Annotated in this window: 37 protein-coding genes; 13 read left to right on the top strand and 24 right to left on the bottom strand. The window is 72.5% G+C overall.

Annotated features, from left to right (window positions below):
- Together AIIKEEIJ_RS22055 and AIIKEEIJ_RS22050 are read right to left on the bottom strand one after the other, a co-directional pair.
- On the bottom strand, positions 1–720 hold a 720-nt coding region (locus tag AIIKEEIJ_RS22055; RefSeq protein ID WP_161996566.1), incomplete at its 3' end, for a M24 family metallopeptidase.
- 4 nt (positions 721–724) lie between these two features.
- A complete protein-coding gene (locus AIIKEEIJ_RS22050; RefSeq protein WP_161996565.1) occupies positions 725–883 on the bottom strand; it encodes a hypothetical protein in 159 nt (52 codons plus the stop codon).
- A 33-nt stretch (positions 884–916) separates the two neighbouring features.
- Here AIIKEEIJ_RS22050 and AIIKEEIJ_RS22045 point away from each other — a divergent pair, with 33 nt between their 5' ends.
- The 6 genes from AIIKEEIJ_RS22045 (at position 917) to AIIKEEIJ_RS22025 (ending at position 6,182) form a co-directional block, all read left to right on the top strand.
- Positions 917–1,477: a B-4DMT family transporter gene (locus tag AIIKEEIJ_RS22045; protein WP_161996564.1), complete on the top strand. Its 561-nt coding sequence runs from the start codon at positions 917–919 to the stop codon at positions 1,475–1,477.
- A 72-nt stretch (positions 1,478–1,549) separates the two neighbouring features.
- Positions 1,550–2,770, top strand: coding sequence for a patatin-like phospholipase family protein (locus AIIKEEIJ_RS22040; RefSeq protein ID WP_006937615.1), 1,221 nt, complete (start codon positions 1,550–1,552; stop codon positions 2,768–2,770).
- A gap of 166 nt (positions 2,771–2,936) precedes the next feature.
- Positions 2,937–3,080: a hypothetical protein gene (locus AIIKEEIJ_RS32710; protein WP_006937614.1), complete on the top strand. Its 144-nt coding sequence runs from the start codon at positions 2,937–2,939 to the stop codon at positions 3,078–3,080.
- Between the two features lie 163 nt (positions 3,081–3,243).
- The gene (locus AIIKEEIJ_RS22035; protein ID WP_161996563.1) at positions 3,244–3,804 is read left to right on the top strand and encodes a hypothetical protein; all 561 of its coding nucleotides are present in this window, start codon (positions 3,244–3,246) and stop codon (positions 3,802–3,804) included.
- 39 nt (positions 3,805–3,843) lie between these two features.
- Positions 3,844–4,224: an ArsR/SmtB family transcription factor gene (locus AIIKEEIJ_RS22030; protein WP_161996562.1), complete on the top strand. Its 381-nt coding sequence runs from the start codon at positions 3,844–3,846 to the stop codon at positions 4,222–4,224.
- Positions 4,221–6,182 (top strand): heavy metal translocating P-type ATPase, encoded by a 1,962-nt coding sequence (locus AIIKEEIJ_RS22025; protein WP_161996561.1) that lies wholly within the window; start codon positions 4,221–4,223, stop codon positions 6,180–6,182. Before AIIKEEIJ_RS22030 ends, AIIKEEIJ_RS22025 begins: the two co-directional genes overlap by 4 nt.
- Before the next feature lie 45 nt (positions 6,183–6,227).
- Here the strand turns inward: AIIKEEIJ_RS22025 and thrS are convergent, their stop codons facing one another.
- From thrS to AIIKEEIJ_RS22000, 5 genes are all read right to left on the bottom strand, one after another.
- Positions 6,228–7,457 (bottom strand): threonine--tRNA ligase, encoded by a 1,230-nt coding sequence (gene thrS, locus AIIKEEIJ_RS22020; protein ID WP_338021002.1) that lies wholly within the window; start codon positions 7,455–7,457, stop codon positions 6,228–6,230.
- Between the two features lie 415 nt (positions 7,458–7,872).
- Positions 7,873–8,982 (bottom strand): 3-dehydroquinate synthase, encoded by a 1,110-nt coding sequence (gene aroB, locus AIIKEEIJ_RS22015; protein WP_161996559.1) that lies wholly within the window; start codon positions 8,980–8,982, stop codon positions 7,873–7,875.
- On the bottom strand, positions 8,979–9,563 hold the full coding sequence (locus tag AIIKEEIJ_RS22010) for a shikimate kinase (RefSeq protein WP_006947003.1): 585 nt from the start codon (positions 9,561–9,563) through the stop codon (positions 8,979–8,981). Before AIIKEEIJ_RS22010 ends, aroB begins: the two co-directional genes overlap by 4 nt.
- A gap of 4 nt (positions 9,564–9,567) precedes the next feature.
- Positions 9,568–10,755: a chorismate synthase gene (gene aroC / locus AIIKEEIJ_RS22005; protein WP_006947004.1), complete on the bottom strand. Its 1,188-nt coding sequence runs from the start codon at positions 10,753–10,755 to the stop codon at positions 9,568–9,570.
- Positions 10,756–10,802: 47 nt separating this feature from the next.
- On the bottom strand, positions 10,803–11,408 hold the full coding sequence (locus AIIKEEIJ_RS22000; protein ID WP_049904244.1) for a prepilin peptidase: 606 nt from the start codon (positions 11,406–11,408) through the stop codon (positions 10,803–10,805).
- A gap of 162 nt (positions 11,409–11,570) precedes the next feature.
- Between AIIKEEIJ_RS22000 and AIIKEEIJ_RS21995 the strand changes: the two genes are divergently transcribed.
- Positions 11,571–11,945 carry a DUF1622 domain-containing protein gene (locus AIIKEEIJ_RS21995; RefSeq protein WP_006947006.1) on the top strand — a complete coding sequence of 125 codons (375 nt, stop codon included), beginning with the start codon at positions 11,571–11,573 and terminating at the stop codon, positions 11,943–11,945.
- Here the strand turns inward: AIIKEEIJ_RS21995 and AIIKEEIJ_RS21990 are convergent.
- The 9 genes from AIIKEEIJ_RS21990 to AIIKEEIJ_RS21950 all read right to left on the bottom strand — a co-directional run bounded on the left by AIIKEEIJ_RS21990 (position 11,938) and on the right by AIIKEEIJ_RS21950 (position 21,951).
- Positions 11,938–13,164: a sigma-70 family RNA polymerase sigma factor gene (locus AIIKEEIJ_RS21990; protein WP_161996558.1), complete on the bottom strand. Its 1,227-nt coding sequence runs from the start codon at positions 13,162–13,164 to the stop codon at positions 11,938–11,940. The two genes, AIIKEEIJ_RS21995 and AIIKEEIJ_RS21990, sit on opposite strands and share 8 nt — an antisense overlap.
- A 7-nt stretch (positions 13,165–13,171) precedes the next feature.
- Complete coding sequence (locus AIIKEEIJ_RS21985; protein ID WP_161996557.1) at positions 13,172–13,525, bottom strand: YciI family protein; 354 nt, start codon at positions 13,523–13,525, stop codon at positions 13,172–13,174.
- A 112-nt stretch (positions 13,526–13,637) separates the two neighbouring features.
- The gene (locus AIIKEEIJ_RS21980) at positions 13,638–13,979 is read right to left on the bottom strand and encodes a metalloregulator ArsR/SmtB family transcription factor (RefSeq protein ID WP_161996556.1); all 342 of its coding nucleotides are present in this window, start codon (positions 13,977–13,979) and stop codon (positions 13,638–13,640) included.
- Complete coding sequence (locus AIIKEEIJ_RS21975) at positions 13,972–14,412, bottom strand: SRPBCC domain-containing protein (RefSeq protein WP_006947010.1); 441 nt, start codon at positions 14,410–14,412, stop codon at positions 13,972–13,974. The genes AIIKEEIJ_RS21980 and AIIKEEIJ_RS21975 overlap by 8 nt, the downstream gene beginning before the upstream one ends.
- Before the next feature lie 86 nt (positions 14,413–14,498).
- Positions 14,499–15,332 (bottom strand): shikimate dehydrogenase, encoded by an 834-nt coding sequence (locus AIIKEEIJ_RS21970; protein WP_050035200.1) that lies wholly within the window; start codon positions 15,330–15,332, stop codon positions 14,499–14,501.
- Positions 15,322–17,130 (bottom strand): endolytic transglycosylase MltG, encoded by a 1,809-nt coding sequence (mltG, locus tag AIIKEEIJ_RS21965; RefSeq protein ID WP_161996555.1) that lies wholly within the window; start codon positions 17,128–17,130, stop codon positions 15,322–15,324. Before mltG ends, AIIKEEIJ_RS21970 begins: the two co-directional genes overlap by 11 nt.
- Positions 17,127–17,651, bottom strand: coding sequence for a Holliday junction resolvase RuvX (ruvX, locus tag AIIKEEIJ_RS21960; protein ID WP_170914086.1), 525 nt, complete (start codon positions 17,649–17,651; stop codon positions 17,127–17,129). The genes mltG and ruvX overlap by 4 nt, the downstream gene beginning before the upstream one ends.
- Entirely contained in the window at positions 17,651–20,317 is a 2,667-nt protein-coding gene (gene alaS, locus AIIKEEIJ_RS21955; RefSeq protein WP_161996554.1) for an alanine--tRNA ligase, read from the bottom strand. Before alaS ends, ruvX begins: the two co-directional genes overlap by 1 nt.
- 224 nt (positions 20,318–20,541) lie before the next feature.
- Positions 20,542–21,951 (bottom strand): AAA family ATPase, encoded by a 1,410-nt coding sequence (locus tag AIIKEEIJ_RS21950; protein WP_161996553.1) that lies wholly within the window; start codon positions 21,949–21,951, stop codon positions 20,542–20,544.
- A 150-nt stretch (positions 21,952–22,101) separates the two neighbouring features.
- On the opposite strand from AIIKEEIJ_RS21950, the gene AIIKEEIJ_RS21945 reads away from it, so the two are divergent.
- The 3 genes from AIIKEEIJ_RS21945 (at position 22,102) to AIIKEEIJ_RS21935 (ending at position 25,555) form a co-directional block, all read left to right on the top strand.
- Positions 22,102–23,748 (top strand): alkaline phosphatase D family protein, encoded by a 1,647-nt coding sequence (locus AIIKEEIJ_RS21945; protein WP_161996552.1) that lies wholly within the window; start codon positions 22,102–22,104, stop codon positions 23,746–23,748.
- On the top strand, positions 23,745–25,043 hold the full coding sequence (locus tag AIIKEEIJ_RS21940) for an alkaline phosphatase family protein (RefSeq protein WP_029543571.1): 1,299 nt from the start codon (positions 23,745–23,747) through the stop codon (positions 25,041–25,043). The genes AIIKEEIJ_RS21945 and AIIKEEIJ_RS21940 overlap by 4 nt, the downstream gene beginning before the upstream one ends.
- An 86-nt stretch (positions 25,044–25,129) precedes the next feature.
- Positions 25,130–25,555, top strand: a complete 426-nt coding sequence (locus tag AIIKEEIJ_RS21935) for a CBS domain-containing protein (RefSeq protein WP_161996551.1) — start codon at positions 25,130–25,132, stop codon at positions 25,553–25,555.
- 43 nt (positions 25,556–25,598) lie between these two features.
- On the opposite strand, the gene AIIKEEIJ_RS21930 is transcribed toward AIIKEEIJ_RS21935, so the two are convergent.
- From AIIKEEIJ_RS21930 to aspS, 5 genes are all read right to left on the bottom strand, one after another.
- Positions 25,599–26,738, bottom strand: coding sequence for a kinase (locus tag AIIKEEIJ_RS21930; protein ID WP_080688626.1), 1,140 nt, complete (start codon positions 26,736–26,738; stop codon positions 25,599–25,601).
- 35 nt (positions 26,739–26,773) lie between these two features.
- Positions 26,774–27,799, bottom strand: coding sequence for a zinc-binding metallopeptidase family protein (locus AIIKEEIJ_RS21925; protein WP_006944841.1), 1,026 nt, complete (start codon positions 27,797–27,799; stop codon positions 26,774–26,776).
- Positions 27,792–28,742 (bottom strand): transglutaminase N-terminal domain-containing protein, encoded by a 951-nt coding sequence (locus tag AIIKEEIJ_RS21920; RefSeq protein ID WP_161996550.1) that lies wholly within the window; start codon positions 28,740–28,742, stop codon positions 27,792–27,794. The genes AIIKEEIJ_RS21925 and AIIKEEIJ_RS21920 overlap by 8 nt, the downstream gene beginning before the upstream one ends.
- Positions 28,739–31,324, bottom strand: coding sequence for a circularly permuted type 2 ATP-grasp protein (locus tag AIIKEEIJ_RS21915; RefSeq protein WP_144415023.1), 2,586 nt, complete (start codon positions 31,322–31,324; stop codon positions 28,739–28,741). Before AIIKEEIJ_RS21915 ends, AIIKEEIJ_RS21920 begins: the two co-directional genes overlap by 4 nt.
- Positions 31,325–31,460: 136 nt before the next feature.
- Complete coding sequence (aspS, locus tag AIIKEEIJ_RS21910) at positions 31,461–33,239, bottom strand: aspartate--tRNA ligase (protein ID WP_161996549.1); 1,779 nt, start codon at positions 33,237–33,239, stop codon at positions 31,461–31,463.
- Between the two features lie 144 nt (positions 33,240–33,383).
- On the opposite strand from aspS, the gene ypfJ reads away from it, so the two are divergent.
- Both ypfJ and AIIKEEIJ_RS21900 read left to right on the top strand, forming a co-directional pair.
- A complete protein-coding gene (gene ypfJ, locus AIIKEEIJ_RS21905; RefSeq protein WP_161996548.1) occupies positions 33,384–34,298 on the top strand; it encodes a KPN_02809 family neutral zinc metallopeptidase in 915 nt (304 codons plus the stop codon).
- Between the two features lie 88 nt (positions 34,299–34,386).
- A complete protein-coding gene (locus AIIKEEIJ_RS21900) occupies positions 34,387–35,826 on the top strand; it encodes a lipase maturation factor family protein (RefSeq protein WP_161996547.1) in 1,440 nt (479 codons plus the stop codon).
- A gap of 480 nt (positions 35,827–36,306) precedes the next feature.
- On the opposite strand, the gene AIIKEEIJ_RS21895 is transcribed toward AIIKEEIJ_RS21900, so the two are convergent.
- The 3 genes from AIIKEEIJ_RS21895 to AIIKEEIJ_RS21885 form a co-directional block, all read right to left on the bottom strand.
- A complete protein-coding gene (locus tag AIIKEEIJ_RS21895; protein ID WP_161996546.1) occupies positions 36,307–37,689 on the bottom strand; it encodes a wax ester/triacylglycerol synthase family O-acyltransferase in 1,383 nt (460 codons plus the stop codon).
- Positions 37,690–37,733: 44 nt separating this feature from the next.
- Positions 37,734–38,384, bottom strand: a complete 651-nt coding sequence (locus AIIKEEIJ_RS21890; protein ID WP_029543555.1) for a response regulator — start codon at positions 38,382–38,384, stop codon at positions 37,734–37,736.
- 75 nt (positions 38,385–38,459) lie between these two features.
- On the bottom strand, positions 38,460–38,882 hold the full coding sequence (locus AIIKEEIJ_RS21885) for a pyridoxamine 5'-phosphate oxidase family protein (RefSeq protein WP_029543553.1): 423 nt from the start codon (positions 38,880–38,882) through the stop codon (positions 38,460–38,462).
- 211 nt (positions 38,883–39,093) lie between these two features.
- On the opposite strand from AIIKEEIJ_RS21885, the gene AIIKEEIJ_RS21880 reads away from it, so the two are divergent.
- A partial coding sequence (locus tag AIIKEEIJ_RS21880) for a GAF domain-containing protein (RefSeq protein WP_161996545.1) occupies positions 39,094–40,661 on the top strand: 1,568 nt, incomplete at its 3' end.

The raw sequence follows: 40,661 nt of genomic DNA, 5'->3' as shown, positions 1-40,661 counted from the left end.
GACGTAGGTGCGGGTCATGTCGGAGTGGTATCCCCCGACCTGCGCGCCGAAGTCGAGCTTGACGAAGTCCCCGGCGGCGAGCACCGCGTCGGTGGGCCGGTGGTGCGGCACAGCCGAGTTCGCCCCGGTCGCGACGATCGTCTCGAAGGAGATGCCGTCGGCGCCGTGGTCGAGCATGCGGGCCTCGAGATCGCGGCCGACCTGCCGTTCGGTGCGGCCCGGGCGCAGCCCGCCGGCGGCGACGAGGTCGGCCAGCGCCCGGTCCGCGGCGGCGCACGCCGCCTTCAGCAGCCCGACCTCGTGTTCGTCCTTGACCATGCGCAACTGCTCGACCAGCCGGGGCGCGGGCGTGAGGGTGAGCGGGCTGCCCAGCCCCGCCCAGCGCACGTGCTGTTCGACGGTGGCGATGTGGCTCTCGAAGCCCCACCGGGCCGGCGTGGCCGCGGAACCGACCAGGTGATCGGCGCTGGCGCGGGCGATCCGGGCCCGCAGGTCGGGCACCTGCGCGGCGATCTGGGTGAGGTAGCGGCCGTCGGTGCACACGACGGTGCGGGACTCGTCGGCGTCGTCGTCGGCGGTGACGAGCAGCGCGGCGTTCGAACCGGTGAAGCCGGTGAGGTAGCGGATGTTGAGCAGGTCCGTCACCAGGAGCGCATCGAGGTCCCGGTCGGCGAGCAGCCGGCGCAGCGCGGCGCGGCGGGAGGCGTGATCGGCGGGCATGGGCTCAACGTACTCCCGCGGCGGCCGCCGGAACGGCCGCCGCCCGGGCGGTGACGACGAAGGGCAGGACGACGAAGGGCAGGACGACGAAGGGCAGGACGACGAAGGGCAGGACGACGAAGGGCAGGACGATGAGGAGCGGAGACCATGTGGGGCGGAACACACTTCCGCCGATCCAGACGTTACTCTGAGGTACATGAAACCCTGGTTGCTTCGCGGGCTCGGCCTGACCCTCGTGCACGTGCTCGTGCGGGTCCTGCTGGGGGCCGCCCTGGTGCAATGGCCGCTGCAAGGCTCGGTGCTGCGGATGGTCGCGCTGGCCGTCGTCGTGCTCGCCGCGATCGTGTGGGCCGGGCTCGACGGGATCCGCGACCAGCGGGCGCACCCGCAGTCGGAGGACGGTGCGGACCTGACGATGCTGTGGCTGAAGGCGGCGGCGGTCACCGGCCTCGTCGCCGGCCTGCTCACCTGGCTGATCGACACGGTCAGCCCGATCCAGGCCGGGGTCAAGTCGCTGTTCTTCGAACTGACCTCGGGTGCGGCGTTCACCGTGCTGCTGGTGTACGTCCCCGCGACGGCCGCGGTGATGCTCGGGCGGTTCCTGGGGCGCCGGGAGCAGCGCAAATCCGCGCCGGCGGCGAAGCCCGACGCCGGGCCGGCGCCGGTCGGGGCGGCCGCGGCGCCGGATCAGGGGTGGCGCGACGACGACGCCCCGACCGAGGTGTTCGAGCGGATCGATCCGGACCGCCGCCCCTAGCGTCTCCCGATCGGACCGGGCCGGTTGCGGAATCGGGTCCGTGGCCGGAGGCCGGCAGGTACCGTTCCGCCCATGGCCGGACGCGGGGCGCGCGGTACCCACGGACGCCGGCGGACGGCGCTGGTCGTCGCGGGCGCGGGCGCGCGCGGTGCCTATCAGGCCGGGGCGATCACCTCCCTGCTTCCCCGGATGACGCGGCACGGCGCAGCGCCCGCGATCCTCGTCGGGACCAGCGCGGGCGCGATCAACGTGCTCGGGCTCGCCGCGTTTGCCGACGAGGGACTGCCCACGGCCGCGGAACGGGTCGTGGACCTGTGGACCGGGGTGGTCTCGTCCGACGTGTACTCGTCGGTGCACAGCCTTCTCGGCACCGGCGCGGCCTTCCTGGGCCAGGCGATCGGCTTTCCCCGCACGCGTCTCGTCAGCCTGCTCGATACGACCCCGATCCGGGGAACCCTGCAGCGCCTCGTCCCGTGGACCCGGCTGCACGAGAACATCCGGGCCGGGTTGGTGGACGCGGTCGCCGTCGCGACGACGTCCGTGGCCACCGGCGGGACGGTGGTGTTCGTGGAGAAGAACGATTCGGTGCGCCTGCCCGAGTACGACATCCGCCGCAACATCAGCTACGTCGAGACGACGCTGACCGTCGACCACCTGCTGGCCTCCTCGGCGGTCCCGATCCTGTTCCGGCCCATCCACGTCACCGACCGATGCGCCCCGCAGCGCTCCGGCTGGTACATCGACGGCGGACTGCTGCTCAACACCCCGATCAAACCCGCGCTGCTGCTGGGCGCGAACGACGTCGGCGTCGTGGCGACGCAGCCGCGGGTGTGGCCCCCGCCGGTCGCGGCGCGCACCGGGAGGCACCGGCCGGCGCCTCCCGACGTGGCCGGCGTCGCGGCCCTGGCACTGCGCGCGATGCTCGGCTACCGGATGATCGAGGATCTGCACACGCTCGAATTCCGCAACGCACGGATCGCGCAGACCCGCGCGGTGTCCCCGACCGACCGTCCCATCGGGATCGACTTCGCCGGCCCACCACCGGGCCAGGCCGGCCGGATCGCCGAGATCGCGGAGGACGTGGTGCGTCGCCGACCCGCCGTGCGCCGGTTCCTGCGCAACCCCGCGCCGTCCGTCGTCGCGCGGCTGGTCGGCGGCGATGACGAGGATCGCGGAGACCTGCTCAGCTTCCTGCTGTTCGACCCGGAGTTCACCTCCGCGATCGCCGACCTGGGCCGGGAACACGGCGCCGAACCGAGCTCCGCGCCGGCCGTGGAGGGCATCCGGGCGTGATCCGCGCCCGGGCCGGAATCGGACGGGACGGGCGGAACGGACCGATTATGCGAGGAGTCGTGTCACACGACGTGCCGGTGGTGTAATTGTGAAGCATCGGGATCGAGAATCGGGAGCAGGCGAGGGAAAGCCGCTCGCCCGATCGGACGCACCGAGGGGGATTGCGATGGCCGACTTCGATCGATGGCCGACCGACCTGCTCGCCGAGTTCGTGGCCGACCTCGAACTGGGCCGCACCCCTGCCCTCCCGGTCGGCGTCGAGACCGCCGCGCGCGAGGAACTGGCCCACCGGAGCCTCGACGGCGGATGAGACCGATCCTCGGCAGAGTCCCCACGCGCAGCGACCGCCCCAGCACCGCCCGTCCGCGACCCGGACGCCGGGCAGGCGGAGCCGCCCGGTCGGATCCCCCTGCCGCGATGCGATCACCGAAAATCAATCCGACTGGCGCCCAATACATTTAGAGTAGGGAACCATGGGAGAGCGCGCTCCGGTATGCCCCGACGGGAAGACGGCCCCGAACGGCTCGGACGAGGGTGGGCCTTGGTGCTCCCGGACCGGTGGTGAACCGCAGCTGGAACGACTGCTCGGGGCGATCCTGCCGCTGACGCACCCCGCCGGCCTGTGGTCCACGACGTGGGGCCTCGCGAAGGGCTCGTGCAGCGCCGCCGCCGCGGTGGTGCGCGGACGAGTGCTCGGTCGCCGCCACCCGGGCACCCCCGAGGCGGCCGACCCCGTCCTGCCCGCGAGCTGGTGGCCCGACGACCTCGACATCGAGGCGGCGGCCAGGAAGTGCCCGGGGGTGGATCTGTACGCGGTGACCGTCGACTTCGTCGACCGCCACCACGGGTTCGCGCTGTCGATGCTGGGCGGCATCCCGTCCTGGACCGCCGCCTGGTATTCCCGCGTGGGCGTCGCCTACCTGCACGCCCACCGGCTCTCCCATCCCGTCCGGGACAACCGGGGCCGCCGCGGAACGCCCGTGCCGGCGCGTGCCGGCCGTCCCGGCCTGCAGGTCGTGCGCGGCGCCGAGTAGTCGCAGCGTTACATCGCCTGAAACCGCTATCATCGCCGTATGACGATCAATCGCGACGGTGGTGCGGTCCCGACGTCGACCCGGCCGGTGCCGGACCTCGACGCCGCGGTGGCGCTGTTCCACAGCCTCTCGGACGGCACCCGATTGGCGATCGTGCGACGGCTCGCCGAGGGTGAGGCGCGGGTGGCGGACCTCGTCGGTGAGCTGCGGTTGGCGCAGTCGACGGTCTCTGCGCACATGGCGTGCCTGCGGGACTGCAACCTCGTCGAGGGCCGCCCCCAGGGCCGGCAGGTGTTCTACTCGCTGACCCGACCCGAGTTGATGGACCTGCTCGCCTCGGCCGAGACGTTGCTGGCCGCGACCGGGAACGCGGTCGCGTTGTGCCCGAACTACGGCACCGGCACCGGGAGCGCGTCGTGAGCGACGCCTGCGGTTGCGGCCACGCCGAACCCCGCCTCCCCGGCGAGGACGAGCACGCGCCCGAGAAGTTGTGGCAGATCACGGAGATCCGGGCGGCCGCCGCCGCGGGCGTCCTGCTGGTGGCGGCCCTGATCGTCCGTGTCGGCGGCGGACCCGACGCTCTCGGTGTGGGACTCGAGGCGGTGGCCTTGATCGTCGCCGGCTACACCTTCGTCCCCGCCACGCTCGAACGCCTGGCCAGGGGCGGGATCGGCGTCGGGACCCTGATGACGATCGCGGCCCTCGGCGCGGTGCTGCTCGGTGAGGTCGGCGAGGCCGCGATGCTCGCGTTCCTGTTCGCGATCAGCGAGGGACTCGAGGAGTACGCCGTCACCCGCACCCGCCGCGGCCTGCGCGCACTGCTGTCCCTGGTCCCGGACACCGCCACGGTGCTGCGCGACGGTCGCGAGCAGACCGTTCCGCCTGCCGACCTCGCGCTCGGCGAGGTCATGATCGTCAAACCCGGGGAGCGAATCGCCACCGACGGGATCGTCCGATCCGGGCGCACCGCCCTGGACACCTCCGCCGTCACCGGGGAATCGATGCCCGTCGAGGCCGGTCCGGGCGACGAGGTGTTCGCCGGGTCGATCAACGGCACCGGTGTCCTCGAGGTCGAGGTCGCCGCCGGCGCGCAGGACAACTCGCTGGCCAGGATCGTGCGGATCGTCGAGGCCGAGCAGTCCCGCAAGGGCGACGCGCAACGCCTGGCCGACAGGATCGCCACCCCACTCGTCCCGGCCGTGATGGTCGCGGCCGCGGCCATCGCCGTCGTCGGCAGCCTGGCCGGGGATCCGCGCGTGTGGATCGAACGCGCCCTGGTGGTGCTGGTCGCCGCGTCGCCGTGCGCGCTGGCGATCGCGATCCCGGTCACGGTCGTCGCCGCGGTCGGCGCCGCATCCAGGTTCGGCGTCCTGGTCAAGGGCGGCGCCGCCCTCGAGGCTCTCGGCCGCATCCGCGGCATCGCGTTGGACAAGACCGGCACCCTCACCCGGAACCGGCCCGCCGTGCTCGACGTCGCCACCGCGGAGGGAACGACCCCCCACGACGTTCTCGCCGTGGCCGCCGCTCTGGAGGCCCGCAGCGAACACCCCCTCGCCCCGGCGATTCTCGCCGCCGTCGACGACTACGTGCCGGCCGAACAGGTGGACGCGGTCCCCGGTGCCGGCCTGACCGGCCGCATCGCCGGCGCTCCTGTCCGGCTGGGCCGGCCCGGCTGGATCGACGCCGGTCCGCTCGCCGCGGACATCGAGCGGATGCAGCACGCCGGGGCCACCGCGGTCCTCGTCGAACGCGAAGGCGCCGCGATCGGGGCGGTCGCCGTCCGCGACGAGCTCCGCGCGGAAGCGCGCGAGGTGGTCGCCGGGCTGCGCCGTGACGGCTACACCGTCGCGATGCTCACCGGCGACCACGACCGCACCGCCCGAGCCCTGGCCGCCGACGCCGGTATCGACGAGGTGCACGCCGACCTGCGCCCCGAGGACAAGGCCCGTCTCGTCGAGACCCTGCGCGCCACACGGCCGACCGCGATGGTCGGCGACGGGGTCAACGACGCCCCTGCGCTCGCGGCCGCCGACCTCGGCATCGCGATGGGCGCGATGGGCTCCGACGTCGCCATCGACACCGCCGACGTCGCCCTGATGGGCGAGGACCTGCGGCACCTGCCCCGAGCGCTCCGCCACGCTCGACGGTCGCGGACGATCATGCTGCAGAACGTCGGACTGTCCCTGGCGATCATCACCGTTCTGATGCCACTCGCCCTGTTCGGAGTCCTCGGCCTGGCCGCGGTCGTCCTCGTCCACGAGGTCGCCGAGATCGTCGTGATCGCCAACGGAGTCCGGGCCGGGCGCGCGCGGAGCCCGACTGCGACGGCACGACCAGCGCCGACGGCGGCCGAGCCGATCGCCGGAACCCGGTCATGACCCGAGACGCCGGCTCCCCCTCGGCCGGCGTCCACGAGGGGGCGTTCACGGCAGCGCGGACGGACGCAGGACCCGGCCCCGGACGTCGGCCCGCACCCGTTGCACGAACTGCTCGCGCCCGAGGCACGCCCGCTGCCCCGACTGCGGCACCAGTGCGCTGACGGTCTCGTCCGCGAGTTCCTCGTCGCCGACGATCGCGATGTACGGGTCGCGGTGCAGGCGCGCGGCCCGGATACGGCTGCCCAACGAACCCCCGGCGAGCACGTCGACGCGAATCCCCTCGGCCACCAACCTGTCCCGCAGCCTGCCGGCCCCGTCGCCGTGGCCGTCCCCGACGGGCAGGACCGCCACCTGGCGGGGCGACAGCCAGGGCGGCATGCGCCCTTCGAAGCGTTCGACGAGCATCGCGATCAGCCGCTCCATCGACCCGAGCACACCCCGGTGGATCATCGCGGGCCGATGCCTGCGCCCGTCCTCGCCGGTGTATTCGAGGCCGAAGCGCTCGGGCTGAGTGAAGTCGAGCTGGACGGTGGACACGGTCTCCTCGCGCCCGTGCGCGCCGGCGACCTGGATGTCGATCTTCGGACCGTAGAACGCGGCCTCCCCTTCGGCCTCGAAGAAGTCCAGCCCGCGCCGTTCGAGCGCTCCGCGCAGTTGACCCTGGGCGTGCGCCCACTGCTCGCCGGTGCCGAGATACCGCCCGCCGGCGTCACCCAGGGACAGGCGGTAACGCCGGTCGTCGAGCCCGAGGACCCCGTAGCAGCGCTCGATCGCACTCAGCGCGAGTTCCACCTCCGCGCCGACCTGTTCGGGCGCGCAGAACACGTGCGCGTCGTCGAGACTGATCTGCCGGACCCGGCTCAAGCCGGCGAGCACGCCGGACAGTTCGCTGCGGAACATCGATCCCAGCTCCGACAGGCGGATCGGCAGGTCGCGGTAGCTGCGGCCCCGCGAGGCGAAGATCTGGGCGTGGTGGGGGCAATTGGCGGGCCGGAGAACGAAACTCTCGCCTCCGACCCGCATCTCGGGGAACATGTCGTCGGCGAATTTGGACCAGTGGCCGGACCGGACGAACAATTCCTTCTTGGCGAGCACCGGGGTGTAGACGCGGCGACAGCCGGTTTCGGCCGCCACCTCGGCGGCGAAGGCCTCGAGTTCGGCACGGATCACCGCACCGTCCGGCAGCCACAGCGGAAGGCCCGCACCCACTATCGGTGCGGTGGCGAACATTTCGAGTTCGCGACCGAGCACTCGGTGATCTGCACCGTTCATGATCCGTTCCTCGACTCTCGTGTCGGCGAGAGGAAGCGACGTGCCCGAACACGACGAAAGCCCCGGGACGTCGACTCCCGGGGCTCGCGTGGTGGGTCAGCAGTGAGCGACGCGGCGCCGGAAGGCATCCGGCGTCGTCGTGACCTGCTGAGCGTTCATCATGACGGGAATCGTACGGCCGGTACCACCCGGAAATCAACGAAGAGCCGAGGGCGAATCCGAACACGTTGCGGCGAAAAGTCTTTCATTTCCGTGGCTGCGGTCGGCCGTCCGGTGGGGCCGCGACCTTCGATTCGGAAAATTCTTTGATTCCGTCCGGTTCGAATTACCTCTGGCCGAGTAAGCCGAGGGATCCCGGAAAAATGGAACGGGCCGGCGCACCCTTCGGTGCGCCGGCCCGTCGAGGGGGCTCAGCGGATCACAGGAGCACGGTGCCCGGGTCGGCGGTCCCCTCCCGCGCGACGGCCGAGTACGCCGCCGCGAGCAGCGACGGATCCGGTCCCTCGAGCCTGCCGGGCTTGGCGAGGCCGTCGAGGACGACGAACCGGAGCATGCCCGCGCGGCTCTTCTTGTCGGACTGCATGCCCTCGAGCAGCTGCGGGAAGGCGTCGGCGTCGTAGGTCGTGGGCAGCCCGACGAGCTCGAGGATGCTGCGGTGCCGGTCGGCGGTGGCGTCGTCCAGGCGCCCCGCGAGGCGGCCCAGCTCGGCGGCAAAGACCAGGCCGACGGCGACAGCGGCGCCGTGACGCCACCGGTAGCGTTCGCGCCGTTCGATGGCGTGCCCGAGGGTGTGCCCGTAGTTGAGGATCTCGCGCAGGCTCGACTCCTTGAGGTCCGCGGCGACGACCTTCGCCTTGACCTCGATCGAGCGTCGGATCAGTTCGGGCAGCACCGTTCCCGCCGGGTCGAGCGCGGCCTCCGGGTCGGCCTCGATCAGCTCGAGGATCTTCGGGTCGGCGATGAAGCCGGTCTTGACGACCTCGGCGAGGCCGGCGACGATCTCGTTGCGCGGCACCGTCTCGAGGGTCGCGAGATCGACGAGCACCGCGGACGGCTCGTGGAAGGCGCCGACGAGGTTCTTGCCGGCGTCGGTGTTGATGCCGGTCTTGCCGCCGACCGCGGCATCGACCATCGCGAGCAGCGTGGTGGGCACGTGCACGATCCGCACCCCGCGCATCCACGTCGCGGCGACGAACCCGGCCAGGTCGGTGGCCGCTCCCCCGCCGAGGCTGACGATCGCGTCGCTGCGGGTCAACCCGATGCGCCCGAGCACCTCCCAGCAGAATCCCGCGACGGCGAGGTCCTTGCCGTCTTCGGCGTCGGGGATCTCGACCCGGTGGGCGTCGATCCCCTTCTCCGCCAACGCGGTGCGCACCGCCTCGGCGGTCTCCGCGAGCGGCGGCTGGTGCAGGATCGCGACGGTGCGGGTGCCGGTGAGTTCGTCGACGAGCTCACCGAGCAGGCCTCGGCCGATGATCACCGGGTAGGGCTGGGCCGTCTGGACGTCGACGCGTACCGGTTCGGTCACGGTTGATTGCTCCGATTCTCTGTACTGGTCCCGCTGGCAGCGGACGGGTGGGCACCGGTGGCGGCCAGATCCGTCTGCGCCTCCAGTTTGGCAAGGACCTGCTGCACCACGCGGCCGGGGCTGCGCCCGTCGGTGCGCACCCGGATGGTGGCCGCCTGCCGGTACAGCGGGCGGCGCCGGCGCATCAGCTCCCGGTACTTCGCCGCGGGATCCGCCCCGGCGAGCAGCGGCCGCGTGGTGTTGGTCCCGGTGCGGCGCAGGCCCTCGGCGACGCTGATCTCGAGGTAGATCACCGTCCTCCCCTCGAGCAGGGCGCGGGTGCGCTCGGACAGGATCGCGCCGCCGCCGAGCGAGACGATCCCGTCGTGACGGGCGAGCGCGTCGGCCACCACCTCTTCCTCGATCCGCCGGAACGCCGGTTCGCCGTCGGTGCCGAAGATGTCCGGGATCGTGCGCCCGGTGGTGCGCTCGATCTCGGCGTCGGTATCGAGCAACGGCAGGTCGAGGGCTTGGGCGAGCCGGCGGCCGATGGTCGACTTGCCGGCCCCGGGCGGCCCGATCAGAACTGCGCGTGGCGTCATGTCGTCACCGTGGCACCCGGGCCGCGACGGCCTCGAGGTAGTTGCGGACGTTGGTGCGGGTCTCGTCGATCGAGTCGCCCCCGAACTTCTCGAGCGCGGCCTGCGCCACGACGAGCGCCACCATCGCCTCGGCCACGACGCCGGCCGCGGGCACGGCGCACACGTCGGAGCGCTGGTGGATCGCGACGGCCTCCTCGCCGGACGACATGTCGACGGTGGCGAGGGCGCGCGGCACCGTGGAGATGGGCTTCATCGCGGCCCGCACCCGCAGCGCCTCGCCGTTGGTCATGCCGCCCTCGAGGCCGCCGGCCCGGTTGGTCGAGCGGAGCACGCCGTCGGGGCCGGGCCGCATCTCGTCGTGGGCGACGCTGCCGCGGCGGCGGGCGGTCTCGAAGCCGTCGCCGACCTCGACGCCCTTGATGGCCTGGATGCCCATGAGGGCCGCGGCGAGCCGGGCGTCGAGCCGGTCGGCACCGCTGATGAACGAGCCGAGACCGACGGGCAAGCCGTGCACCACGACCTCGACGACACCGCCGAGGGTGTCACCGTCGCGCTTGGCGGCCTCGATCTCGGCGATCATCGACTCCTCGGCCGACTTGTCGAAGGCCCGCACCGGGCTGGCGTCGATGGCGGCGAGGTCGGCGCCGGTCGGCTCCACCCCCACGTAGGGTTCGGACGCGCCGATGGAGATCACATGCGAGACGACCTCGGCGCCGAACACCTGGCGCAGGAAGTTGCGGGCCACGGTGCCGGCGGCGACGCGGGCCGCAGTCTCCCGGGCGCTGGCGCGCTCGAGGACGGGCCGGGCGTCGTCGAAGCCGTACTTGAGCATGCCGGAGTAGTCGGCGTGGCCGGGTCGCGGACGGGTCAGCGGCGCGTTGCGGGCCTGCCCGGCGAGCAGTTCGGCGTCCACCGGGTCGGCGGACATGATGGTCTCCCACTTGGGCCACTCGGTGTTGCCGATCTCGATGGCCACCGGGCCGCCGAGGGTGTGGCCGTGCCGGACGCCGCCGAGGATGGTGACCTTGTCGGCCTCGAATTTCATGCGCGCGCCGCGGCCGTAGCCGAGGCGGCGCCGCGCCAGCTGCTCCGAGATGTCGCTCGACGTCACCTCGACGCCGGCGACCATCCCCTCGAGCATCGCGACGAGGGCGGGACCATGGGACTCTCCAGCAGTTATCCAGCGCAGCACAATCCCATCCTTCCACGTGCACCGCCACCGGCAGGACGCCGCCCCGGTCAACCCGCCGCCAGGACCGCGGCGACGGCCGCCGCGCACATCGACGGCCCGTGCGGCAGCACCACACCGCGCGGGCGGCGATGTGCCCGTACCCAACCCGCGCCGACGACGACGGCGCCCGCCGCGGCGGTGAGCAGCGGTGGCAGCAGGGCCGCCGTCGTCCACGCGGCCGCGCCGTTCGCGCCCGCGGCCGCCCCCAGCCCGGCGGCGAGCTTCACATCGCCCGCGCCGAGACTCCGCGGGGCGGCCAGGTGAGCGAGCAGGTACGGCCCGGCCAGCAGGACCGCCCCGGCGAGCGCAGGGGCCGCGTGTCCCGCTCCTGCGGCGACCGCGAGGACGACGGCGGCGCCCGGCACCGTCAGGACGTTCGGCAGCCGCCGCGCCGACAGGTCGGCCGCGCTCAGGCACACACACCACCAGATCAGCGCCGCGACGGCGGCCGCACCCGGTGCCGTGGCGGTGGCGAGCACGGCCACGGCGCCGCCGGCCGCGGCGGCGGCCTCACACACCCCGCGCGGTGGGTGGCGCCCGGCGAGGCGGGCGACGAGGCGGTGCGCGCCGGCACCGGCCGCGGCGCCGAGCACGGCGAACAGCAATACGGTCATGGCGGCAGCGTGCCGCGCGCGCGGCGCCGGCACGGCGATCTCGCCGCCCGCAGGCAGAATCTGTGGATAACCGGTCCGGGTGTGGACAACCGGTTGCCGGGACGGATCGAGCCGGACCTGCGAACATGACCGAATCGTCCCGTCCGCACCCCGGAGGTTCGCATGGAGCTGTCCCGCGTGCTCGAGACCGTCGGCGGCGCCGTCGACGTGGTCGGGGTGGCGGTGATCGTCGTCGGTGCGGCGGTGGCGAGCTGGGTCGCCGTGCGGTCCTGGCGCCGCTCCGCCGCCGCACCGATCTACGAACGCTATCGGCGCGATCTCGGGCGGTCGATCCTGCTCGGTCTCGAATTCCTGGTGGCCGCGGACATCATCAAGACGGTCGCCGTCACCCCCACCTTCACCTCGGTAGGGGTACTGGCGGTCATCGTCCTCATCCGGACCTTCTTGAGCTGGTCCCTGCAGCTCGAGATCTCCGGCCGGTGGCCGTGGCAGAACGGCAGGACCGGGCCGCCGGCGGAGGAGTCGCCGGTCAGCTGAGCTCGGCGCGACGGCGCTGCAGGAAGCCGCGCTCGGCGGCGTTGGCGGTCCGCGCGAGCGCCGCGTCGTACGCCGCGGCGGCCTCCGGGATGCGGCCGAGCCGGCGGAGCATGTCGGCGCGCACCGCGTGGAACAGGTGGTAGCGGTCCAGGTCGAGGGTGTCGACGAGGGCGAGACCCGCGGCGGGGCCGTCGACCTCGGCCACCGCGACTGCCCGGTGCAGGGCGGCGACCGGGGTGGGTGCGACGACGAGCAGCTGATCGTAGAGCGCGACGACCTGCCGCCAGTCGGTCGTCTCGACCGTGGCGGCATCGCCGTGGACGGCGGCTATCGCGGCCTGGATCTGGTACGGGCCGGGCCGCCCGAGCCGCAGGCAGCGCCGGACGAGGGCCTGTCCCTCGGCGATCCGGTCGCGGTCCCACAGCCCGCGGTCCTGCTCGGCGAGGGGCACCAGATTCCCGGCGGCGTTCGTGCGGGCCGGTCGTCGCGCGTCGGCGAGCAGCAGCAACGCGAGCAGGCCCAGCACCTCGGGTTCGTCGGGCATGAGCTCGGCCAGCAGGCGGGCGAGCCGGATCGCCTCGGTGCACAGGTCGTCGCGGACCAGCCGGTCCCCACCGGCCGCGGTGTGCCCCTCGGTGAAGACGAGATAGACGACGGCGAGCACGGAGCCGAGGCGGGCGGGTAGCTCACCGGGGTCCGGAACGCGGTACGGGATCCGGGCGTCGCGGATCTTGCCCTTGGCGCGCACCAGCCGCTGCGCCATGGTCGTCTCCGGGACGAGGAAGGCCCGGGCGATCTCGGCCGTGGTCAGGCCGCCGAGCAACCGCAGCGTGAGGGCGACGCGGGCGGCGGGCGCCAGCGCGGGATGGCAACACGTGAAGATCAGGCGCAGCCGGTCGTCGGGCACGACGGTCTCCTCGCCGTCGACGGCGGTGTCCCCGGATTCGTGCAGCCGGGCGGCCTCGGCGTGCTTGCCGGCGCGGGCCTTCTCCCGGCGGATCCGGTCGATCGCGCGGCGCCGGGCGGTGGTGACGATCCACCCGGCCGGGCTCGGCGGCAGCCCGTCGACCGGCCACCGGGCGACGGCGACGGCGAACGCGTCCTGCACGGATTCCTCGGCCAGGTCGATGTCCCCGAAGGCGCGGACGAGCGCGGCGACCGCACGGCCGTGTTCGGCGCGGAACACGCGCGCGATCTCCGCGTCCGTCACCTCGGGCACGGGCGTGTCACCCGCAGTGCCCGCCCTGCAGCGGCCGCACCTCGATCGGCAGCGTGATCGCGCGGGCGAGCTTGCGGCCCCACTCCAGGGCGGCGTCGAGGTCGGGCGCCTCGATCACGGTGAACCCGCCGATGTGTTCCTTGCCCTCGAGGTACGGGCCGTCGGTGGTGAGGATGCCGTCGCCCGCGAGCCGGAGCACGGTGGCGGTGCTCGGGGGGTGCAGTCCCCCGGCGAACACCCAGGCGCCGGCGGCACGCATCTCGGCATCGACGGCCTCGACGTCGCGCATGATCGGGTCGAGAAACTCCGGCGGCGGCGGGTCACCGTCGGGCTGGTAGATGCTCAGCAGGTACTGGGTCATGGCCGATCCTCCTCGCGGTGGCGGTCCCCGGCCCGGTGCCGGTGATCCAACCTGTACACGAACGGCCGGCGGGTGGATCGACATCCGGCGCGGAATTTTCTTCCTCCGCCGGTCAGCGGGAGGGCCGGCCCTCTTCGGCGGCGCGTTTCACCGCCCCGAGACGGCGGTCCCAGGCGTCGGCCAGCTCGGCGAGCCACCGGGCCGAGCCGTCCAGGGTCTCGGGGCGCGGGGTGTAGAGCACCTCCCGGCCGGCGCGGGCGGCGTCGACCAGGGCCGCGGTCTCGAGGATCTGGAGTTGCTTGACCACCGCCTGGCGCGAGACCGGGACCCGCCCGGCGAGCGTGGTGGCGCTGGCCCTCCCCAGTTCGGCGAGCGTGCCGAGGATGAGCCGGCGGGTCGGGTCGGCCAGCGCCGCGAGCACCGCGCCGACGGCGGAATCGGCGGGGTCAGGCACTCTCGACGTCCCGTTTGGCGATGTCGAGCTGCTGCCGCCAGCCGTCGGTGTTGCCCTCGAACGCCCCGCGGCGCTGTGCCGGGGTCCCGTCCAGGGCGCCGAACCCGCTCTCGACGACGCGCAGGACGGTGCCGCCGCCCACCTCGGTGAGGAAGAACTCGACGAGGGTGGCGGCGCCGTCACGGGGCGGCTCGTCGATCACCGCCGAGCAGCGGTACGCGAGGTATCGGGGCTCATCGGACGCCACCCGGTACATCGGGAACTTCCCGTACCGCGGGTCGTGGACGACGATCAGGTCGCCGTCGGTGGTCACGGTGTGCCCGGAACGGTCGCCGTCGCCGATCCACCAGCCGGGCCGGGCGACGAGCTGCCACACCCGAGCGGCGGGCGCCTCGATGCGGATCTCCCGTTCGATGCGGTCCGGCGTGTCCATGGGAACCTCCTCGTCCGATGACATGCAACTTCATGGTTGCACCTACCCGGACGATGTGCAACCGGACGGTAGCACCTACCGGTGGTTCAGCCGGCGACGGCCGCCGCCATCGCCTCCCGCGGGGCCGGCCGGCCGGTGAACTGCTCGACCTGGCCGAACGCCTGGTGCAGCAGCATCTGCAGGCCACCCACGACGACCGAGCCGTGCGCCGCGGCGGCCTCGGCGAGCGGCGTGGGCCACGGGTCGTAGATCGCGTCGAGGACGAACGGCGCGCGGCCGAGCTGCTGCGCGTAGGGCGCGGCCGCCGCCGCCGGCACGGTGCTCACCAGCGCGCCCGCGGACGCGCACACCTCCCCGAGTTCCGGGGCGTCGAACGGCAGCCAGCGCGGCTTCATGCCTACCGCCTCGGCACAGTCGAATGTCTCGGCGGCCCGGAGCTCGCTGCGGGCGACGACGGTCACCGACGTGACCCCGAGCTCGGCGAGCCCCACGAGGGCCGGGCGCGCCGTCCCCCCGGCCCCGACCACCACCGCCGAGGCGCCGGTCAGATCCCCGACGCCGGCGGCGCGCAGCGCGCCGGTGACGCCGTCGACGTCGGTACAGTCGGCCCGCCAGCCGTCCGCGGTCCGCACCAGGGTGTTCGCCGAGCCGATCAGCACCGCCCGGTCGGTACGCTCGGTGGCGAACTCGAGCGCCGCGAACTTGCCGGGCATCGTCACCGACACCCCGACCCACTCGGGGCCGAGCCCGGCCACCAGCGCCGGCAGCTGCTCGCCGGTGCATTCGATGCGCTCGTACGTCCAGTCCGTCAGCCCCAGCGCCCGGTAGGCCGCCAGGTGCAACAGCGGGGACTTCGAATGCGCGATGGGGCTGCCGAGGACCGCGGCCTTGCGGCCGCCGGTCACGATGTCATCTGCCACTGTCGAGGATTCCGCTTTCCAGAGCCTGCTGCGTATTCGTCAGGTGTTCGTCGTAGCTGTTGGTGAACAGGGTCGTGCCCTGGGCGTCGATGGTCACGAAGTACGTCCAGTCCCCCGCCTCCGGGTTCTCCACGGCCTGCAGCGCCTCGATGCTCGGCGACGAGATCGGCGTGGCGGGCAGTCCGGGGCTCGCGTACGTGTTCCAGGGGGTGACCTGCGCCCGGTCGGCGTCGGTGGTCGCCAGCTCGGTTTCGTCGAGGGCATAGTTGACCGTCGAGTCGAACTGCAGCGGCTGCCCGATCTTCAGGCGGTTGAGGATCACCCGCGCGACCTTCGCGAAGTCGTCCGGCAGCGCCTCGCGTTCCACGAGGGACGCGGCGACGAGCATCTCGTACGGGGTCAGCCCGACCTTCGCCGCGGCCTGGGTGATGCCGGTCTCGTCGTAGCGCTGCGCGCTGGTGGAGACGAGGTACCGCAGGATCTCGGCGGCCCCGGCACTGGGGTCGAAGTCCCAGCGGCCCGCCGCGATGAGCCCCTCGAGCTGACGGTTGCGGTCGGGCACGTTCGCGACCGCGCCCCGCGCCCATTCCGGCACGCCGAGCGCGGCGAGGTCGGTGCTCGCGCCGGCCGCGTCGAGCTCCTCGTACGTCAGGCAGGTGCGCTGCCCGTCGCGGTCGAGGCAGCTGGCCTCCGCGATGAGGGTGTAGATGCCCTTGCGCACCGCGCCGGTGTTGACGTCGCGGATGTCGTGCAACTGCCGGCCCTCGGAGATCACCACCGCCCCCACCCGGTTCGCGGGGTCGACCAGGGCGGCGACGGCCTCGCGGGCGGGAAGCCGGCTGGCGATCGAGTAGAAGCCCGGCTGCAGCGAGTTCATGCCGGGGTCCTGGACGGCGGCGTTGTAGAAGGCATCGGAGCTGGCGACGATGTCCGCCTCCTTGAAGGCGGCGCCGATCTGCTCGGCGGTGTCGCCCGGGTGCACCTGCACCACGACGGCGGGACCGCCCGCACCGGTGTAGTCGGGCGGCAGGTCCGGGCCGGTGAATTTCTGGTAGGCGAAGAATCCGCCGCCGAGGAGCAGGACCAGCACGGCCGCGACGGCGAGGATCCCGACGATCCGGCCGCGGGTGCGGCGGGCCCGGGCCGAGTGGGCGTGGGCCCGGCGGGCCGGGGACACCCCGACGGTTTCGGGGGCGGCGCGGTCGGCGGAGTCGGTCCAGTCCCGCCCTGCGGCCGGCGTCTCGGCGTATCCGCGGGGGTCGTCGTCCACCGCGGCGTAGCCGAACTGGTCGTAGCCCGCCTCGTCGTAGGCCGGCCGCTGCTCGTAGTCGTCGTACCGGTAGGCCCCCGGCTCGGGGTCGTACCCGTCGTGGTCGCGGGGGTCGTAGTCCCGGGGCTCGTAGCCCTGCGTCTCGTAGCCCTGCGTCTCGTGGGCCCGGGCCTCGAAGGTGTCGTGGCCCGGGCCGTCGGTGGGAGTCCGGCCGTGGGGATCGAGGTCCTGCCGGTCGTGGCGGGGGTCGGGCTGCGACGGGGCGCCGGGGGCGTAGTCGTCGAGCCGGTAGACGTGCTCAGTGGTCGGCGCGTCGTCGAAGGGATGTCCGGCGGCCGGATGCGGTGGGTGCTCGTATCGGTAGCCGGCCCCGGCCGGGGCCGGCGGCTCCGGGACGTCGGGCCCCGGAGAACCGTGCCGCGGCCGGTACCACTCGTCCTGCTGCGCGGGTCCGAAGCCGGAGCGCCCCCCGGGGAAGTCGTGGTCCGCCCCGGTGGACTCGTCGTCCGGCCGCCCGTGCCGGCTCACTGCCCGCTCCCCGGCTTGCCGTCCTCGGCCACGTTCACAACTGCACTCCGCTCGTCCAACCAACCCTGCAAGATGGCGACGGCGGCGGCCTGGTCGATCACCGGCCGCGCACCGCGCGCGCTGACTCCGCTCTCGCGGAGCGCCCGCGCCGCAGTGACCGTCGTGAATCGTTCGTCGGCCATCCGCACGGGGATCCCGGTCAGGCGCCGGCGCAGCCGTCCCGCGAAATCACGGGCCAGTTTCGCGGCCTTGCCGGGCTCCCCGCGCAGGGTCTGCGGCAGTCCGACGATAACCTCCACGGCCTCGTACTCCGTGACGATGTCCACAATGCGCCGGATATCCGGCGCGTCGGACCCGCGTTCCTTCGAGCGGGGCACGGTCTCGACCGGAGTGGCCAGGATGCCGTCAGGGTCGGACGAGGCGACCCCGATTCGGACACTTCCGACATCGATGCCGATGCGGCGGCCGCGGCCGGGGTCGTCGACGCCCGGACGGTCGGGACCGGCGAAGTCGGCCACGATCAGCCGGCCAGCTCGCTCAGCCGGGCCCGGAACGCGGTCAGCGCCACAGGGATCCCGGCCGGATCGGATCCGGATCCCTGCGCCATGTCGGGCTTGCCGCCGCCGCGGCCACCGATGGCGGGCCCGAAGCTCGACACCAGGTCGCCGGCCTTGATGCCCCTCGCCTGGGCCGCCTTGGTGGTGGCGACGACGAACGGCACCTTGCCGTCGGCGGAACCGAGCAGCAGCACCACGGCGGGCTCGCTGCCGAGCCGGCCGCGGACGTCGGAGGCGAGGCTGCGCAGGTCGTTCCCGGCCACGCCCTCGGGGGCGGTCTCGGCGACGACGAGAAGATCCCCGGTGCGCTGCGCCTTCTCGGCGAAGGTGCCGGCCGAGGCGAGCACCGCGGCGGCGCGGGTGCGTTCGAGCTCCTTCTCGGCCACCTTCAGCCGCTCGATCAGGGATTCGACCCGTGCGGGCACCTCCTCGGAGGGCACCTTCAGCGTCGAGGAGAGACCCGCGAGCAGCGCCCGTTCCTTGGCCAGGTGCCGGTACGAGTCCAGGCCGACGTACGCCTCGACGCGGCGCACGCCCGAACCGACGGACTGCTCGCCGAGCAGGGTGACGGTGCCGACGTGGGAGGAGTGCTCGACGTGGGTGCCGCCGCACAGCTCCATCGAGAACGGGCCGCCGATCTCCACGACGCGGACCTCGTCGCCGTAGTTCTCGCCGAAGAGCGCCATCGCGCCCATCTTCTTGGCCTTGTCCAGGTCCGTGACGAAGGTGTTCACCGGATAGTTCGCGGCGACGGCCTCGTTGGTGACGGCCTCGATGTCGGTCTTCTGCTGCTCGCTGAGCGCGCCGGGCCAGGAGAAGTCGAACCGCAGGTAGCCCGGCTTGTTCAGCGAGCCGGCCTGCACGGCGTTGGGGCCGAGGACCTCACGCAGCGCGGCGTGGACCAGGTGGGTACCCGAGTGGCCCTGGGTGGCGCCCTTGCGCCAGGCCGGGTCGACCTGCACGAGCACGGCATCGCCCTCGATGACCTGTCCCTCGAGCACGGTCACCTTGTGCACCCACAGCTGCTTGGCGATCTTCTGGACGTCGTTGACCTTGATGCGCAGGCCGCCGGCGGTGATGGTGCCGACGTCGGCGATCTGGCCGCCGGACTCGGCGTAGAGGGGGCTGCGGTCGAGGATCAGCTCGACGTCCTGGCCGGCCTGCGCCGCGTGCAGCCGCTCGCCGCCGGTGATGACGGCCAGCACCGTCGCCTCGGTCACCAGCTCGGTGAAGCCGGTGAACTCCGTGGGGCCGCGGTCGAGCAGCTCCTTGTAGACGGTCAGGTCGGCGTGGGCGTGCTTGCGGGCGCGGGCGTCGTCCTTCGCGCGCTGGCGCTGCTCGGCCATGAGGGAACGGAACCCGTCCTCGTCGACGGTCAGGCCCGCCTCGGAGGCCATCTCCAGCGTCAGATCGATGGGGAACCCGTAGGTGTCGTGCAAGGTGAAGGCCTCGGTGCCGCCGAGGACGGACCTGCCCTGCGCCTTCGCGGTCTCGACCGCGCCCTCGAACAGCTTGCTGCCGGTGCCCAGGGTCTTGAGGAATGCGGTCTCCTCGCCGACGGCGACGGTCTCGATGCGCGAGTAGTCCGTGGCCAGTTCCGGGTAGGACGGGCTCATGGTGTCGCGCACGACGGCCATGAACTCGGCCATCGTCGGCGTGTCGGCGCCGAGCAGCCGGGCCGAGCGCACGATCCGGCGCAGCAGGCGGCGCAGCACGTAGCCACGACCGTCGTTGCCGGGGTTGACGCCGTCGACGATGAGCATCGCGGCGGTGCGGGCGTGGTCGGCGATGACGCGGAACCGCACGTCGGAGGCGTGGTCGGCGCCGTAGACGCTGCCGGTCAGCTCGGCGGCCTTGTCGATGACCGGGCGCAGCAGGTCGGTCTCGTAGACGTTCTCGACGCCCTGGAGCAGGAACGCGACGCGCTCGACGCCCATGCCGGTGTCGATGTTCTTCTTCGGCAGCGGCCCGAGGATCGGGTAGCCCTCCTTGGCGCCGCCCTCACCGCGCTCGTTCTGCATGAACACGAGATTCCAGATCTCGATGTAGCGGTCCTCGTCGGCCTCCGGGCCGCCCGGGGCGCCGTACTCGGGGCCGCGGTCGTAGAAGATCTCCGAGCAGGGGCCACACGGGCCGGGGATACCCATGGACCAGTAGTTGTCCTTCATGCCGCGACGCTGGATGCGCTCGGCGGGGACACCGATCTTGTCGTGCCAGATCGAGTACGCCTCGTCGTCGTCCAGATACACCGTCGCCCAGAGCTTCTCGGGATCGATGCCGTAGCCGCCGTCCTCGACGGGGCTGGTCAGCAGCGACCACGCATGGCCTATCGCCTCTTCCTTGAAGTAGTCGCCGAACGAGAAGTTGCCCGCCATCTGGAAGAACGTGTTGTGCCGGGTGGTGATGCCCACCTCCTCGATGTCGAGGGTGCGCACGCACTTCTGCACCGATGTCGCGGTGCTGAACGGCGGGGTCTGCTGGCCGAGGAAGTAGGGCACGAACGGGACCATGCCGGCGTTGACGAACAGCAGGTTCGGGTCGGCGAGGATCAGCGACGCGCTGGGCACCTCGGTGTGGCCGGCCTTCACGAAGTGGTCGAGAAAGCGCCTGCGGATCTCGTGGGTCTGCACGTCGATGGTCCTCTTTGTCTGACGGTGTGGGCTGCCGAACCCGCGCGGGCACGGCGAATCGGCCATCGTTCAGCTTATCGCGCGGGCGACGGTGGCCGTTCTCGCCACCCGCGCCGCTCCGTCCCCCGCCGGGGGGCGAGCGAATGTATCGTTCACCTCCGTAGTCCGACGGCATGGTTCATTCGCTCGGGGACTGCCGCGCGACCTGCGGCGCACGCGGTGCCCTACCGTTCGCCGCGCACGATCCGTCGCAGCTTGGGCACCCGCTGCGCCAGCTCGCGCTCGGCGCCGTGGCCGGTCGGGGTGTAGTAGTCGACGCCGACGAGTTCGTCCGGCGCGTACTGCTGCGCCAGCACACCGTCGGGGTGGTCGTGCGGGTAGCGGTAGCCGACGGCGTTACCGAGCTTCTGGGCGCCGGCGTAGTGACCGTCGCGCAGAAGCGCCGGCACCGACCCGGACCGGCCGGCCTTGACGTCGGCGATCGCGGCGCCGAGCGCGGCGGTCACCGCACCCGACTTGGGCGCGGTCGCGATGTGGATGGTGGCCTGCGCCAGGGCGAGCTGCGCCTCGGGCATGCCGACGAGCTGCACGACCTGCGCGGCCGCCGTCGCGGTCTGCAGCGCGGTGGGATCGGCCATGCCGACCTCCTCGCTGGCCTGGATCATCAGCCGCCGCGCGATGAACCGCGGGTCCTCCCCCGCGACGATCATCCGCGCGAGATAGTGCAGCGCCGCGTCGACGTCGGAGCCGCGCAGCGACTTGATGAACGCGCTCGCGACGTCGTAGTGCTGGTCGCCGTCGCGGTCGTAGCGCACCGCGGCCTTGTCGATGCTCGACTCGACGGTCGGCAGGTCGATCGTCGCGCCCGTACCGCCGCGGTCGAGCGCGGTCTCGGCCGCCGCCTCGAGCGCGGTCAGCGCGCGACGTGCGTCTCCGCCCGCGAGGCGCACCAGGTGGTCGAGCGCGTCGTCGGTGATCTCCACACCGCCGCCGAGACCGCGTTCGTCGGTGCGGGCCCGCTCGAGCAGCGCCCGGATGTCGTCCGGGCCCAGCGGCTGCAGCTGCAGCACCAGCGAGCGGGACAGCAGCGGGGCGACGACGGAAAACGACGGATTCTCGGTGGTGGCCGCCACGAGCAGCACGATCCGGTTCTCCACCGCGGCGAGCAGCGCGTCCTGCTGGGTCTTGGAGAAGCGGTGCACCTCGTCGATGAAGAGCACGGTCTGTTCACCGGCGCCCAGGCGGCGACGGGCCAGGTCGATCACGGCCCGCACGTCCTTGACGCCGGCCGACAGCGCGGACAGCGCCTCGAAGCGGCGGCCGGTGGCACCGGAGATGAGGGAGGCCAGGGTGGTCTTGCCGGTCCCCGGCGGGCCGTAGAGCACGACGGACGCGGCGCCGGAGCCCTCGACGAGGCGGCGCAGCGGCGCACCGGGGGCGAGCAGGTGCTGCTGGCCGACGACTTCGCTCAGGTCGGCCGGGCGCATCCGCGCGGCGAGCGGCGCGTTCGGTCCGGCACCGCGGGACGGGCGCGACGCCGGTGGTACGGGTGCGGGGTCGGGCTCGGTCGGGCGGGGGGTCTCGAACAGGGCGTCCGGTCCGGCTGGTTCCTCCGCTCCGAAGAAGGTGCTCACCCCACGACGCTACCGTCCCGGCCCGACGGCGGGTCGGGCCGACGGCGCGTGAAACCGGCCGTGAACGTTCGGGACATTCCGTCGCGGTACTTGCCTCATCGCGGGGGACGCTGATCTGATCGTCCGGTGCCTCCCACCGAAACCCGTGTCGTGTCGCGACGGACCGCGCTGCGCGCGGGCGGCGTCGCCCTCGGCGCCGCGGCCCTGGCGGCCGTCTCCGTCTCCCCCGCCGCGGCGGAGAGCGTCGTGTTCGCGCACGGCGTGGCCTCCGGCGATCCCCTACCCGACCGGGTGATCCTGTGGACCCGCATCACGCCCGCCCCGGACGCCGTGCCCGGTTCCGGCCTCGGCGCCGCGACGACGGTCCGCTGGGAGATCGCCACCGACGGCGACCTCCGCGACGTGGTGGCCTCGGGGTCCGTGACGACGTCCCCCGCGTCCGACCACACGGTCAAGGTCGATGCGACGGGCCTCGAGCCGGACACCGCCTACTTCTACCGCTTCACCGCCGGCGACGCGGCCTCCCCGGTCGGCCGCACCCGCACCGCGCCCGGGCCGGGGGCCGAGCTGAACCGGCTGCGGTTCGCGGTGGTGTCGTGCTCGAACTGGGAGGCCGGGTTCTTCGGCGTCTACCGGCACCTGGCGGCGCGCCCGGACCTCGACGCCGTCGTGCACCTCGGCGACTACCTGTACGAGTACGGCACGGGCGAATACGCCTCCGGCGGCAACCGGGTGGTGCGCCCGCACGACCCGCGGCACGAAATCGTCACCCTCGCCGACTACCGGATCCGGCACGGCCAGTACAAGAGCGATCCCGATCTGCAGCGGCTGCACGCGCGGCTGCCGTGGATCGTGGTGTGGGACGACCACGAGAGCGCCAACGACGCGTGGTCCGGCGGCGCCCAGAACCACGACCCCGCCGTCGAGGGAGCCTGGGCGGAGCGACGGGCCGCGGCCCTGCAGGCCTACCTGGAGTGGCAGCCCCTCCGGCCGGGCGGCACCGCCGACGCGCCCCGGCTGTACCGGCGGCTGCAGTTCGGGGACCTGGCCGAGCTGTCGATGCTGGATCTGCGCAGCTATCGCACCGAGCAGGTGCACGGGCGCCGCATCGACGACCCGGCGCGCACCATCACCGGCGCGGAGCAGATGGCGTGGTTGACCGCGGGCGTGACGAGTTCGGGCACGCGATGGCAGCTCATCGGGAACCCGGTGATGATCGCCCCGGTGCTGCTGCCGCCCCTGGACGAGCGGACCACGGCGGCGCTGACCGCAGTTGCGGGGCTCCCCGCGGCGGGGGCACCGTTCAACGTCGACCAGTGGGACGGCTATCCCGCCGACCGGCGACGGCTGCTCGACGCGATTCGTGCCTCCGGCCGCGACGTGGTGTTCCTCACCGGCGACATCCACTCGTCGTGGGCCGCCGACATCCCCGTCGACGCCGCGAACTACCCCGGCGCGGGCACCGTGGCCACCGAACTGGTGGTGCCGTCGGTGACCTCGGCGAACATCGACGAGATGCTGGGCGTCGCGCCCCGCACCGTCACCCCGTCGATCGAGGCGGCGGTGCTGGCGACGAACCACCACATCCGGTACGTCGAACTGGACTCGCACGGCTTCGGTGTCCTCGACGTGACACCCGACGCGGTGCAGATGGACTGGCTGTACGTGCTCGATCCGACCGACCCGGGCACCGGCGTGCGGTACGGCACGAGCCGGCGGGTCGCCGCCGGCACGCCGCGGCTGGAGCCGGCGGCCGCGCTCGATCCGGGTGCGCACGGCCGGCAGGCCCGGCCGTGACGCCACCCGCCGGAGCGATCGATCGGCGCACGATGCTCGCCGGCACGGCCGTGCTGGCCGGCGCGGCCCTGATCGGCACGGCTCCGGCCCTGATCGGCACGGCTCCGGCCCGGGCGGCGACGCCGTCGGCGCTGCTCCCGGACGCGGACGTGCACGTCCTCGTCGTCGACGGGATGCGCCCGGACGAGCTCGCGCCGGGTCTCACGCCGCATCTGCTCGCGCTCGCCGACGCCGGCACCCGGTACACCGCGGCCCGGGCGATCTCGGTGGCCGAGACGCTGCCGAACCACGCGGCGATGATGACCGGTGTGCTGCCGCACCGCTCCGGCGTGCCCGCCAACTCGATCTTCGACCCGGTGCTCGGCCGCACCCGGGACCTCGACCGGCCGACCGACCTGCGCGCCGGGACGGTGCTCGACCGGCTGCCCCGCGAGCTGGGGCTGACGACCGCGAGCGTGCTGTCCAAGCGGTACCTGCACGGCCTGTTCGGCGGCCGCGCGTCGGTGGCGTGGGATCCGGTGCCGCTGCTGCCGCTCACCGAACACGCGCCGGACCGCTTCACGGTCGACGCGCTGATCTCCGTGGTGGAGGAGCGGTCGCCGCGGTTCACGTTCACCAACCTCGGCGACGTGGACCGCGTCGGGCACCTGGACGTACTCGGCGCGTCGCTGCGGCTCGCGCGTACCGCGGCGCTGCGCTCGGCGGACGAGCAGGTGGCCCGGTTCGTGGAGTTCCTGCGCGCGACGGGACGGTGGGAACGGTCGGTGCTGATCGTGCTGGCCGACCACGGGATGGACTGGTCGGCGCCGGACCAGCTGATCGGCCTCGTCGACGTGCTCGGCGCCGACCCGCTGCTCGCCGGATCGGTGCGCACCGCCCAGAACGGCGGTGCGAACCTGCTGTACTGGGTCGGCGATCCGGCGGCCCGGGTGGACGCGGTGGCGCGGATGCGGGAGGTCGCCGCCGCCGTCCCGGGCGTGGCCGCACTGTACGCGGGTGCGGATCTGGGTCTCGGCGCCGCCGCGGGTGATCTGGTGGCGTTGTGCGACGCGGGGTGGCGGTTCTCCGATCCGAGCCCGTTGTCGAATCCGATTCCGGGCAATCACGGTCACGCCGCGACCGTCGAGATCCCGTTCTTTGTCGCCGGCGGGCATGCGAGTATCCGCCGCGGCCTCACCGTCGCCGACCCCGTGCGCACCCTCGACGTCGCCCCGACGGTCGCGGCGCTGTTCGGGTTGGCCGGGCCGGCGGGTGGCTGGGACGGCCGCGCGGCGACGCACGCCTTCGCCGGGTGAGCCCGATGCCTCCGCAGCCCTTCCGCCGGTCGCCGTCGCGCGTGACAATGGAAGTGCAGTAACCGTTTTCAACGGAGGAGGCAGTGATGACCACTGCACGCGACATCATGCACCGCGACGCGGTCTGCATCGGCGAACACGACACCCTCGAGACCGCGGCCCAGCGGATGCGGGAACTGGACATCGGCGCGTTGCCGATCTGCGGCGACGACGACCGGCTCCACGGCATCATCACCGACCGCGACATCGTGCTCGAGTGCGTCGCCGCGGGCGGCGACCCGAGTTCCATGACGGCCGGTGAGCTCGCCCAGGGCAAGCCCTACGTGGTCGAGGCGGACGCGGACGTCGACCGGGTCCTGACGATGATGGAGGAACACCGCATCCGCAGGCTGCCGGTGGTCGAGGAGCATCGGCTGATCGGCATGATCAGCGAGGCCGACCTGGCCACGCATCTGCCCGAGTCGGAGGTGGGCCGGTTCGTCGAGGCCATCTGCGCGCGTACCGCGCCGTAGGCGGGCCGGGCATACCGCGCGTGACGGCCCGGGCGTAGCGCGGTCAGTCGCCGACGCGCTGCTCGAGACGTTCGAGGACGTCTCGGGCATGCCCGGCGACGTCGTCGTGTCCGGTGTCGGCGGCGTAGTCGGCGAGCAGCGACCAGCGGCTGCGCAGCGCGTCGGACCACGGCACGGACAGGTGGTGGTCCCGCACCGCCGCGATGCGGGCATGGTCCTCGGGGACGAACAGGTAGGTGCTCAGCCACACCCACGCGAGCTGCGCGTCGAGCAGCCGCTCGGCGAGCACCTCGTCGAAGCCGAGCGAGGGCCACATGCCCACCACCTCGGCCCGCCACGCGTCGGCCATCGCGCGGGCCCGCTCGAGCGTGAGCGGCGCCTTGCACAGGCACGCCGGGAAGGAGGTCAGGGCGTAGGCGATGTCGAGGGTGGCGTCGCGGAAGCCGCCCCACTCGTAGTCGAGGAACTGCACGCCCTCGTCGCCGACGACGATGTTGTCCGGGCACAGGTCCGAGGGGCTGAAGGCCCGGAACCGGCCGGCGGTGAACAGCTTCGCGGCCCGCTCGGCGCGGTCGATCACGCTCTGCGGCACCTCGAGGCCGAACTCGGTGGCGAAGCGGTCGGGCACGACGCGCAGCGCGCCGGTGGCCTGCTCGACGACGGCGTCGGCGAAGTGCGCCACCTCGGCACGGCGCAGCAGGGCGGCGAAGTCCTCCTCGCGCCCGACGGTCGCGGCATGCATCCGGCCGAGGGCCTGGGCGAACGCCATGAGGGTGTTGGTGACGGTGTCGGTGTCGTCGCTGCGCAGCAGCGTGGCGATCGGGGTGGCGTCGCCGAGGTCGCTGAGCACCAGCAGCCGCGACTCGAAGTCGTAGGCCAGCAGTTCGGCGCCCGGCCGGTCGTCCTTGGCCAGGGCGGTGGCGAACTGGTAGGACACCGCCTCGCGCAGGAACGCGACCTCGTCGTCGGTGGCGGCGCCACGGAAGCCCACCCGCCGTTCGGCGCGCGGGGGCACCTGCTTGAGCACCAGGGTGCGCGGCAGGGAGAACGGGTTCGCCGCGACCCGCACGCGCAGAACCACCGAGCGGCCACTGCCGCCGAGATCCACCGGATCGGCCAAGGTCACGGGTGCGCCGGTGCGCCGGGTCAGCAGCTTTTCGGCCGCCTCCACCACTTCCGACATGGGCTCCGCCAATGTTGCAGTCATCGTCTGACAATCTACCCGGTTCGGGCGACGATCAGTTCGTGCACGAACCGCATCTTGACCAAGACGGGCGGGGGTAGCACGAACGGATACAGATCGGTGTGACCCATCGACCGGTTGACCATGTTCAGCGACCAGGCCAGCGGCAGCCAGCGCTCGAGGAGTTTGTCGAAGCCGGCCGGGCCGGGCTGGGGGCGGTCCAGGGCGGCGCCGGCGGGTGCGAATCCGAATCCGGCGGCGGTGTCCAGCGCGTCCCGCATGTGCAGATAGTGCGCGAACGTCTCGGCCCAGTCCTCGGCCGGATGCATCGTCGCGTACGAGGAGACGAACTCGTCCTCCCACCCGTCGGGTGCTCCCTCGGAGTAGTGCCGGTCCAGCGCCGCCTGGTAGTCCGCGTCGGGATCGCCGAACAGCGCCTCGAACCGGGCCCGCACGGCGGGGGTGGCGATCAGGACCATCTGGTAGTAGTGCCCGATCTCGTGCCGGAAGTGGCCCAGCAGGGTGCGGTACGGCTCGCCCATCTCGATCCGCAGCTGCTCGCGGTGCACGTCGTCGCCCTCGGCGAGATCGAGGGAGATCACTCCCGACGCGTGTCCGGTGAGGACCTGCTCGTCGCGGCTCGACAGCAGGTCGAACGCGAGGCCGGTGTCCGGGTCGGTGTCGCGGCCGGTGAGCGGCAGGCCGAGTTCGGTGAGTTCGACGATCAGCCGGCGCTTGGCGGCCTCGGCGTCGGCGAACGCGGCCAGCGCGTCGGTGTCGTCGTCGGCCGGGCGGGTGCGGGTGAGCCGGCACGACCGGCACAGGCCGGGCTCGTCGCGGCCGACGATCCAGTTGCAGCGGGCCAGGTGCAGGTTGTCGCACAGCCGGTAGCGGCGGGCCGGCACCGCACCGGAGGCCGGACCGTCGGCGTCGTCCTCGGGCAGGATCGCGACCATCGAGACGGTGCCGAGGTCGAAGCCGATTGCGCTGCCGCAGCGCAGGCAGACCGAGTTCTCGAAGGTCAGTTGCTGCCCGCACATCGGGCACGAGAAGTCACGCATCGGCCGCTCCTGTCGGTTCGGGGTCGGTGCGGTCGCCGCCGGTGGGCGCGAGCGGAGCCACGTCGACGGACACGTCGATGGTGCTGTCCTTGGCTTCGGTGTATATCACCCCGCGCAGCGGCGGCACGTCGGCGTAGTCGCGGCCCCACGCGACGGTGGTGTACCGCTCGTCCACGAACTGGTCGTTGGTCGGGTCGAAGGCGAGCCACGTGTCGCCGGGCAGCCACACCGCCGCCCAGGCGTGCGTCGCGTCGACGCCCACCATGCGTTCGCGTCCGGGGGGCGGATCGGTGGCGAGGTAGCCGGACACGTAGCGGGCGGCGAGGCCGTGCGCGCGCAGGCAGGCGAGGGCCAGGCGCGCGAAGTCCTGGCACACGCCGGAGCGCGCGACCAGGACCTCGGCGACGCGCGTGGACACCGACGTCGATCCGGAGTGGTAGGCGAAGTCGGTGAAGATGCGGTGGGTGAGTTCGGCGATCGCCTCGACCAGCGGCCGGCCCGGAGGGAAGGTGGGCGCGGCGTAGGCGAGTACCTCGGCGTCGACCTCGGGCGGGTCGAGGTCCAGAACGAAGTCGGTGGCCAGGGCGCCGGCCGTGCCGACCGGCCGCGCCGACTCCCACGGCGCGACGGCGGGACCGGCGACCAGCCGCGCCGGATCCGGCGGGGTCAGGGTCACCTCGGACTCCGCGGTGACGACGAGCGTGTCGTGGGGCTCGGCGACGTGGAAGTAGACGTCGCGGTTGCCCCACAGGTCCGCCCCCACCGACGTGTCGGCCGGGGCGGGGTCGACGGTGACGCTGCTCAAGACGACCCGCTGGTTGTCGGTGTCGCGGGGCAGCAGGTAGCCGCGGCCGTACGAGGAGGTCACCACGCCGGAGTACCGGTAGGTGGTGCGATGCACGATGCGGTACCGGCGCCGGGCGGGGTCGAGCGGATCGGTCACGGCAGGGTCCTCCGCTGGGCGCCGCCCCACAGCGGCCGGGTGCCGCCGGGCAGCGACAGCGGCCCGCGCAGCAGCTGCTCGGCCAGCTGCTCGAGTCCGGTGTGGACGGCCGCGAGGAGATCGGCGAGCTCGCGGCGGACGCCGTCGGTGGCGGTCTCGAGGTCGACCGGGTCCACCCGGCGCAGCCGGGTCAGCAGCTCGTCGGCGAGGCGTTCGGGCCGGGTCGAGCCGGAGGCGTCGGGCAGCGCCCGCAGGTTCTCGCGCAGGCGTTCGAGCACCCACGCCAGCGAGCGGGGGTTGGTGGTGTCGAGCAGCAGCAGCTGCGCGACGGCGGCCGGGCGCACCCGGTGGTTGCGGCGGCGGTAGGTCACCGAGCTCTCCGCGGCGCCGAGCACCGTCTCCATCAGCGCCCGGTCGGTGGCGGCGTCGCGGGCGACGGTGAGGGTGGTCGCCAGCAGGGTGGTCAGCGACAGCGCCCGCTCGATCCGTTTGCCGAGGTCCATCACGTGCCAGCCCAGGTCACGGACCATCGATTCGGCCCCGAGCCCGGACAGGGCGAGCATCCCGGCGAGGACGGCGGACTGGGTGGCGCCGAGCAGGGAGCCGTCGTCGTCGGGGTCCTCGGTGAGCGCGTCGAGGGCGCGCTGGACGTCGGCGAGCACGGCCCACGTGTCGTTGGAGAGCTGGTCGCGCACGGCCCGGGCCGCCTGGTCGAGTCCGGCGAACGATTGGGCGAGCGAGCCGAGCCGTTCCGGATCGACGGTCATGGAGCGGAATTCCGCTGTGGCGGAGTGGTAGTCGTCCATGACGTCGGCACCGGTGTGCTGCGCCGCGATCGCCGGTCCGGGGGCCGCGGCGGTGAGCGCCGACAGCAGCACGGGCAGGCACTCGCTGCCCGGCAGCCAGGGCCGGAAGCGGTAGTCCTGGTAGCGCTCGCGGACCGCGACGAGCAGGCGGGCGGTGTCCTCGGCACGCTCGCCGTAGCGGCCCAGCCAGAACAGGTCGTTGAGCACCCGAGGCGAGGCGACGACGTCGACGGGGGGCACGGCGAAGGTGGACACCTCGTCCCCGGCCGGAACGCCCGTCGCGCCGGTGGTGGCCGTGGGCGCGGCGGTGCGCACCCACACGTCCTTGGCGACGACGCGCATCGGCGGCCGCGTGCGCGGCGTCGCGCCCGGGACGACGATCTCGCCGAGCCCACCGGGCATGGGGGTGAATCCGACCCGCTGGGCGACGGTGAACAGTCGGACGCCGACCGGCGCGGCACCGAGCCCGCCGGAGATTCCGGACAGCGACGGGACGTACGAGTGGTCGGGAATCTCCTGGCCGACCCACCGCCCCGGCTGCGCTCGCACCTGGGCGAGCAGGCCCTCGCGCTGCTGCGCGTCGAGGCTGCCGACCATCACCGACCGGGCGGTGACCGCCGACCGCAGCACCAGCTGCTCGAACCTCTCCGTCAGCGCCGCGACCCCGGCCGGGGTGCCGCCCCAGTATGCGGGGACCGGCTCGAGCAGCAGGTCCTCGTCCAGCAGCGCCCGGCACAGCGACGGCAGGAACTCCGCCAGGGCCGGATTCTCGAGCACCCCGCTGCCGAGGGTGTTGACGACGGTGACGGCGCCGCGCCGCACCACCTCCACGAGCCCGACCACGCCGAGCCGCGAGTCCGGCCGCAGGTCGAGCGGGTCCGCGTAGGCGGCGTCGACGCGGCGTAGCACGACGTCGACGCGGGTGAGCGAGCCGAGCGAGCGCATCCACAACCGGCCCTCGCGCACCACCAGGTCGGCGGCCTCGACCAGCGGGAACCCGAGGACGCCCGCGATGTGGGCCTGATCGAAGGCGGTCTCCGAGTGTGCGCCCGGGCCGAGGACGACCACCACCGGGTCCTCCGCGCCGGCGGGTGCGGCCTCGCGCAGCGCGAGGCGCATCGCCTCGACGAACGGCGACAGCGGCCGTGGGTTCGTCGCCTGGTACAGGTCGGGCATGGCGCGTGCCGTCACCCGCCGGTCTGCGAGGGCGTACCCGGCGCCGGACGGGGCCTGGGTGTGGTCCCGCACCACCCGGAACCGGCCGTCGCGGGCACGGGCGACGTCGATTGCGTGGACGAACAGCTGGTGCGGCCCGGGGAGCGAGAGCCCGTGCGCGGCCCGCACGTAGCCGCGATGGCCGAACACCAGTTGCGGGGGCAGCAGTCCCTCCCGGAGCGTGCGCATCGGCCCGTACAGGTCGGCGAGCAGCGTGTCGAGCAGCCGTGAGCGCTGCAGCAGACCCTGCTCGAGGGTGCTCCAATCGTCGGCGGAGAGGACGAACGGCACCCCGTCGAGTTCCCACCGGTGCGGCGCGGCCGGACCGGTCTCCTCGGTGCGGGCGTCGACGGGGGTGTAGGTGATGCCGTGGTTGTCGACGAGCCGGCGCACCCGCTGCCGGTAGCGGGCCAGCGCCTGGGGGCCACGTGCCTGCAACCCCTCCGCCAGTTCGGCCCAGTGCTCGCGGACGTCGCCCGCGGGGTCGAAGAGTTCGTCGAATTCCGGTCCGCGGTGGGCGTACCGCGCTCGCAGCGACTGTGTGGCGACCATGTCGGTCATGCCGTTGCCGCCCTCTCCGTCCGTCCGGCGCCTGCTGTCACTGTGCCAGGCCGTGCCCCGCCGTGCGCGCTGCCCTCTGACACCGCGGCGGCGCCGGCCCGTGGGCAGGCGCCGCCGACGAGGTCCTGTCGGTGCTCTACTTCTCGGCCTTCTTCGGCTCCGGCTTGAAGTCGATCCCGGACTCCTTGCGCTGCTCGGGGGTGATCGGCGCCGGAGCGTCGGTCAGCGGGTCGACACCGCCGCCGGACTTCGGGAACGCGATGACCTCGCGGATCGAGTCCGCGCCGGCGAGCAGGGCGGTGATGCGGTCCCACCCGAAGGCGATGCCGCCGTGCGGCGGCGCGCCGTACTTGAATGCCTCGAGCAGGAAGCCGAACTTCTCGTTCGCCTCCTCCTCGGAGATGCCCATCACCTTGAACACGCGCTGCTGGATGTCGGTGCGGTGGATTCGGATCGAGCCGCCGCCGATCTCGTGACCGTTGCACACGATGTCGTAGGCGAAGGCGAGGGCCGAGCCGGGATCGGTGTCGAACGTGTCGAGGTGCTCGGGCATCGGCGAGGTGAAGGCGTGGTGCACCGCCGTCCATGCGGAGCTGCCGAGCGCGACGTCGCCGGAGGCGGTGGCGTCGGCGGCCGGCTCGAACAGCGGGGCGTCGACGACCCACACGAACTTCCAGTCGTCGGGATCGATGAGATCGAGCTTGCGGGCGATCTCGCCGCGAGCGGCACCGAGCAGCGCGCGCATGGGCTTGGTGGCGCCGGCGGCGAAGAAGATGCAGTCCCCGGGCTGGGCGCCGACGTGCTTGGCCAGGCCCTCGCGCTCGGCGTCGGTGAGGTTCTTCGCGACCGGTCCGGACAGCTCCCCGTCCTCGCCGACCAGCACGTACGCCAAGCCCTTCGCGCCGCGCTGCTTGGCCCACTCCTGCCAGGCGTCGAGCTGGCGCCGCGGCTGGCTCGCGCCGCCGGGCATGACGACCGCGCCGACGTACTCGGCCTGGAACACCCGGAAGGTGGTGTCCTTGAAGAACTCCCGGCACTCGACGAGCTCGAGGCCGAAACGCAGGTCGGGCTTGTCGGAGCCGTAGCGGCGCATCGCGTCGGCGTAGGTCATGCGCGGGATCGGGGTGGTCAGCTCGTGCCCGACCAGGCGCCACAGCGCGTGCAGGATCTCCTCGGCGAGCAGGATCACGTCGTCCTGGCTCACGAACGCCATCTCGATGTCGAGCTGGGTGAACTCCGGCTGCCGGTCGGCGCGGAAGTCCTCGTCGCGGTAGCAGCGGGCGATCTGGTAGTACCGCTCGATGCCGCCGGCCATCAGCAACTGCTTGAACAGCTGCGGCGACTGCGGCAGTGCGTAGAAGCTGCCGGGCTGCAGCCGCGCCGGCACCACGAAGTCGCGGGCGCCCTCCGGGGTGGAGCGGGTCAGCGTCGGGGTCTCGACCTCCACGAAGCTGTGGTGGGCGAGCACGCCGCGGGCGGCGGCGTTGACCTTGCTGCGCAGCCGGATCGCCTTGCCCGGGCCCTCGCGGCGCAGGTCCAGGTAGCGGTACTTCAGGCGGGCTTCCTCGCCGACCTGGTCGTCGAGCTGGAACGGCAGCGGCGCGGCCTCGTTGAGAACCTCGAGCGTCGAGGCGTTGACCTCGACGGCGCCGGTGGGGATGTCGAAGTTCTGGTTGCCCTCCGGCCGGACCTCGACCACTCCGACGACCTTGATGCAGTACTCGGCGCGCAGACGGTGTGCCTGCTCGAGGACGGCGCCCTCACGGAAGACGACCTGCGACACACCCGACGCGTCGCGCAGGTCGATGAAGATCACCCCGCCGTGGTCGCGGCGCCGGGCCACCCAGCCGGTGAGGGTGACGGTCTGCTCGGCGTGCTCGGCTCGCAACGAGCCGGCGAGATGGGTGCGCAGCACGGAATTCCTTTCGAAACAACCTAACGAGGGACGTCGTCGTTGCAATCCTACGAAAGACACACATCCGCCGAGGACACCCGTACCCGATCGGCCGTGCCAAGCTGAACCGATCGGTCCCCCTGCGACGAGGAAGTGAAGGCGGCGATGACGTTCAACGAGGGCGCTCGGATGGAGGGCGGCCGCATCCAGGTCGGCGGCGGAGGCGGACCGGGCGGGAAGATCGCGATCGGCGGTGGCGCCGGCGGCCTGCTGGTGCTGATCCTGGCACTGCTGCTCGGAGGTGATCCCGGCTCGCTCCTCGGCAGCGGCGCCCCGGAGCAGTCCGGGCAGTACGGCTCGGGCACCCTGGAGGGCTGTGAGACCGGAGCGGACGCCAACGCGAGCGTCGACTGCCGCGTCCAGTTCACCGTCGGCAGCCTCGACGCGGTGTGGGAACAGCAGCTCGGGCCGCAGACCGGCGTCGAGTACGTCCGGCCCGCGGTCGTGCTGTTCTCCGGTGCGGTCGCGACGGGCTGCGGTAACGCCACGAGCGACGTCGGACCGTTCTACTGCCCGGCCGACCGGACTGCGTACTTCGACACCAGCTTCTTCCAGGACCTGGTCACCCGGTTCGGCGCCAACGCCGGCCCGCTCGCGCAGGAGTACGTCGTCGCGCACGAGGTGGGTCACCACCTGCAGAACCAGCTCGGGGACCTCGGTCGCGCGCAGGCCGATCCGCGCGGTGCCGACTCCGGGGCCGTCCGCACCGAGCTGCAGGCCGACTGCTATGCCGGGGCGTGGGCGTACCACGCCGACAAGCAGGCGGATCCGAACACCGGGGAGCCGTTCCTGCAGCCCCTCACCCAGCAGGACATCCGCGACGCGCTGTCGGCGGCGTCCGCCGTCGGCGACGACCGGATCCAGGCTTCCGCCGGCGGGCGGGTGAACCCCGAGGGCTGGACGCACGGGTCGTCCGACCAGCGGCAGAAGTGGTTCCTCGCCGGGTACACCACCGGGCAGATCGCGGCGTGCGACACGTACACGGCGCGAGATCTGGACAACCCGCCGGCGCTGCGCTGACCCCGCCGCCCACCACGGGGAATCCACTCCCGAAACGCGGTGCGCGTGCCATGCTCGAGGGGTCCGCACCGGTACGAGGTGACCTGCCGTGGAATGGTACGACGCCGACGGGTATTCGCTGGGACGGCTGCTGTGCACGCGCGCGCTGGCCCTGGTGTACCTCGTCGCGTTCCTGGTGGCGCTCAACCAGTTCCGGGCGCTGCTCGGGAGCACCGGCCTGACGCCGATCCCCCGCTTCCTGAAGGCGACGTCGTTCGGCCGGGCCCCGAGCGTGTTCCACCTGCGCTACTCGGACCGTCTCTTCGCGGCGGTCGCCGGTCTCGGCGCGGTCCTGGCCGCCGCCACCGCGCTCGGGGTGACGGACCGGCTGCCGCTGATCGCGTCGATGCTCGTCTGGTTCCTGCTGTGGCTGCTGTACTTGTCGATCGTCAACGTCGGACAGGTCTGGTACTCGTTCGGCTGGGAATCGTTGCTGCTCGAAACCGGCTTCCTGGCGATCTTCCTCGGCAACGCGGACACCGCCCCGCCACTGCTCGTCCTGATCCTGCTGCGCTGGCTGCTGTTCCGGCTCGAGTTCGGGGCGGGCCTGATCAAGATGCGCGGCGACCGGTGCTGGCGGGATCTGACGTGCCTGTACTACCACCACGAGACCCAGCCGATGCCGGGCCCGCTGAGCTGGTACTTCCACCACCTGCCCAGGCCCCTGCACCGGGTCGAGGTGGCCGGGAACCACGTCACCCAGCTCGTGGTGCCCTTCTTCCTGTTCGCGCCGCAGCCGATCGCGGGGATCGCGGCGTCGATCATGATCGTCACCCAGTTGTGGCTGGTGGTCAGCGGCAACTTCTCCTGGCTGAACTGGCTGGCGATCGTGCTGGGCCTGTCGGTGATCCCGGACAGCTGGTGGGAGCGTCTGCTGCCGCTCGACCCCGGTCCGGGGTACGGGACGACGCCGACGGTGTTCGTGGCGGTGGTCGTGGCGCTGACCGGGACGGTCGCGGTGCTCAGCTACCTGCCGGTGCGGAACATGCTCTCCCACCGGCAGGCGATGAACGCCTCGTTCAACCGGTGGCACTTCGTCAACACCTACGGCGCGTTCGGCAGCATCACCCGGCACCGGCACGAGGTGATCGTCGAGGGCACCTCCGATCGGGAGGTGGGCCCCGGCACCGTGTGGCGCGAGTACGAGTTCAAGGGCAAGCCCGGCGACGTGCGCCGCCGGCCCCGCCAGTACGCGCCGTATCACCTGCGGCTGGACTGGCTGATGTGGTTCGCCGCGCTGTCCCCCGACTACGCGCGCTCCTGGTTCGGGCGACTGCTCGAAAAGCTGCTGACCAACGACGAGCACGTGACGGCACTGCTGCGGCGTAACCCGTTCCCCGACGCGCCGCCCCGCTGGGTGCGGGCGCGGTACTTCAGCTACCGGTACACCACGTGGCGCGAGCGCCGCGAGACCGGCGCGTGGTGGGTGCGCGAGTACATCACCGACTACATGCGGCCGGTGGCCCTGGCCGAACGCGACGCCGAATGAGGTCCCCGGAGCCGGCGGCGCTTTCGAAAATTCAATCTCGCGTTATCTCACCTTTATCGAACATCAACGTCGGGTAAAGAATGAGATCGACCGGGCGACCGGTATCCGGGACCCGGACAGGAAAAGGGGGCCTGCGTCCTCAACCCGCAGGCCCCCTCCATTTCCCCTGGATCAGCTGAGGTTCATGTCCTCGGCAGAACCGGAGAAGAAGTCGAACGCGCCGAAGAGGTCGGCGATTGCTCCGAAGAAGTCGGCCAACGTTCCAAAGTCCATGCTGGAGCTCCATTTCTGATCTTGTACATACCGTACCGGTGCCGTGCACCGAACCCAATTGTTACCAAACGCGCCGGGTCCCGCAATTCGAGCGCGGACCCGGCTGCCGCACGCGGTAGGGGAAATCGGGTTCGCGAAATTCTCAGCACTCCGCGCATGCAATTCGCTGCCGCGCACGGTCGGCGCGATCGCGCCTGAAGGGCCGGGTCAGCGACGCGGCGGGCCGCCGACCGCCGCGACGCCCAGCTCCGCGAGGCCGTCGACGATCCCCCCGGCGAACTCGTCGACGTCCGGGACGAGATCGGCATCGGCGACGACGTCGACGTTCAGCCGGCCCGCGTAGGACAGCACGCCGACGGCGACACCGACGTTGCCCTGCACCACGCCGACCTGGAACAGCTCGCGCACGCGGGCACCCGCGAAGTACAGCGGCACGGGCGGGCCGACCAGATTGCTGACGAACAGATTGACCAGCCGTTGGCGCCGCATCACCCGCACCGTCCACCGCTGGAGCAGCCGTCCCCCGGGCTGCAGCGGCGGCTCCCGCTTGAGCCGCGCGGTCTCGTGGGCGACGGCCGCGACCCGGGCGGCCACCGACCCGGGCCCCACCGGCAGGGGCACGAGCAGGATCCCGACCCGGTTCCCCGGGCTCCGGTCGTCGGCGGTGCGCAGCGACGCCGCCACCGACGCCTTCAGGATCAGGTCCGGGTCGAGTTCGCCGCGCGCCGCGAGGAGCCGCCGCGCGCCGGCGGCCACGGCGGCGAGCACGACGTCGTTGACCGTCGCACCGTGCGCGTGTGCGACGCGCCTGACCTCGGCGAGGTCGCAGCGCACCAGGCTCAGCCGGCGGTGCGGCCCGACGGGACCGTCGAACGACACCCGCGGGGCCTGGCCCTGCCGGGCGAGCGAGCGCAGCTGCCGCACCCGCAGGGCGGCACGTCGCGCCGCCACCGTCGGCCGCACTGCCCGGAGCCACCGCCACGCGGCCCCGGGCCGGCGGTGCAGGTTGTCGCGGACGAGCGCACGCACGGAAGGTGGCGGAACCGGAGTGGGCACGGGACCGGGGTCCTCGTCGGGCGTGGTCGCGGCCGTGTCGAGCAGGGCGCCGAACAGTTCGAGGGCGGCGATGCCGTCGGCGACCACGTGGTGGAGCCGCAGCAGCAGCGCGATCGTCCCGTCGTCCCGGTCCGTGAGCAGCCACATCTCCCACAGCGGCCGGGACCGGTCGAGGCGTGGTTCGTCGAGTTCCGCGCAGGTGCGCAACAGGGTGGCCTCGTCGCCCGGAGCGGACAGGGCGCGGGTCCGCACGTGGCACGAGATGTCGAAGTGCGGGTCGTCGACCCACACGGGCGGTCCGGCACCCGGCGGCGGGCGGTGCAGCCGCTGGCGCAGCCGGGGCGCGCGGCGGGTGCGCCGCGCGACGTGCTCGCGGATCGCCGCCAGCCGGAGGCGTCCGGCCGCATCGCGCAGCGGCGCTCCGTCCAGGACGGCGAGCGCGGCCACGTGCATGGGCACCCCGCGGTCCTCGACGCGCAGGTTCCCTACGTCGAGCGGGCTCAGCCGCTCGAATCGGGGCCGGTCGTCCGTCATGGTGCCCGTCCTGCCGTCGGCAACGCCCGGGCGGCGCGGAACGTTCAGCGGCCGCCGGGGCGTCTCGGCGGCACCTTCGTCGCCAGTACCGCGGCCTGGGTGCGGCGTTCGACCCCGAGCTTGGCCAGCAGCCGCGACACGTAATTCTTCACCGTTTTCTCGGCCAGGAACATCCGTTCGGCGATCTGACGGTTGGTCAGCCCCTCGCCGAGCAGCGCGAGCAGGGTCCGTTCCTGATCGGTCAGGTTCGCATACGGTCCGCCGTCGTTACTGGTGTCGGCGCGCAGCTTCGCCATCAGCGTGGTCGCGGCGCGGCTGTCGAGCAGGGACTTGCCTGCCCCGACGTCCCGCACGGCCTGGATCAGCTCGGTGCCGCGGATGTCCTTGAGCGCGTAGCCGCTCGCGCCGGCGAGTATCGCGTCGAGCATCGCCTGCTCGTCGGTGAACGAGGTCAGCATCAGGCAGCGCAGTCGCGGCATCTGCGAGAGCAGTTCCCGGCACAGCTCGATGCCGTTGCCGTCGGGGAGCCGGACGTCGAGCACGGCGACGTCGGGTTCTACGGCAGGAACCCGCACGAGAGCCTCGCCGTACGACGACGCCTCCCCCGCGATCGTCAGTTCGGGATCCGTGGTGAGCAGGTCCGCGATGCCACGGCGGACGACCTCGTGGTCGTCGACGAGAAAGACCTTGACCATGCGGCAGCCTCCAATCCCCGGTCAGCACGGTACCGCACGGTGTGCCGGCTCACGGTCGGCTCGGGGACTGGATGGTCAACCGCGCTCGCCGGGCCACCACGGCAGCGTGGCACGACGCCCACTGATGTGCTCGACGTCGATGACGAGGAGGGGATCCTCCGTGCCGATGCCCCACGGCAGGCCGCCGGCGCCGTCGAATCCGCGGAGACCGTCCGTGCCGCGCGCGAGCCGGGCGCGGCCGATCGCGACCACGCTCCACCCCGACCGGGTCGGCGCCTCGAGTTGTTCGGCATGGAAGGCGAGCAGCCTGCCGTCGAAACGCTCGAACCACCCGTCGTCGCCGGTGGGAACGACGATCTCGCCGTTCGGCGCCGCGAAGGTCACCGGGTGCACCGCGGGCAACGCCCCGTCGGTGTAGACCAGACGGCCGGTCGGCACCGACCGCAGCAACGCCATGCATCGACCCGGCGCCAGCGGAGCTTCCGGACCCGTCGTCATCCTGGGCTTTCCCTCCTGCAAAGACATCTCCGCACTCCACCCTCGCCCGTCGAGGCGGCCCGCGGCAGGGTCCAAAGTCGTCACCACCGGGGCGCAAGTCACCGCGCCGGGGGTGACCCACGGATTACCCTCGGCACAATGGGAAAAACCGGGCCTTTCGAAGCGGCCCGGCACGCGGCGTACGGGACGTAATCCACCGAAGGGGTGAGCGATGGCCGCCGACGAGGAAACGTTGCTCGCGGGGACGCTCTCGCAGCTGCGACTGAGGGAACTGCTCGCGGAGGTCCAGGACCGCATCGACCAGGTGATCGTCGCGCGCGATCAGATCGACGGTCTGCTCGAGGCCGTGCTCACGGTCGCGTCCGGGCTCGAGCTCGAGGCGACGCTCGAGCGCATCGTGCACGCCGCGATCGAGCTCGTGGACTGCCGCTACGGCGCCCTGGGCGTCCTCAACCGCCGCGGGGACGGATTGCAGAACTTCGTGTACGAGGGCATAGACGCAGACACCCGCGCGCTGATCGGCGACCTCCCCACCGGCCACGGACTGCTCGGACTGTTGATCGAACAGCCGAAACCGATCCGCCTCGACAATCTGGCCCAGCACGTGGCCTCGTCCGGCTTCCCGGCCCACCACCCGCCCATGCGGACCTTCCTGGGTGTCCCGGTCCGGGTGCACGGTGAGGCGTTCGGCAACCTCTACCTCACCGAGAAGGCCAATGGTCAGTCGTTCACCGAGGACGACGAGGTGATCGTGCAGGCCCTCGCGGCCGCGGCGGGCATCGCGGTGGACAATGCGCGCCTGTTCGAGGAGGCCCGGCTGCGGCAGCGCTGGCAGGAGGCCACGAGCGAGATCCGCGCCGAGCTGCTCGCCGACACCGACCCGGAGGAGGTGCTCGGCCTGATCGCCCGACGCGCGCTGGCCCTGTCGGAGGCGGACCACGTGCAGATCGCCCAACCCGAGGATCCCGACGTGCCGCCGGAGGAGGTCGCGGCCCTGATCGTCACCGCATACGCCGGTTCGGACCCGTCCGGGTTCGGGGGCAAGCGGATCCGGGTCGAAGGGACCGCGACCGGAACCGTGTACCGGTGCGGTGAGCCGCTGCAGGTCACGGAGTTCGACGGTGACGGCGACCGGCACGGGCCGGCGCTGCTGCTGCCGCTGCGCGCGTCGACCGACACCATTTCGGGGGTGCTGTCGGTCATTCGCGATCCGGGGCGGGAGCCGTTCGACGACCGTCAGCTCTTCCTCGCCACCTCCTTCACCGATCAGGCGGCGCTCGCGCTGAAGCTGGCCGACGACCAGCGACGGCTCAACTCTCTGACCGTGCTCGCCGACCGGGACCGCATCGCGCGGGACCTGCACGATCACGTCATTCAGCGGCTGTTCGCCCACGGCCTGAACCTGCAGAGCACCCACGCCCGCACCCGGGCGCCGGAGATCCGCGGGCGCCTGGCGGACATGATCGACGACGTGCAGAGCATCATCACCGACGTGCGCACCGCGATCTTCGACCTGCACGGCGGGATGGAGGGCACCCGGCAACTGCGGCAGGCCCTGCACGACATCGTCGCCGAACACACCGCCGACGTCGGCTTGCGCACCGTCGTGCGCATGTCCGGGCCGCTCAACGTGGTCACCGGGCCCCTCGCCGATCACGCCGAGGCGGTGCTGCGGGAGGCGATGAGCAACGTGGTGCACCACTCCGGCGCGACCAACGTCACCGTCACCGTGTCGGTCGACGACTACCTCACCATCGACGTCACCGACAACGGCGTCGG

This window comes from Rhodococcus sp. YH1 (assembly GCF_009939605.1).
In the GTDB taxonomy this organism is placed as follows: Bacteria; Actinomycetota; Actinomycetes; order Mycobacteriales; family Mycobacteriaceae; genus Rhodococcus; species Rhodococcus aetherivorans.
This window is presented reverse-complemented; position numbering and strand designations above follow the sequence as displayed.

Coding starts and splice junctions, on each gene's coding strand:
- AIIKEEIJ_RS22045 (WP_161996564.1), top strand. CDS start 917: ATGAAACCCTGGTTGCTTCGCGGGCTCGGCCTGACCCTCGTGCACGTG.
- AIIKEEIJ_RS22040 (WP_006937615.1), top strand. CDS start 1,550: ATGGCCGGACGCGGGGCGCGCGGTACCCACGGACGCCGGCGGACGGCG.
- AIIKEEIJ_RS32710 (WP_006937614.1), top strand. CDS start 2,937: ATGGCCGACTTCGATCGATGGCCGACCGACCTGCTCGCCGAGTTCGTG.
- AIIKEEIJ_RS22035 (WP_161996563.1), top strand. CDS start 3,244: ATGGGAGAGCGCGCTCCGGTATGCCCCGACGGGAAGACGGCCCCGAAC.
- AIIKEEIJ_RS22030 (WP_161996562.1), top strand. CDS start 3,844: ATGACGATCAATCGCGACGGTGGTGCGGTCCCGACGTCGACCCGGCCG.
- AIIKEEIJ_RS22010 (WP_006947003.1), bottom strand. CDS start 9,563: ATGACGCCACGCGCAGTTCTGATCGGGCCGCCCGGGGCCGGCAAGTCG.
- AIIKEEIJ_RS22000 (WP_049904244.1), bottom strand. CDS start 11,408: ATGACCGTATTGCTGTTCGCCGTGCTCGGCGCCGCGGCCGGTGCCGGC.
- AIIKEEIJ_RS21995 (WP_006947006.1), top strand. CDS start 11,571: ATGGAGCTGTCCCGCGTGCTCGAGACCGTCGGCGGCGCCGTCGACGTG.
- AIIKEEIJ_RS21985 (WP_161996557.1), bottom strand. CDS start 13,525: ATGACCCAGTACCTGCTGAGCATCTACCAGCCCGACGGTGACCCGCCG.
- AIIKEEIJ_RS21975 (WP_006947010.1), bottom strand. CDS start 14,412: ATGGACACGCCGGACCGCATCGAACGGGAGATCCGCATCGAGGCGCCC.
- AIIKEEIJ_RS21935 (WP_161996551.1), top strand. CDS start 25,130: ATGACCACTGCACGCGACATCATGCACCGCGACGCGGTCTGCATCGGC.
- AIIKEEIJ_RS21930 (WP_080688626.1), bottom strand. CDS start 26,738: ATGTCGGAAGTGGTGGAGGCGGCCGAAAAGCTGCTGACCCGGCGCACC.
- AIIKEEIJ_RS21925 (WP_006944841.1), bottom strand. CDS start 27,799: ATGCGTGACTTCTCGTGCCCGATGTGCGGGCAGCAACTGACCTTCGAG.
- AIIKEEIJ_RS21915 (WP_144415023.1), bottom strand. CDS start 31,324: ATGACCGACATGGTCGCCACACAGTCGCTGCGAGCGCGGTACGCCCAC.
- ypfJ (WP_161996548.1), top strand. CDS start 33,384: ATGACGTTCAACGAGGGCGCTCGGATGGAGGGCGGCCGCATCCAGGTC.
- AIIKEEIJ_RS21895 (WP_161996546.1), bottom strand. CDS start 37,689: ATGACGGACGACCGGCCCCGATTCGAGCGGCTGAGCCCGCTCGACGTA.
- AIIKEEIJ_RS21890 (WP_029543555.1), bottom strand. CDS start 38,384: ATGGTCAAGGTCTTTCTCGTCGACGACCACGAGGTCGTCCGCCGTGGC.
- AIIKEEIJ_RS21885 (WP_029543553.1), bottom strand. CDS start 38,882: ATGACGACGGGTCCGGAAGCTCCGCTGGCGCCGGGTCGATGCATGGCG.